The organism is Exiguobacterium sp. s50 (genome assembly GCF_018618175.1).
GTDB lineage: Bacteria > Bacillota > Bacilli > Exiguobacteriales > Exiguobacteriaceae > Exiguobacterium > Exiguobacterium chiriqhucha.
Genome location: NZ_JACSLP010000001.1, coordinates 1 through 55,881, shown reverse-complemented (window position 1 = coordinate 55,881; position 55,881 = coordinate 1). Strand labels below are relative to the sequence as shown.

General features: G+C 51.4%; 61 protein-coding genes, 1 tRNA gene, 1 other RNA gene and 2 riboswitches (1 of these 65 only partly in view). Of the genes, 36 read left to right on the top strand and 27 right to left on the bottom strand.

Translation table 11 applies throughout. The features are described 5' to 3' along the window. From KNP68_RS00315 to KNP68_RS00295, 5 genes are all read left to right on the top strand, one after another. Nucleotides 1–679 carry the 3' portion of an alpha/beta hydrolase gene (locus tag KNP68_RS00315; RefSeq protein ID WP_029595369.1) on the top strand. Its footprint begins 209 nt before the window's first position, so the window shows 679 of its 888 coding nt (coding positions 210–888); its start codon lies off the left edge, out of view; it ends in the stop codon at nt 677–679. A 91-nt stretch (nt 680–770) separates the two neighbouring features. Next, on the top strand, nt 771–1,181 hold the full coding sequence (locus KNP68_RS00310) for a WapI family immunity protein (protein WP_029595370.1): 411 nt from the start codon (nt 771–773) through the stop codon (nt 1,179–1,181). Nucleotides 1,182–1,265: 84 nt separating this feature from the next. Beyond that, a complete protein-coding gene (locus KNP68_RS00305; protein ID WP_214798381.1) occupies nt 1,266–2,021 on the top strand; it encodes a hypothetical protein in 756 nt (251 codons plus the stop codon). 19 nt (nt 2,022–2,040) lie between these two features. Next, a complete protein-coding gene (locus KNP68_RS00300) occupies nt 2,041–2,397 on the top strand; it encodes a hypothetical protein (protein WP_029595372.1) in 357 nt (118 codons plus the stop codon). Between the two features lie 87 nt (nt 2,398–2,484). Next, nucleotides 2,485–3,333: a sulfite exporter TauE/SafE family protein gene (locus KNP68_RS00295; protein ID WP_021067556.1), complete on the top strand. Its 849-nt coding sequence runs from the start codon at nt 2,485–2,487 to the stop codon at nt 3,331–3,333. A gap of 127 nt (nt 3,334–3,460) precedes the next feature. Here KNP68_RS00295 and KNP68_RS00290 read toward each other — a convergent pair whose 3' ends face one another. The 3 genes from KNP68_RS00290 to KNP68_RS00280 form a co-directional block, all read right to left on the bottom strand. Further along, on the bottom strand, nt 3,461–3,649 hold the full coding sequence (locus KNP68_RS00290; protein ID WP_021067555.1) for a hypothetical protein: 189 nt from the start codon (nt 3,647–3,649) through the stop codon (nt 3,461–3,463). Nucleotides 3,650–3,712: 63 nt separating this feature from the next. Next, nucleotides 3,713–4,243: a biotin transporter BioY gene (locus tag KNP68_RS00285; protein ID WP_029595374.1), complete on the bottom strand. Its 531-nt coding sequence runs from the start codon at nt 4,241–4,243 to the stop codon at nt 3,713–3,715. 220 nt (nt 4,244–4,463) lie between these two features. Further along, nucleotides 4,464–5,660 (bottom strand): helix-turn-helix domain-containing protein, encoded by a 1,197-nt coding sequence (locus KNP68_RS00280; RefSeq protein ID WP_214798378.1) that lies wholly within the window; start codon nt 5,658–5,660, stop codon nt 4,464–4,466. Between the two features lie 195 nt (nt 5,661–5,855). Here KNP68_RS00280 and KNP68_RS00275 point away from each other — a divergent pair, with 195 nt between their 5' ends. Then, a complete protein-coding gene (locus KNP68_RS00275) occupies nt 5,856–7,310 on the top strand; it encodes a glycoside hydrolase family 1 protein (RefSeq protein WP_214798375.1) in 1,455 nt (484 codons plus the stop codon). A 68-nt stretch (nt 7,311–7,378) separates the two neighbouring features. On the opposite strand, the gene argH is transcribed toward KNP68_RS00275, so the two are convergent. The 5 genes from argH to KNP68_RS00250 form a co-directional block, all read right to left on the bottom strand. Then, nucleotides 7,379–8,761: an argininosuccinate lyase gene (gene argH, locus KNP68_RS00270; RefSeq protein ID WP_029595377.1), complete on the bottom strand. Its 1,383-nt coding sequence runs from the start codon at nt 8,759–8,761 to the stop codon at nt 7,379–7,381. Further along, nucleotides 8,754–9,965: an argininosuccinate synthase gene (locus KNP68_RS00265; RefSeq protein WP_029595378.1), complete on the bottom strand. Its 1,212-nt coding sequence runs from the start codon at nt 9,963–9,965 to the stop codon at nt 8,754–8,756. Before KNP68_RS00265 ends, argH begins: the two co-directional genes overlap by 8 nt. A 127-nt stretch (nt 9,966–10,092) precedes the next feature. Next, on the bottom strand, nt 10,093–11,247 hold the full coding sequence (locus tag KNP68_RS00260) for a CapA family protein (protein WP_021067549.1): 1,155 nt from the start codon (nt 11,245–11,247) through the stop codon (nt 10,093–10,095). 126 nt (nt 11,248–11,373) lie between these two features. After that, nucleotides 11,374–12,861: a sodium/proline symporter PutP gene (putP, locus tag KNP68_RS00255; protein WP_029595380.1), complete on the bottom strand. Its 1,488-nt coding sequence runs from the start codon at nt 12,859–12,861 to the stop codon at nt 11,374–11,376. A 123-nt stretch (nt 12,862–12,984) separates the two neighbouring features. Then, nucleotides 12,985–13,542, bottom strand: a complete 558-nt coding sequence (locus KNP68_RS00250) for a DNA-3-methyladenine glycosylase I (RefSeq protein WP_198922696.1) — start codon at nt 13,540–13,542, stop codon at nt 12,985–12,987. A 101-nt stretch (nt 13,543–13,643) separates the two neighbouring features. Between KNP68_RS00250 and KNP68_RS00245 the strand changes: the two genes are divergently transcribed. After that, on the top strand, nt 13,644–14,273 hold the full coding sequence (locus tag KNP68_RS00245) for a DedA family protein (protein WP_029595382.1): 630 nt from the start codon (nt 13,644–13,646) through the stop codon (nt 14,271–14,273). A gap of 48 nt (nt 14,274–14,321) precedes the next feature. Here KNP68_RS00245 and KNP68_RS00240 read toward each other — a convergent pair whose 3' ends face one another. Further along, nucleotides 14,322–15,497, bottom strand: coding sequence for a cation:proton antiporter (locus KNP68_RS00240; RefSeq protein ID WP_029595383.1), 1,176 nt, complete (start codon nt 15,495–15,497; stop codon nt 14,322–14,324). 40 nt (nt 15,498–15,537) lie between these two features. Further along, the gene (locus KNP68_RS00235; RefSeq protein WP_029595384.1) at nt 15,538–15,957 is read right to left on the bottom strand and encodes a GNAT family N-acetyltransferase; all 420 of its coding nucleotides are present in this window, start codon (nt 15,955–15,957) and stop codon (nt 15,538–15,540) included. Nucleotides 15,958–16,083: 126 nt separating this feature from the next. Here KNP68_RS00235 and KNP68_RS00230 point away from each other — a divergent pair, with 126 nt between their 5' ends. The 5 genes from KNP68_RS00230 to KNP68_RS00210 all read left to right on the top strand — a co-directional run bounded on the left by KNP68_RS00230 (nt 16,084) and on the right by KNP68_RS00210 (nt 20,726). Beyond that, complete coding sequence (locus KNP68_RS00230) at nt 16,084–16,632, top strand: glycerol-3-phosphate responsive antiterminator (RefSeq protein WP_029595385.1); 549 nt, start codon at nt 16,084–16,086, stop codon at nt 16,630–16,632. Between the two features lie 49 nt (nt 16,633–16,681). Continuing rightward, nucleotides 16,682–17,386, top strand: coding sequence for an SDR family NAD(P)-dependent oxidoreductase (locus tag KNP68_RS00225; protein ID WP_198922697.1), 705 nt, complete (start codon nt 16,682–16,684; stop codon nt 17,384–17,386). Nucleotides 17,387–17,498: 112 nt separating this feature from the next. Then, a complete protein-coding gene (locus KNP68_RS00220; protein WP_353048270.1) occupies nt 17,499–18,353 on the top strand; it encodes an HD domain-containing protein in 855 nt (284 codons plus the stop codon). Between the two features lie 207 nt (nt 18,354–18,560). Beyond that, nucleotides 18,561–19,562, top strand: coding sequence for a sodium:calcium antiporter (locus KNP68_RS00215; protein WP_214756588.1), 1,002 nt, complete (start codon nt 18,561–18,563; stop codon nt 19,560–19,562). Nucleotides 19,563–19,664: 102 nt separating this feature from the next. Further along, nucleotides 19,665–20,726 carry a bifunctional glycosyltransferase family 2/GtrA family protein gene (locus KNP68_RS00210; RefSeq protein ID WP_029595389.1) on the top strand — a complete coding sequence of 354 codons (1,062 nt, stop codon included), beginning with the start codon at nt 19,665–19,667 and terminating at the stop codon, nt 20,724–20,726. 43 nt (nt 20,727–20,769) lie between these two features. Here the strand turns inward: KNP68_RS00210 and KNP68_RS00205 are convergent, their stop codons facing one another. The 3 genes from KNP68_RS00205 to KNP68_RS00195 form a co-directional block, all read right to left on the bottom strand. Next, on the bottom strand, nt 20,770–21,336 hold the full coding sequence (locus tag KNP68_RS00205; protein ID WP_029595390.1) for a 3'-5' exonuclease: 567 nt from the start codon (nt 21,334–21,336) through the stop codon (nt 20,770–20,772). A 65-nt stretch (nt 21,337–21,401) separates the two neighbouring features. Continuing rightward, complete coding sequence (locus KNP68_RS00200) at nt 21,402–21,734, bottom strand: four-helix bundle copper-binding protein (protein ID WP_021067537.1); 333 nt, start codon at nt 21,732–21,734, stop codon at nt 21,402–21,404. A gap of 113 nt (nt 21,735–21,847) precedes the next feature. Then, nucleotides 21,848–21,920 (bottom strand) — tRNA-Ala (locus tag KNP68_RS00195). A 134-nt stretch (nt 21,921–22,054) separates the two neighbouring features. Between KNP68_RS00195 and KNP68_RS00190 the strand changes: the two genes are divergently transcribed. Further along, on the top strand, nt 22,055–22,918 hold the full coding sequence (locus KNP68_RS00190; protein ID WP_214714842.1) for a GRP family sugar transporter: 864 nt from the start codon (nt 22,055–22,057) through the stop codon (nt 22,916–22,918). 765 nt (nt 22,919–23,683) lie between these two features. Here KNP68_RS00190 and KNP68_RS00185 read toward each other — a convergent pair. The 4 genes from KNP68_RS00185 to KNP68_RS00170 all read right to left on the bottom strand — a co-directional run bounded on the left by KNP68_RS00185 (nt 23,684) and on the right by KNP68_RS00170 (nt 27,156). Next, entirely contained in the window at nt 23,684–24,670 is a 987-nt protein-coding gene (locus KNP68_RS00185; RefSeq protein WP_214798372.1) for a DUF4435 domain-containing protein, read from the bottom strand. Next, nucleotides 24,660–26,054, bottom strand: a complete 1,395-nt coding sequence (locus KNP68_RS00180; protein WP_214798369.1) for an AAA family ATPase — start codon at nt 26,052–26,054, stop codon at nt 24,660–24,662. Before KNP68_RS00180 ends, KNP68_RS00185 begins: the two co-directional genes overlap by 11 nt. Before the next feature lie 205 nt (nt 26,055–26,259). Beyond that, the gene (gene msrA, locus KNP68_RS00175; protein ID WP_214798366.1) at nt 26,260–26,784 is read right to left on the bottom strand and encodes a peptide-methionine (S)-S-oxide reductase MsrA; all 525 of its coding nucleotides are present in this window, start codon (nt 26,782–26,784) and stop codon (nt 26,260–26,262) included. Nucleotides 26,785–26,848: 64 nt separating this feature from the next. Next, nucleotides 26,849–26,950: riboswitch (SAM riboswitch) on the bottom strand. 44 nt (nt 26,951–26,994) lie between these two features. Then, nucleotides 26,995–27,156, bottom strand: coding sequence for a hypothetical protein (locus tag KNP68_RS00170; RefSeq protein WP_029595393.1), 162 nt, complete (start codon nt 27,154–27,156; stop codon nt 26,995–26,997). A gap of 111 nt (nt 27,157–27,267) precedes the next feature. On the opposite strand from KNP68_RS00170, the gene KNP68_RS00165 reads away from it, so the two are divergent. The 9 genes from KNP68_RS00165 to KNP68_RS00125 all read left to right on the top strand — a co-directional run bounded on the left by KNP68_RS00165 (nt 27,268) and on the right by KNP68_RS00125 (nt 35,893). Then, complete coding sequence (locus tag KNP68_RS00165) at nt 27,268–28,671, top strand: amidase family protein (protein WP_214798362.1); 1,404 nt, start codon at nt 27,268–27,270, stop codon at nt 28,669–28,671. 69 nt (nt 28,672–28,740) lie between these two features. Further along, on the top strand, nt 28,741–29,802 hold the full coding sequence (rlmN, locus tag KNP68_RS00160; protein WP_021067532.1) for a dual-specificity RNA methyltransferase RlmN: 1,062 nt from the start codon (nt 28,741–28,743) through the stop codon (nt 29,800–29,802). A gap of 177 nt (nt 29,803–29,979) precedes the next feature. Further along, complete coding sequence (locus tag KNP68_RS00155) at nt 29,980–30,861, top strand: SMP-30/gluconolactonase/LRE family protein (protein ID WP_214798359.1); 882 nt, start codon at nt 29,980–29,982, stop codon at nt 30,859–30,861. 12 nt (nt 30,862–30,873) lie between these two features. Beyond that, the gene (locus KNP68_RS00150; protein WP_029595396.1) at nt 30,874–31,137 is read left to right on the top strand and encodes a hypothetical protein; all 264 of its coding nucleotides are present in this window, start codon (nt 30,874–30,876) and stop codon (nt 31,135–31,137) included. 102 nt (nt 31,138–31,239) lie between these two features. Continuing rightward, a complete protein-coding gene (locus tag KNP68_RS00145) occupies nt 31,240–32,433 on the top strand; it encodes a GTP-binding protein (RefSeq protein WP_029595397.1) in 1,194 nt (397 codons plus the stop codon). Between the two features lie 61 nt (nt 32,434–32,494). Next, nucleotides 32,495–32,595, top strand: a riboswitch (TPP riboswitch). Nucleotides 32,596–32,676: 81 nt separating this feature from the next. Beyond that, nucleotides 32,677–33,270: a YkoF family thiamine/hydroxymethylpyrimidine-binding protein gene (locus KNP68_RS00140; protein WP_131471193.1), complete on the top strand. Its 594-nt coding sequence runs from the start codon at nt 32,677–32,679 to the stop codon at nt 33,268–33,270. After that, a complete protein-coding gene (locus KNP68_RS00135; RefSeq protein ID WP_131471192.1) occupies nt 33,263–33,838 on the top strand; it encodes an ECF transporter S component in 576 nt (191 codons plus the stop codon). The genes KNP68_RS00140 and KNP68_RS00135 overlap by 8 nt, the downstream gene beginning before the upstream one ends. Then, entirely contained in the window at nt 33,831–35,159 is a 1,329-nt protein-coding gene (locus KNP68_RS00130) for an ABC transporter ATP-binding protein (protein WP_214798357.1), read from the top strand. The genes KNP68_RS00135 and KNP68_RS00130 overlap by 8 nt, the downstream gene beginning before the upstream one ends. Next, the gene (locus tag KNP68_RS00125; protein ID WP_214798354.1) at nt 35,159–35,893 is read left to right on the top strand and encodes an energy-coupling factor transporter transmembrane component T family protein; all 735 of its coding nucleotides are present in this window, start codon (nt 35,159–35,161) and stop codon (nt 35,891–35,893) included. Before KNP68_RS00130 ends, KNP68_RS00125 begins: the two co-directional genes overlap by 1 nt. Nucleotides 35,894–35,908: 15 nt before the next feature. Here KNP68_RS00125 and KNP68_RS00120 read toward each other — a convergent pair whose 3' ends face one another. Both KNP68_RS00120 and KNP68_RS00115 read right to left on the bottom strand, forming a co-directional pair. Further along, entirely contained in the window at nt 35,909–36,496 is a 588-nt protein-coding gene (locus tag KNP68_RS00120) for a DUF1643 domain-containing protein (RefSeq protein WP_029595402.1), read from the bottom strand. 34 nt (nt 36,497–36,530) lie between these two features. Beyond that, nucleotides 36,531–37,223, bottom strand: coding sequence for a lytic transglycosylase domain-containing protein (locus KNP68_RS00115; protein ID WP_029595403.1), 693 nt, complete (start codon nt 37,221–37,223; stop codon nt 36,531–36,533). Between the two features lie 78 nt (nt 37,224–37,301). Between KNP68_RS00115 and KNP68_RS00110 the strand changes: the two genes are divergently transcribed. Then, nucleotides 37,302–38,000 carry a CPBP family intramembrane glutamic endopeptidase gene (locus KNP68_RS00110; RefSeq protein ID WP_131471190.1) on the top strand — a complete coding sequence of 233 codons (699 nt, stop codon included), beginning with the start codon at nt 37,302–37,304 and terminating at the stop codon, nt 37,998–38,000. Here KNP68_RS00110 and KNP68_RS00105 read toward each other — a convergent pair. Next, a complete protein-coding gene (locus tag KNP68_RS00105; RefSeq protein ID WP_131471189.1) occupies nt 37,957–38,856 on the bottom strand; it encodes an alpha/beta hydrolase in 900 nt (299 codons plus the stop codon). The genes KNP68_RS00110 and KNP68_RS00105 overlap by 44 nt on opposite strands. A gap of 183 nt (nt 38,857–39,039) precedes the next feature. On the opposite strand from KNP68_RS00105, the gene KNP68_RS00100 reads away from it, so the two are divergent. Beyond that, nucleotides 39,040–39,468 (top strand): hypothetical protein, encoded by a 429-nt coding sequence (locus KNP68_RS00100; protein ID WP_029595405.1) that lies wholly within the window; start codon nt 39,040–39,042, stop codon nt 39,466–39,468. Between the two features lie 54 nt (nt 39,469–39,522). On the opposite strand, the gene KNP68_RS00095 is transcribed toward KNP68_RS00100, so the two are convergent. The 5 genes from KNP68_RS00095 to KNP68_RS00075 all read right to left on the bottom strand — a co-directional run bounded on the left by KNP68_RS00095 (nt 39,523) and on the right by KNP68_RS00075 (nt 44,204). Further along, entirely contained in the window at nt 39,523–40,170 is a 648-nt protein-coding gene (locus KNP68_RS00095) for an ABC transporter ATP-binding protein (RefSeq protein WP_035385665.1), read from the bottom strand. Further along, nucleotides 40,167–41,174, bottom strand: coding sequence for an ABC transporter permease (locus tag KNP68_RS00090; protein ID WP_131471188.1), 1,008 nt, complete (start codon nt 41,172–41,174; stop codon nt 40,167–40,169). Before KNP68_RS00090 ends, KNP68_RS00095 begins: the two co-directional genes overlap by 4 nt. A gap of 67 nt (nt 41,175–41,241) precedes the next feature. Continuing rightward, nucleotides 41,242–42,588, bottom strand: coding sequence for a sensor histidine kinase (locus KNP68_RS00085; RefSeq protein WP_131471187.1), 1,347 nt, complete (start codon nt 42,586–42,588; stop codon nt 41,242–41,244). Continuing rightward, nucleotides 42,585–43,250 carry a response regulator transcription factor gene (locus KNP68_RS00080; RefSeq protein WP_131471186.1) on the bottom strand — a complete coding sequence of 222 codons (666 nt, stop codon included), beginning with the start codon at nt 43,248–43,250 and terminating at the stop codon, nt 42,585–42,587. The genes KNP68_RS00085 and KNP68_RS00080 overlap by 4 nt, the downstream gene beginning before the upstream one ends. 63 nt (nt 43,251–43,313) lie before the next feature. Beyond that, entirely contained in the window at nt 43,314–44,204 is an 891-nt protein-coding gene (locus KNP68_RS00075; protein WP_131471185.1) for a hypothetical protein, read from the bottom strand. A 169-nt stretch (nt 44,205–44,373) separates the two neighbouring features. Here KNP68_RS00075 and KNP68_RS00070 point away from each other — a divergent pair, with 169 nt between their 5' ends. Next, nucleotides 44,374–44,781, top strand: a complete 408-nt coding sequence (locus KNP68_RS00070; protein WP_131471184.1) for a hypothetical protein — start codon at nt 44,374–44,376, stop codon at nt 44,779–44,781. Nucleotides 44,782–44,886: 105 nt separating this feature from the next. After that, nucleotides 44,887–46,341, top strand: coding sequence for a S8 family peptidase (locus tag KNP68_RS00065; protein ID WP_131471183.1), 1,455 nt, complete (start codon nt 44,887–44,889; stop codon nt 46,339–46,341). Between the two features lie 38 nt (nt 46,342–46,379). Here KNP68_RS00065 and KNP68_RS00060 read toward each other — a convergent pair whose 3' ends face one another. Then, a complete protein-coding gene (locus KNP68_RS00060) occupies nt 46,380–46,784 on the bottom strand; it encodes a hypothetical protein (protein ID WP_021067512.1) in 405 nt (134 codons plus the stop codon). A 121-nt stretch (nt 46,785–46,905) separates the two neighbouring features. Between KNP68_RS00060 and rnpB the strand changes: the two genes are divergently transcribed. The 4 genes from rnpB (at nt 46,906) to KNP68_RS00040 (ending at nt 49,990) form a co-directional block, all read left to right on the top strand. Next, an RNA gene (gene rnpB, locus KNP68_RS00055) (RNase P RNA component class B) lies at nt 46,906–47,273 on the top strand. A 106-nt stretch (nt 47,274–47,379) separates the two neighbouring features. Then, entirely contained in the window at nt 47,380–48,546 is a 1,167-nt protein-coding gene (locus tag KNP68_RS00050) for a THUMP domain-containing class I SAM-dependent RNA methyltransferase (protein ID WP_021067511.1), read from the top strand. A gap of 442 nt (nt 48,547–48,988) precedes the next feature. Continuing rightward, on the top strand, nt 48,989–49,471 hold the full coding sequence (locus KNP68_RS00045) for a VOC family protein (RefSeq protein ID WP_214798351.1): 483 nt from the start codon (nt 48,989–48,991) through the stop codon (nt 49,469–49,471). A 21-nt stretch (nt 49,472–49,492) separates the two neighbouring features. After that, entirely contained in the window at nt 49,493–49,990 is a 498-nt protein-coding gene (locus tag KNP68_RS00040; RefSeq protein ID WP_214798348.1) for an NUDIX hydrolase, read from the top strand. A 45-nt stretch (nt 49,991–50,035) separates the two neighbouring features. Here KNP68_RS00040 and KNP68_RS00035 read toward each other — a convergent pair whose 3' ends face one another. Next, nucleotides 50,036–50,902, bottom strand: coding sequence for a DNA/RNA non-specific endonuclease (locus KNP68_RS00035; RefSeq protein ID WP_214798345.1), 867 nt, complete (start codon nt 50,900–50,902; stop codon nt 50,036–50,038). Between the two features lie 256 nt (nt 50,903–51,158). Between KNP68_RS00035 and KNP68_RS00030 the strand changes: the two genes are divergently transcribed. The 6 genes from KNP68_RS00030 to KNP68_RS00005 all read left to right on the top strand — a co-directional run bounded on the left by KNP68_RS00030 (nt 51,159) and on the right by KNP68_RS00005 (nt 55,664). After that, on the top strand, nt 51,159–51,341 hold the full coding sequence (locus KNP68_RS00030; protein WP_021067507.1) for a hypothetical protein: 183 nt from the start codon (nt 51,159–51,161) through the stop codon (nt 51,339–51,341). A gap of 67 nt (nt 51,342–51,408) precedes the next feature. Further along, nucleotides 51,409–52,314: a Gfo/Idh/MocA family protein gene (locus KNP68_RS00025; protein ID WP_214798342.1), complete on the top strand. Its 906-nt coding sequence runs from the start codon at nt 51,409–51,411 to the stop codon at nt 52,312–52,314. A gap of 59 nt (nt 52,315–52,373) precedes the next feature. Continuing rightward, entirely contained in the window at nt 52,374–53,792 is a 1,419-nt protein-coding gene (locus KNP68_RS00020) for an alanine/glycine:cation symporter family protein (protein ID WP_214798339.1), read from the top strand. 108 nt (nt 53,793–53,900) lie between these two features. Next, nucleotides 53,901–54,722, top strand: coding sequence for a YihY/virulence factor BrkB family protein (locus KNP68_RS00015; protein ID WP_131471179.1), 822 nt, complete (start codon nt 53,901–53,903; stop codon nt 54,720–54,722). Nucleotides 54,723–54,801: 79 nt separating this feature from the next. Beyond that, nucleotides 54,802–55,356, top strand: a complete 555-nt coding sequence (locus KNP68_RS00010) for a hypothetical protein (protein WP_029595418.1) — start codon at nt 54,802–54,804, stop codon at nt 55,354–55,356. Nucleotides 55,357–55,439: 83 nt separating this feature from the next. Then, on the top strand, nt 55,440–55,664 hold the full coding sequence (locus KNP68_RS00005; RefSeq protein ID WP_021067502.1) for a hypothetical protein: 225 nt from the start codon (nt 55,440–55,442) through the stop codon (nt 55,662–55,664). Nucleotides 55,665–55,881 lie beyond the last annotated feature (217 nt).

The window sequence follows — 55,881 nt, the reverse complement described above, 5'->3', positions numbered from 1 at the left end:
GATCCCGCACCCGACGCCGCGTGCGACGATTGTCTTCGCGCATGGCTACGGGAAGAACCGTGAACAATCCGATTTGCCGCTCAAAGAATTGATTCCGGAATTCCATGAGCAAGGATATCAGTTTTTGACGTTCGACTTTCGCGGCTCCGGAATTTCAGAAGGGGATCGCGTGACGGTCGGGGCAAAGGAGCAATCTGACCTTGCTGCCGCCATCGCGTACGCGAAAGAGCGCTCGGACGGGCCCATCGTCTTATATGGGGTTTCGATGGGTGCCGCGACGGCACTCGCGACGGCTGACGAGACCGATGTCGCCGCCGTCATCGCCGATAGCCCGTTCAGTGACCTCCGCGGCTATCTCGAGACGAATCTGCCGGTATGGAGCGATTTACCGAACTTCCCGTTCACACCGGTCATCATGACGGTGACGCCTTGGTTCACGGGGCTCGACGCGGATGTGGTCAAACCGATTGACGATATGGCCCAAATCGAGGCACCGGTGTTATTGATCCATAGTCAAGGTGACGATGCCATTCCCGTAAGCGAGAGCGAGCAATTGGCCAAAGCCGGCGAGGATGTCGAACTGTGGGTGACCGAGAATGATGGGCACGTGCAGTCGCATCGCTCGTTCCAAACCGAATATCGCCAGACGGTATTTAAGTTTTTAGAGCGTGTATTGTAAACGAAGAGTCTAGGGAAACCTGGACTCTTTTTGCGAGAAGAGTCATCGGCTCGGCGTCGATAGGTAATGTGAAACCGATTGGAGTGGGCATATGGCGAAGATTCAACATAAGGACGTAACGATTGAATTGTTCCCAAGAAAATATTCAGAAAAAGGGGAAGACGTGTTTATCGCCTCCTTGTTCACGATTGAGGTAGAACAGCTATTCATCTTCAAGTTTTATGGCTCGTTGCTCCTCAAATCCGAGTTCCAAGATTTTTTGTTTCATATGAGAAGATTGCTAGAAGGTACCTCGGACAAGTATTTACTCAATCCAATTGAACCGTATTTCGTCTTGAGGATTGAACGTAAGGCGGACGCCTTATATAAATGGACGTTCTGGGCCAGGAGTGGACCGAAGCGGGTGGATGCATTCTTCTTCCCGAAAGAGGAGATGGAACAGTTCTATAAACAGTTGGAGCAAGAGATGACTGATATCTTGCCGCCGCCGTTTCTACCTTGACTCACGTTGAGATAAGTAAACAATTAGGAAGCAGTCACATATTCTATAAATTTGCTGGAACTAATGAATAATGGAGTGGTAGGTATGGAGAAGATTTCGTTAAGGTTCTGTTTTGAAGATGACATTGGGACAAGAAATTACGCAGAGAACTTTTTGCAGTTGTTGAACCAGTTTGAGGTACAACTATCAAGAATTGGATTTTTCGAGCCGGTCAAGCAATCATTCACTAAAGAAACATTTAAAGAAATGTGGATTGAAGGATTCGAGGATACCTATAGTTTTATCGGCAGATTAGAGAAACGGAAGAGTTACATGAATATTTACCCTCGAGGCGGATTGCCAGGCAGTGCAGGCTTTCACTTTGCAATCAGTAAACAGCAATTTCAGTTGGAACAAGCCAAATGGACAGACTTGTTTCGCTTTGTATGTGAGACGTGGAGACCTTATCGGGCATCGATTGAACTAGATTTGGATAGGGACGTATTTGTCGATACAGACCAACTTTTAAACGAGACGATGTTCTGGACGTATGAACGGGATGATTTCTGGTTCTTGAAAGTGCGTGAGGTGAGCTGGATGAACTATTGGAGTCACGCGTTACTAGAGCATGGAAACATCGAAATGATTGAAGCGTATGATTGGGTAGCGGTTGATACTGGAGCGGATGGAACGTATTTTCAACTGACCGAGGCTTTCGACGACCTACGCTTCGTGGCACGACGTGAAGCGGTCCGTACGCATATCGGACCCGGCGTATTATTGAGAAAAGTGATTGATGAAGACTTGATGAGAGAGGCGGAGCGGCTGCGGTCTTCTGACTTCTCGGTCAATGACGTTTGAGACAGAAGGAGCTAATGAGGTGGAAGTAAAAACAGAAGAATTTGTAAAAGATGTTTACGCGACCGTCGTACAAGATGCCCTTTCAGGCTATAAGGATATGTATGAAGAAGAAGTTTCACTATCAGATATCGACCTGTATAGTCAAGCGATTCATATGTATCAACAGATGGATCCGGAACAACAACGGTTGATGATGCATATCGTTGAAGTCGTGATGGTAGATACGGTCTCTCACGTCTTCGGGGTGATTGACGGTAGTTCGCCACTGAATGATTCAGACATTGAAGCGAAATTGCTACTCGATGATATTGACACGGAAGGGTACCTGCAAGATTTATTCATTGGCTACTTGCAGGAGGAAGACTTGTACCCGTGACAGATACAAAATTGATTTTACGGGGCGCAACATGCGCTCCTTTTTTGTTATGATTAGTTATGAAAAGGAAAGAAAGAAGGTTTGTTCATGGACGTCACAGCATTACTATCGTTTCTTTTGCTCGGAACGCTCATCGGAATTTTGAGCGGATTCTTCGGCATCGGGGGCGGGATTTTACTCACGCCGCTCTTGCTCGTCTTCGGATACGAGGCGAGCGCGGCCATCGCCCTCAGTCTCATGCTCACGCTCGGGTCAACGACGGCCGGTACGATCTCCCATATCAAATTAAAGAACGTCAATCCGAAACACGCCCTCTTGATTGGCGCGTTCGGGGTCGTCGGGACGTGGGTGGCGACGCCGCTCGTATTTTATCTAGAGACACTCGACGGCGCGAAGCCGGTCATCTCGCTCGCCTATATCGCGCTGTTGACGTATTTCGCCGTCTCGTTCTTCCGGTCGAAACAGCACGAAGAGGGTAGCGTCGGTTCGGAGTCGGTCCCACGCCTCGGGTTCATCGGGTTGTTCGGCGGATTCATCTCGTCACTTATGGGTGTCAGCGGTGGGTTCGTATTGACGCCACTTCAAGTCAAGTTACTCAACACCGAGATGAAACGGGCCGTCGGGACGAGTATCGCCGCGGCGTTCCTCATCGTCGTCTCGGGCGTGATCAACTATGCCGTTGCCGGAGCCGATGCGAACTATTGGCACGGCTTGGCGCTCATCGCCGGTGCGATGATTGGTTCACCGATCGGGGCGAAACAGTTGCAGCGGTTCAGTTCGCAACTCGTCAAAAAGGCGCTCGGTGGTTTCTATGTCGCCGTCGCCATCAGTGTCGCCCTCAATTTGCTCGGTTATAACGATCTCTCGCTCGGACTGCTCGTCGTGCTCGCACTCTCGTTCATCGTCGCGCTGTTCATCCGACCGCGTTTGAAGTGATTCCAAACCCTCGTCTACGGACGGGGGTTTGTTTGTGGGGATATACTAAGGCTATTCGATCGATGCGACGTACCGAGCATTCTTAACCAGTTCAGCACAGTAAAAAACCCCGTCCGAGGACGAGGTTTTAACGTCTGGCAATATGGTCAATGTTTTCTTGAATCTCCCCGACTTTACTTTTCGCTTCCCGCAGACGTCGTTCGAACGCCTCGATATCGCGCTTCTCGTGCCGCGTCTCGTCTTTCCCGCGTCGTTGTCCTTTCGGAAAGCGATGGGTCGCTTTAGCCAAACGTTTTTTAAACGTCGAATCGCTCATAAGGACACCCCCTTCCATACTATATACGTTCCACCTATACTTTCCGCTGAAACGTTTGAACCTTCAAGAGGCGAGGGTTTTGCGCATTTGAGGGTTAGTGGACACTTTATAAGCGATAGCTGCCGCCAACACTGCTTTGATTAAGTCGCCGATGATGAACGGAATGTTCACTTTGAGCGCATCGATGAACGTCATGCCAAACACGGCTTGCAAGCCAAGACTGCCGAGCAAATAGACAAGACCGAGTCCAAATAAGACGTTGTAGCCGATGAGGGCAGGGAACGAACGATGCCGTTCCGATGACCAGCCAATCAAAAAGGCCGCGATTGGGAAGGCGAGCAAGTATCCGACCGTCGGACCGACGAACGGGGCAAGTCCGCCCGAACCGCTGAGTACTGGAAGGCCGATTAAGCCCAGCAAGAGATAGACGATGACGGCGAGTCCGCCTTTTTTGGCACCGAGGACGGAAGCGACCGTCATGATACCGAGCATTTGCAGCGTAATTGGGACCGGACCGATTGGGATGGCAATCGAACCGATGCTCGCGAGCAGCGCGGCACCGATAGCAATTTGTGTCATATCATGAATTTTCACTATGTAAACCCCTTTTCTGTTAACGTTGACTAAAGTTAGGTTAACATCATCGTAAGAAGTTGGCAAGTACTAAACTAAGTACCTGGTCGTATACAGCTTGAGCCTACAAATTCAGCTTTAGGCAGACACTCCAAACCACGGCGTATTGAGGATGTTTTTACGCCTACGGACACTTTTAACGTTGAGCGTGAAACTAACTCCATATGTTGGAGATTCAAATTCACATCGTTGGCATGTGCTCGTGTTGCTTGAATTGTTTGGGAGTCGTGCCCGTGTAGGTTTTAAAGACTTTTGTGAAATGGCTCTGGTCGTGGAAATTAAGCCATGTGTAAATTTCAGAAAGAGAGGAATCGGTGTACTTTAACAGTTTTTTGGCTTCCGCTATTTTTTCTCGCAACACATACTCTGTGAACGAAAGCCCGACTTCTCTCTTAAACAGGGACGACAAATAGTTGGGATGAAGATTCACGAATCGAGCGACGTCTTGTAAGGAGATGGCGTCATACAGATGTTTAAAGACGTACGACTGGCATTTGATGATTGGGGCGCTATGACGAAGCTGTTTTGATTTGTTGACTTGATCCGTGAATTCACATAACGCCTCTTTGGTGTAACGTTGTACAGCTTCAATCGTTCGAAGTTCTTCGGCCCCTTGGATATAGTGATCGCTCATCGTATATGCCGTTTCCGGATGAAGTCCTCCTTCAATCGCATAACGTGTCGCTAACGTGATGGTAGAAATATGGAGGTTTTTTTCATTTCGCAAAGTGCTCTGTTTGGAGAGCACCCCGATTCGTCCATCTCGGTCGGGTGATGCCAGTCGCTGAAGTAACTCTTCCTTCTGACCTTCCTTGACACACCGTAACGTCATCCGTTCCGATTGATACGTCGCGTGGAATGCAATGTCTTGTCTGTTTTTGAACAGCTCTCGTTCATAGGTTTTCGTATCCTCGGTTGTCGTGCGACGCTTGGACGAATCCTCATCTAGGACGACATCGGACGTAGAAAGTCGTCTCGTGGTCAAAATCGAGGTCGCGAGCACGGCTACATGTAGTAGGTCTTGTCGCGAAAAAACAGGCAAGCCATTCGTAAAACTATTCGGTTCCACTTCTGCCGAATCCAGACACGGACCGAGAATGAAAAGGCCAATCGGCTGCTCGTTGTCGGTGATGACCAACGTCACGACCTGTTCGTTCGAATTGAGACGACGCCAAACCGGTATGTTAGAAGGCTCATTTAAGAGAGTTAACCGCTCCAGAAGTTGACGTAGAGAAGGGGGAATGAATGATGTTTCTGGATACGCCATCTGCAACGATAATCGGTCATTGTAAAATAACACGGACAGATGGGTAGTCTGATGCAACAACCGGCACCAATACGTGTAATCCTGATTCGTGTCTCTCTGATTCACATCCATCAAATCATCTCTCCTATCAATCGGGTGTATCTGCAAATTGTATTATAAATCTACTAAAAATGATAAATAAATACAAAAAAAGCCGAATGGGAATGAGTACACTACAAGCAAGCAGAAATGCAAACGGTTACAGAGTCGAACATGGACTGCTAGACCGTATCAAAAAAGTGTTCAATGAAGAGAGGAGTATTACATATGAGTACACATCGATTTCCAGAAGGCTTTTTATGGGGTGGCGCAACGGCGGCCAATCAATTAGAAGGAGCTTACAAAGAAGGAGGGAAAGGTCTATCCATTTTCGATATGGTGACATTCGTCCCTAAAGAAGCGCGTACAGCTGAAATCGAGATGGACGTGAAGAGTGAAGCCGAACTTGAGCGACTGTTAGCGGCTGATGATGGGGCGAATTTCCCAAAACGTCGCGGCATCGATTTTTATCATCGCTATGAAGAAGACATCGCTCTCTTCGCCGAGATGGGTTTTAAGACGTTCCGGATGTCGATTTCATGGCCTCGGATTTTCCCGAACGGGGATGAGCTCGAACCAAACGAAGAAGGGCTAGCGTTTTATGACCGCGTCTTTGATGAGCTGCTCAAGTACGGGATCGAGCCGCTTGTGACATTGTCGCATTATGAATTGCCGCTCACACTCGTCAAAAAATATAACGGCTGGGCGGACCGTCGGCTCGTTGACTTGTTTGTCCATTACGCAGAGACCGTCTTCACTCGTTACAAGGATAAAGTAAAGTATTGGCTGACGTTCAATGAGATTAACGTCTCGACGATGTCACCATACATCGGGAGTGGGATTTTAGTCGATCGCGTCGAGAATGTGGAGGCGACTGTGTACCAAGCGCTTCATCATCAATTCGTGGCGAGTGCTCGTGCCGTACGTGCATGTCATGAGATCATTCCAAATTCGCAAATCGGCTGTATGCTCGCCCGAATGGAAGTGTACCCGGAAACGAGTAATCCAGACGATGTGTTAGCTGCGCTCGAAGAAGATCAAAAGAACTTGTTCTTTACCGACGTGCAAGCGCGCGGATATTATCCGAGCTTCATGTTAAGCTATTTCGACAAACATGATATCTCGATTGAAGTGCTGCCAGGAGATGAAGAGATTTTGTCACAACACACCGTCGACTTCATCTCCTTCAGCTATTATATGTCGATGGTCGCCAGCGGTGCCCCTGAGAAGGCGAAACAAAAAGGAAACTTCTTCAGTGGCATCAAGAATCCTTATTTAGAGGCGTCCGATTGGGGATGGCAGATTGATCCGAAAGGGTTACGCATCACCTTGAAGAAGATGTATGACCGTTATCAGATGCCGTTGTTCATCGTCGAGAATGGATTGGGCGCATACGATGTCGTCGAAGCAGACGGTACAATCAACGATGACTACCGGATCGAATACTTGCGGGCCCATATCGAGCAAATGGGACAAGCGATTGAAGAAGGTGTCGACTTGATCGGGTATACGAGCTGGGGATGCATCGATCTCATCAGCGCAAGTACGTCGGAGATGTCAAAACGTTACGGCTTTATCTATGTCGATCAAGACGACTATGGCAACGGCACGCTCGAGCGAAAGAAGAAAAAGTCATTTGATTGGTATAAGCAAGTGATCACATCGAATGGTGAACAATTGTAATCAACGGAGTCATCAACATGAACAAGCGTCCATTCCTCGCGGAACGGACGCTTGTTTTGATTTATTCGTTACACGTTGGTCGGTAACTTGGCTTTTGCTTCGCTCAATTGCGTACGGACGGAGTCGAACCCTGTTCCGCCGTAGCTGTTGCGACGTTTGACGGCCGTCACCGGAGAGAGTGCCTCGTACACGTCCTGTTCAATCAATCCAGAGTGGGCATGATACGTCTCAATCGGCAGCTCCGCCAAATACAGACGATGATCGATACAGTAGCGGACGAGTGTCCCCGTCACTTCATGCGCCTCCCGGAACGGCATGCCTTTTGCCGTCAAATAGTCGGCGAGCTCGGTTGCGTTCGAAAAATCGCGCTCGGTCGCTTGTTTCATCGTGTCCGTGTGGAACGTCATGTCTTGAATCATGCCGGCCATGATGCTGAGGCTCCCTTGGAGCGTCTTGACGGTGTCAAACATGCCTTCCTTGTCTTCTTGCAGGTCTTTGTTATAGGCGAGCGGCAAGCCTTTCATGATGGTCAGAAGCCCCATCAGATTACCGACGACCCGTCCCGATTTCCCGCGGACGAGTTCGGCCATGTCCGGGTTCTTCTTCTGAGGCATCATGCTCGATCCCGTCGAGAACACGTCAGAGATCGTGATGAACCGATACTCTTCACTGCTCCAAAGAATCAACTCCTCGCAGAACCGTGACAAGTGCATCATGAGGAGCGACGCGTTCGATAAAAATTCCAAGATGAAATCACGGTCGCTGACGGCGTCCAGGCTGTTTGGATACACGTTGGCGAAGCCGAGCAACTCGGCCGAACGGTGGCGATCGATCGGGAACGTCGTCCCAGCGAGAGCCCCGGCACCGAGCGGGCTCATGTCGATCCGTTTCAAGCTGTCACCGAAACGCTCCTTGTCGCGCTCGAGCATCCAGAAGTAAGCGAGCAAGTGATGGGCGAGCGACACCGGCTGGGCCCGTTGCAAGTGCGTATAGCCCGGCATGATCGACTCAACGTTTTGAGCGGCGTGGTCATAGAGTGCCGTCTGCACGGCTTCAATCCCTTCGATTGTCTCGAGGACGCGGCGCTTCAAATAGAGGTGCATATCGGTCGCGACCTGGTCGTTCCGGCTACGGGCCGTGTGCATCTTTCCAGCGACGGGCCCGATCTCTTCATGCAACAACGCCTCGAGGTTCATATGAATATCTTCATGGAAGACGTTAAACGTCAATTCGCTCGCTTGTGCCTTCTTGGCTAGGGTCTTCAGACCAGCGACGATTTGCGCGACTTCATCTGCTGTCAAAATATGTTGCTCCCCGAGCATCGTCACGTGGGCGATGCTCCCTTCGATATCTTCTAACACGAGCTGGGCGTCGAAATGAATCGAGGCACCGAACTCGTCGACCCATTCACTGGCCGTCTGTTCGAACCGGCCGCCCCATAGTTTACTCATGCACCATCGTTCCTTTCTCTGCGAGCACTTCCGCTTGCACTTTCGTCGGCAGCCCCCAAAGTTTGATGAAGCCGACGGCCGCTTGCTGGTCGAACGTGTCGGCTGACGTGTATGTCGCGAGGTGCTCGTCATAGAGCGAGATCGGTGACTTCCGTCCGTCGACGATGGCCTGTCCTTTGAATAGTTTCATCCGGACCGTACCGGTCACCGTCTGTTGCGTCTCATCGATGAAGGCGAGGAGTGCTTTCGTCAATGGTGAGTACCAGAGACCGTTATAAATCGTCTCTGTCAACTTCTGTTCGACGATCGGTTTAAAATGGGCGACTTCCCGGACGAGTGTGAGCGCCTCGAGCGCCTGGTGTGCGGTGATGAGCGTCATCGCGCCCGGTGCCTCGTACACTTCCCGCGATTTGATGCCGACGACCCGGTTCTCGATATGGTCGATTTTCCCGATGCCGTGGGCCCCGGCGACGATGTTCAACTGCTCAAGAATGGCTGTGAACGTCGCCGCTTGTCCATTGATGGCGACCGGTACACCGGCGTTGAATTCGATTTCGACATAGGTCGGTTCGTTCGGTGTGTCTTCGAGTTGCGCCGTCAATTCATAGGCGCTCGCTGGTGGAGCGGCCCAAGGGTCTTCGAGGATGCCGCATTCGACAGCCCGGCCCCAAATGTTTTGGTCGATCGAGAACGGTTCTTCTTGGACGATTGGGATTGGGATACCGTGCTCGGCCGCATAGGCGATCTCTTCTTCCCGCGACCATTTCCACTCCCGGACCGGGGCGATGATTTCAAGCGACGGATCGAGCGCATGGATCGACACTTCGAACCGGACTTGGTCGTTCCCTTTCCCCGTGCATCCGTGAGCGACGGCGATGGCACCTTCGGCTTGTGCGACCTCGACTAGCTTCTTCGAGATGAGCGGGCGCGATAGGGCAGAGACGAGCGGATAGACGCCTTCATACATAGTATGTGCCTGCATCGAGTAACGGGCGAAATCGTTGACGAATTCATCGACCGCATCGATGACGACCGATTTGACGGCCCCGACTTTGAGTGCTTTCTGTTGAATGCGTTCCAAGTCTTTTCCTTCGCCGACGTTCAAACAGCAGGCGATGACGTCATACCCTTGTTCATCCAACCATTTGATTGCGACCGATGTATCAAGTCCACCTGAATAAGCTAATACGAGTTTTTGTTTCATTTCCTTACACCCCTTATACATAATTATTCATCTGTATTTATAAATATACGAATTACTCTAACGTATGCTTCGCCGTAAAGCAACCTTTTTGGCGAAAAAAAAAAGAATCACTTGTGAAAGTGATCCTTCATTGGACGATTTCGAGCTCTGGCATCCACTGCGACATATGTTGGCTCGTGGCCTCGAACAGCTCCGGCTTGGCCGACTGTAACGGGACGACCTCGAACGGACCGTCGGCACTTGTGCGGCGGGTGAACGTCGGATAGAACATCGGGTTGGCGAGTTCGAACGTCGTCTCATCCGCCTCGACCGTCTTGACGACATCGATGCCGACGATGCCACCTGTATTCCGGTCGTCCCCTTGTTGTCCGGACAGGAAGTTGCCGAGCGAGTAGGCGACGAACGTCCGATTGCCTTCGGCGCCATCCACCCAGGCGACCGGTTGGAGGACGTGGGGATGGTGGCCGATGATGAGATCGACCCCGAGGTCGGACAGTTGTTGGACGAGCGTCTGTTGCGCCTCGTTCGGGACCGTCTCGTATTCGTTACCGAAATGAAGCGAGACAACCGTGATATCGGCCGCTTGCTCGGCCGCTTCGATTTCAGGGGTCATCGCCTCGAGATCAATGTAATTGACGTGATACGGTTGTTTCGGAACGACTCCATTCGTCCCGTACGTATAGGCGAGAAAGGCAAATGAGATGTCATTCTCGGTCAGCGTCCGAAGCTCGGACTTGTCCGCCTCCGATAAGAATGAACCGGTGTACGGCATGCCGATCTCGTTCCAGTGCGCGATTGAATTCTCGATGGCCGTGACACCCCGGTCGAGCGTATGGTTGTTCGCCGTCGTTACCAAGTCGACGCCAGCGTCTTGGAGCGCATCGCCGACCTCATACGGACTGTTGAAGGCGGGATAACTCGATAAACCGATTTCACTGCCCCCAATCATGCTCTCTTGGTTGGCGATGGCGATGTCGGCCTCGGTCAAAATCGGAGCGATCGGTTCGAAGGCGGCGGTGAAATCATAGCCGTCTCCGCGCTTGGCGGCATTATACACGCTGTCGTGCAATAAGATATCGCCAATCGCATAGAGCGACGTCGTCGTCACGACGGGTTCTGGCTCTTCAGGAACAGGGGCCGGGGCTTCCGCCTCCGCCTCTGTCTCTGGTGCCGGAGTCTCCGTTTGCTCCGTAGACGTCTCGACGTCAGCGGTCGCACAGCCGAACAGAAAGAGGAGGGGCAAGGTCAACATGGCTTGTTTATACGGGATTACTCGTTTCAACGGACGAGTCACTTCCTTTCGTGTGATCCAAACTGGTCTACTCAAGTCATTCGCCATGGAAGAAGAATGTCCTTGTCAGGGCACAAGAAAAAAGTGCCAGGCTATAGTAGCATGGCACTCCGAGTGTTAAATCCGTTCTGTCTTCAAGATGTGTTCCATTTCCTCGAACTCGTTCGTGATCGTCGTGCTCGGTGGCGGTGTCAGCAAACTGACGACATAAATGGCGAGGCTCGACAAGAAGAAGGCAGGAATCATCTCATATAGCTCGCCGAAGGTCCCGAACCAATCGGCAGCAACGTTTTTCCAGACGATGACGATGAACGCACCGGTCAACATCCCGGCCAGCGCGCCTTGACGCGTCGTCCGTTTCCAGAACAGGCTGAACAGGATGAGTGGACCGAACGATGAGCCGAATCCGGCCCAGGCATATCCGACCAAGTTCAAAATCGTGTCATCCGCCCCGAACGCGAGCCAAATCGAAATGAGCGAGACGAGGATGACGGTAATCCGTCCGACCATGACGAGTTCGCGGTCGCCGGCGTCTTTGCGGAAGAACTTCTGATAGAAATCAGTCGTCGCCGCACTCGATGAGACGAGGAGCTGTGACGAGATCGTCGACATGATGGCTGCAAGCAAGGCTGCGAGCAACACACCGGTGATGAGATCGACGAACAACAAATCAGATAGATTGATGAATATATTTTCCGGATTGTCGATTTCTAGCCCGCGCTGAGTATAGTAGGCGAGTCCGAACAATCCGGTCGCCATGGCCCCGACGACGGTGAACAACATCCACGAGATGCCGATACGTCGTGCCTTCTTGATGTCTTGCAACTTCTCGATGGCCATAAAACGGACGATGATGTGTGGTTGCCCGAAATAACCGAGACCCCAAGCGAAGAGCGAGACGATGCCGATAAGCGACTGTCCTGTCAATGGATCAAGTAGCGCCTCATCGATATCACCGATTGTTTGGAACGCGGCGCTCACCCCGTCAGTCGCCGTGATGGCGATAGCCGGTACAAGGATGAGGGCGAACAACATGATGAGTCCTTGGACAAAGTCGGTCCAACTGACGGCTAAGAAGCCGCCAATGAACGTATACAAAATGATAATCGAAGCCAAAATCAAGACACCGGTCCCGAAATTGATATCAAAGACCGCTTCAAACAAGCGACCGCCGGCCACGAACCCGCTCGTGGCGTAGAGCGTGAAGAAGACGAGTGTGACGGCCGCAGAGAATGTCCGCAGCGTCCCACGCGAATCCTTAAAACGTTTCTCAAAGAAATCTGGTATCGTGATGGCATCCTCTGACAAATAAGAATAAGTCCGTAAACGAGGTGCGACGAGCAACCAGTTCAAGTAAGCACCGATCGTCAACCCGATGACGATCCATCCGCTCGAGAGTCCGGTCGCGAACATCGCCCCCGGCAAGCCCATCAATAGCCAACCACTCATATCGGAAGCACCGGCCGACAAAGCCGCTACGGCCGGACCAAGGCCGCGTCCTCCGAGCATATAGTCGCCGATGCTCTCAGTCCGCCGATAGGCGATGACACCGAGTAACACCATGAGCGCCATATACACTGTAATCGAAATCAATACACCGTTCATACAACATCCCCCTCGTTCATAATGAAAACGCTTTCAAAATCTATGGATTGCACCATGACAAAATTTTGTCACAAAAATGAATGAAGTGCACGATTTTGTTTAGGGATTGACCAAATAATCAAATTATTTGGCGAAGCAAGAGGTGAGATGGTCGTTGATGAGGCCCGTCGCTTGCAGGTGGGCATAGACGGTCGTCGGTCCCAAAAATTTGAAACCGCGGCGCTTCAGGTCTTTGCTCACTTGGTGGGACAGTTCGGTCGTGGCTGGGATGTCGTCGGTCGATGCCCACTCGTTGTGAATCACCGTGTTGTCGACGAATGACCAAATGTAGGCATCGAACGACCCGAACTCTTGTTGAATCTCGATGAATCGCTTGGCGTTGTTGATGGATGCCTCGATTTTACGACGGTTTCGGACGAGACCAGGATTGGTCATCAATCGTTCCACATCCGTCTCGTCGAACGAGGCGACGGTCACGACATCAAAATTGGCATAGGCGTCCCGATAATTTTCGCGTTTCCGTAAGATGGTGATCCAGCTGAGTCCAGCCTGGGCGCTCTCGAGCGTCAAACATTCGAAATGCTTTACATCATCATGGACGGGCTTGCCCCATTCTTCATCGTGATAACGAACGTACAACGGGTCGGTGCCGCACCATGGGCAACGCGTTATTTCAGTCATGTCATGTCCTCACTTTCCTTCTAATGCTTCATTTTAACATGTTGCGACGGTTTTTGACCGGACGTGACGGGTATAGTAGGAACTATTGGAGGGTGAAGCAAATGAGAGACTGGATGATCCAGGTCATTGAACAGTTCGGTTATTTTGGCATCGCGTTCATGATTTTCATTGAGAACGTGTTCCCGCCGATTCCTTCGGAGGTCGTGCTCTTATTCGGCGGTTTTTTCGCCGTGAAGACCGATTTGATCGTCCCGCTCGTCATCTTCGCAGCGACGGCAGGCGCCATCCTAGGAGCGGTCCTATTGTACGGCATCGGACTGTATCTAGACGTCGAGCAGATTGAGAAGTGGACGAAACGGTACGGAAAATGGATTCGACTCGACATCGCCGACGTGCACCGTGCCGACGCCTGGTTCGATAAATACGGGGGATGGATGGTGTTCTTCGGCCGCTTGATGCCCGTCGTCAGGAGTTTGATTTCCATCCCGGCCGGTATGTCGAATATGCCGTTCTTGAAATTTTTGTTGCTCAGTACAGCGGGGACGGTGATTTGGAATACGATCCTCATCTATATCGGCATCCGCGTCGGCGAGAATTGGGAGTCGATTTTGAGCTATTTAGATGTATATTCGTATGTCATTTACGGTATTTTGCTAATCGGAGTCATCGCCTTTTTCATCTGGCGCAAAAAGCGGAAGAAGAAACAAGCCAAACAAGCCTCTTCATTTTAAACGGCAAGGACCGATCTTCGTGTGAAGATCGGTCCTGTGTATCTTATATTATTTGTTTGAATCATCCTTCTTCTCATCAGGTAAAACTTTTTCCAGTTTTTCTTCCGTCTTAGCGGCTAAAATTTCAGAGAAGCGGAACAAGACGATTCCGATGATGGCCGAGACGAAAATATATAGTCCGACGAACAAGTTGATCGCCCCGTTTGATAAGGCGGTGAAGAGAATCGAGAACTCCCCGCGTGGAGCGAGCGAGAAACCGGCCTCGTTGGCCTGAACTCTTGTCAGGCCATACATGCGGCCGCCGACGCGGCCGACAATCCATTTCGATAAGACGCCCCAGACGATCAAGACGAAGAAGAGCGTGTTGACGATGACGCCTTGTTCCAGGTTGATCGAAATCCCGAACGAGATGAAGAAGATTGGCAAAAACAAGTCGCGTACGGGGACCGTCAACCGTTTCAACGGACGGACATCGTGAATGCCTGCGAGCATGATGCCGGCGATGAACGCCCCGAGAATCTCGGACAGTCCGAACACCATCCCGATTCCGGCGAAAAAGAGAATCAAGCCAATCAGGCCGATGCTCGCATCGTCTTGCCGCAGCAGATGTTTGGCGATTTTCGGTTGTTTCTTGACGAAACGCGATCCGATAAAGAGTAACACACCGAAGATGAGGAAGCCGGCGAACACTTTCCCGATATCAGACACCTCGATCGGCTCATCCTGAATGATGAACGGGGCGACGGTCAAGATGAGCGGGGCGAAGATATCTTCAAAGATGAGAAGCGCCAAGACGAACTCTTTCACATCTTCATGTTTATCTGCATGCCGCTCAAGCATACGCGCGGAAATCGACGAGCTCGTCGCAAACAAGACGGCACCGATTAAAAAAGACTGGGAAAAATCGAGTCCGAACAATAGGGCAATCCCAATCGTGACCCCAAAAGCGAGCACGATGTCCAGGACACCTGCCTTCCACACCAGCTTGAGACGCTTCATCAACTCTCCGAGCGGAAACTTCAAACCGAGTAAAAAGAATAACAGGATAATCCCGATTTCGCCGGCGATTTTAAAGACCTCGTTTCCGCCCCAGAAGAAGCCGACGGCGACGCCGATGGCGATAAAGGCAAGAATACTTGGAAAGAACAATCGTTCGATGATCAGACTGAGTACGGAGATGACGGCTAGCGCTAGACCGAGCAGGACGATCATATTCAGTTCCATACGTCACCTCCTATATAGGGAACGCGTACCCGTCGACGAATCATTCTCGATTCCATTGGTATTCCATCCCGACCGATTCCGGGCGCGAATAGTCAAAGCCGAATTGACGGTACAGTCCGTCGGCCGGGATATCCGCAATCAGGCTGATGATGGCCGTCTCGTCGGCTTCCTGTAAAATCCAGTCCATTAACTGCTCCACGATCAATTTTCCGAGCCCGAGCCCTTGACAATCCGGGTCGACGACGATATCGACAAGGTGGAACACCATTCCGCCGTCGCCGACGACGCGGCCCATCCCGACCATGTGATCATCTTTATATAGACAGACGCCATATAACGTATTGGCCAGTCCTTTCACCGTCCCCGAGTCGGAACGTTTCGGCATCCCGGCGATGACGCGAAGGCGCTGATGTTCCTCCGGTGTCGGTGTCTCGATTCGTACTTCCACTTCATTGACCATATCGCTACTTCCTCTCTGTGCATAAGTTAAAATTATTTTCCCGCTATATTGAATCGGTAAACCTTGATTTCCACTTCATGTTATTCAGATAATGAAGACATGATTGACAGAAAGGGACGTGTCCATATGATAGAAGGTCAAACCATTTTACCCGCCTTACGCGATATGCGGGACCTCGAGAAGTTTGTGACGGGACCGTTCCGTGTCGGTGTGTTGCTCGAAGTGCACGTCGCCCGGCTCGATGCCGTGTTTCGATTATTGGAGGCCCACGACAAACACGTCTTCGTTCATCTTGACTTGATTCAAGGCTTGAAGGCAGATGAATATGCGACCGAGTATATTTGTCAGACGTATCGTCCGTACGGTATCATCTCGACGAAAGGCAGCGTCATTTTAAAAGCGAAGCAAAAACAAGTCAAAACGGTCCAACGCCTGTTTTTAATCGATTCGAGCTCGCTTGAGCGGAGCTATCGCCTTATTAAACGGACGCAACCGGACTATATTGAAGTGTTGCCGGGCCTCGTCCCGAAATATATTAGGGCCGTGAAAGCGGAGACGGGAATCCCAGTCTTCGCCGGTGGATTGATTTCGTCGACTGAAGAAGTCGAGGCCGCCCTCGAAGCTGGTGCGACGGTCGTGACGACGTCTGACCAACGACTCTGGACGAACGGGTAGGACTCGTTTCTATCGAATCCGGGTATGTGAGTCTCCAGGAGGGATGTATATGAAACAGATTATGATTATCACTGGCGTCAGCCAAGGCATCGGCTATGAATTGGCACGTCATTTCCGCGACACGTATCACGTCATCGGACTCGATAAAGGGGACGACCCACAGTTGGATGGCGTGACATTCCATGAGATGGATTTGGGTGACCATGAGGCGATCGCTCGCGTGTTCGCCGACATTCAGCGCCAAGTCGGTGTTGCCCATGTACTCATCAACAATGGTGGCGTCTCATCACTCGTCAAACCGATGACCGAACTTGACGTCGAGACGTTCAAACAAGTGATTGATGTCAACCTGGTCGGAACGTTCGCTTGTGCCAAAGCGTTCTTGACGTTGAACGAGGGAGCCGGATACGGGCGCATCATCAATCTGGCCTCGACGCGCTCGCTTCAAAACGAAGCCGATTGGGAAGCGTATGGCGCGTCAAAAGGTGGCATCGTGTCATTGACCCAATCGATGGCGGTCTCGCTCGCGGAGCGTCCGATTACGGTGAATGCGATCAGTCCCGGCTGGATTCACACCTCGGACGAGTCGCTCCGTGACATCGATCATGCGCAACATCCGTCGGGCCGGGTCGGCAAACCGGACGATATCGTCCGCGCAGTCGCTTATTTGATTGATGAACAGAACGATTTCGTCAACGGGCAAAACCTCGTCGTCGACGGCGGGATGACGAAGAAGATGATTTATGAGCCGTAAACGAAAAAAACGGGACCATTACCCTATGTTTTAACACGCGAAATGAGTAGATGGGACTAGGCATGGGTAAAGGATGGGGACGCTCTATGAACCCATCGAAGGAGGAATCGCCGTGCACCAGTTGATTGAAGAGGCGCTCCGATTCGCGGCCGTCCGGCACGACGGACAGTTTCGAAAAGGAACGAATATTCCCTACTTAACCCATCCCGTCGCCGTGTCCATGTTGCTCGTCGAAGACCGGCAACCGGTCCCGGTCGTGGCCGCCGGCTTGCTCCATGATTTGCTTGAAGACACGTTGACGACCCCCGAAGAGATCGAAGAACGGTTCGGAAGTGAAGTGAGACGACTCGTTGAAGCGGTGTCCGAACCCGGGAAGCACCTTTCATGGGAAGAACGGAAACGGATGACGATTCAGCACGTGCAGACGATGCAGTACGATGAAGTGGCGCTCTTGGCGGCGGACAAGATACATAATCTTCGTTCGATTCGACTCGACGTTGAGTCTGCCGGTAAACAAGTATGGGATCGCTTCAGACGTCCGCTCCGCGACCAGTCGTGGTATTATCACGAATTGCTCCAAGCGTTCAAACCGTTCAGTCAGACGACGACGCTCATCGAATCGTTCGAGACAGAGCTGAACCTATTGTTTTATGGCGTCGCCGACGAGCGGTTCGACAAACTCGGAAAACTGTTTGACGTCATTCAGCGAGGATTCCATGAAGAGGACTGGCTCCAAGAGACGTCGACGCTCTGTCAGACCGCCTATGAGTTGAATGAGACGATGCGCGAAGGCTATCGACACGGCACGGACGTCAATCAACCGGAGCTTGACGGCCTGTCCGCTCAATTGAAAGAAGGAGGACTCTGGGAACCGTTACCGCTCCCGATGCTTCAAGCGATTGAAGAACTGTCTTACCGGACGGCGATGCCAGTCGATGACGTCATTTCACATTTAAAGGTCAAATGATTGTCAAATGAGATGTAACGTGATATATTCGTCGTGAACATAAGAGGGGGAGTAGCGACCACACCTGTGGTCGATGGGTCGTCATTACGGTGCAATGCACTCGGTCCATCGAGCTTCTTACCAAGTCCGCAAGACCTTTTTATGGATGCTTTTTCGGCGTCCATAAAAATGTCTTTTTGAATTCACGAAAAGGGGAGATTTATTCAAATGGTATTTATTTATTTCATCTTGGCCGCTGCCATCACCGTGTATGCCGCCATGAAACTCTCGACTTACGCTGACGTCATCAGTGAGAAGTCGACGATGAGCGGGATGCTCGTCGGGACAGTGCTGCTGGCGGGTGCGACATCGTTGCCGGAAGTGACGACGAGTGTCTCGGCTGTCTTGATTGACAACCCGGATATCGCCATCGGTAACATGCTCGGGTCGAACTTGTTCAACATCTTCATCTTGGCGATGTTCGACCTCTTCTATCGTCAGAAGCGCATGTTCAATGAGGCGAGTCGAGATCATCTCTATACAGCTGGTCTAGGTCTCATGTTGACGCTCGTCACGATGATTGCCCTGATCGTGCGCATCGATTTCACGATTCTCGGCATCGGAATTGACGCCTTGTTGATCGCGGTATTGTACGGGATCGGGATTTACTATATCGGCAAGCGCCCGCAACAACCTGCCGTCGAGCGGGAAGCTGCACATGAGGCCGTACAAGAAATCGGCGCGAGTGCGACGAGTTCGATCACGGTCAAACGTGCGGTCATCGGCTTCATCATCGCCGCACTCGTCATCATGGGGGCGGGGACAGCACTATCGGTATTGGGCGATCAGATCGCCGTCGTCACGGGTCTCGGTTCGAGCTTCGTCGGTAGCTTCTTGATTGCCGCGACGACCTCGCTCCCGGAGGCTGTATCGGTATTTGTCGCCTTGAAACTTCGTAACGTCAACTTGGCGTTCGGTTCGATTTTGGGAAGTAACATCTTCAACATGCTCATCATCGCCATGTCGGACGCGTTTTACCAAGACGGTTCGATTCTGGCCGACGTGGCTGCGTCTCACTTAGTGACGGCGATCGGCATCACGATTTTGTCGGTGTTGGTCATGTATACGCTCCTTCGTAAAGACGTGACGTCGAAGTTCCGCTATGTCTTGCCGTCAGTGCTCGTCGTACTCGTCTACTTCGCTTCGTCTTACTTCATCTTCATCGGTTAATCTGGCACGGTGTCCTCCGAGGCACCGTGTTTTTTATTTGCCGCGGACCGAGGAATCACTTTTCATCGTCTTGGGTATAGAAGGAGGGAAGGAGGGGTGGCGATGCAAATGCATTCCGTAGAACGTTTAGATGAGTATGTCGTTTTAATCCCAGCCTATAATCCGGATCAAGCGCTTCTCACACTTGTCCGCGAGCTGAAAGAGACGGGATTTGTCCATGTCATCGTCGTGAACGATGGGAGTGTCAAGACATCCCAAACTGTCTTCGATGAGGTCGGGAAGTGGGTGACGACTGTTCTCGTCCATGAACGGAATCAAGGCAAGGGTGCGGCGTTGAAGACGGGGATTCGTCACGTCGTCGAACGATTCCCCGGTACGCATGGTGTCATCACCGTCGATGCGGACGGACAACATCTGCCGGAGGATGTAAAAAGCTTGTATGAAGCAGGGGTTCAACGGCCGCACCATCTGGTCATGGGCTGTCGTGATTTCTCGGGCGCACACATTCCGTTCCGAAGCCGATTCGGGAACCAGATGACACGTGGTGTCATGCTCGTCGGCAGCGGGCTTCGACTGAAAGACACCCAGACCGGTCTGCGGGCCGTTCCGTTGCGCTATGCGGAACAGTTGCTCGACGTGCCCGGGAACCGCTATGAGTTCGAGATGAACATGTTGACGTTCACGAAACGTTGGCAAGTCCCGATTCAACAGATTCCGATTCAAACCGTGTATGTGGCCGAGAACGCTTCGTCCCATTTTCGCCCGGTCATCGACTCGATTCTGATTTATCGCATGTTTTTAGCCTATTCGTTATCCTCGGTCGCCTCATTTTTATTAGATATCGGCGCCTATGCCTTGTTCATTTTTTTATTGAATCCGTGGTTTGAGACGACCCATGTCTTGATTGCGACGGTATTGGCCCGCATCATCTCGTCCTTATTCAATTACGTGGTGAATCGAAAAGTCGTATTCGACTCGAAAGCGAGACGGGCGATGCCGAAATACTTCGGTCTCGTCGGCGTGCAGATGGCGTTGTCGGCCGGTCTCGTCTATGTATTGTTCCTGTTGTTTCGGGACGGGGAAGTGTGGATTAAAGTGCTCGTCGACAGCCTTTTGTTCGTGGTCAGTTATTACGTCCAAAAAAGATGGATCTTTAAACGGTGACAGGCCAAGACGATTGTCTTGGCCTGTCTGGCATGCTTATGGGTCAATAGGCGAGCTTCCCGAGCTTGACCGATGTATAGCGGTGCAGTTCACGCGGGTCATGAATCCCGGTCTTCTGCATCATATCGCGCATAAGCAACGCGCAGACGCGGGCATCTTCAGCCGCATCGTGATGGATGAACGGGACGTTCAAATATTCCGCCATCGTGTTCAGCTTGTGATTCGGCAGTCGAGGATACAGTTTTCGCGACAGCTTGACGGTACAGCCGTACTCGATCGTCGGAAACGTATATAAATCATATTTGGCGATCGCTTTCTTGAAAGCGCCCATATCGAATGAGGCGTTGTGCGCCATGACGAGGTCGACATCCCGCAGCGTCGGATAGAGCTGTTCAAGCACCTCGGGTAAGGCTGGGGCGTCCCAGACGTCGCTCGGCCGGATGCCGTGGACGCGGATATTGCCTGCGTCAAAGTCTTCTTCTGGATTGACGAGTAGTTGGTTCGTCTCGATGATTTCACCGTCGACGAGTAGGCTCCAGCCGACAGAGCAGATGCTGCGACTATCGCGGTTGGCCGTCTCGACGTCGATGGCAAGAATTGAATGTGACATAATCGGTCCCTTTCTCATAAAACAAGTATAAAAAAAGTCTAACATATCGTTAGACTAAAAAGCGATTATGCGGCCACGAGGTTGCGACACGCCTCGGCACAGCGGAGACACGCTTCGGAACAACGTTGGCAATGGTCATGCAAATGGCGGCCACATTCGACGGCGCACGTGTCGCACACCTGGGCGCAGAGTGCAGCAATCGGTTTGGTGAAAGCCGAATCGGTCTCGAGCGCGTTCAAGGCGAGCGCACACACTTCCGAACATTCTTTCGTCAGCCGGATACACTCGGCGACCATCAATAAATCCTCTTCTTGTAAACATTTTGAGAAACAGTGATTGCTTGCCCGCATACAGTCGATGACGGCTAAAATGGTCTCTTCGACAGAGGCACGATCCATAGTAAGTCCCCCTTAGAATAATGATGTCTTACAATCATTACCCGCTACCAGGTGACTTAAACCGGGCGGAGACGCAAAAAAGTCACCCCTCAAATGAGTGGTGACTTCCATAATGGAGCATAGCGGGCTCGAACCGCTGACCTCCACGCTGCCAGCGTGGCGCTCTCCCAGCTGAGCTAATGCCCCGTTCGAAAATTATTATATCATCCTAGTAAAACATTTGGCAATGGGTATTTTTAAATTTTTTTGAACAAAGTTTAATCGGGCGTAAACGTGGGAAAATTATGGGTAATGTTATTCTACGAAAGCAGGTGTTATCTATGGAAATGATTTTACTCGCACTCTTACCTGCCTTGATGTGGGGGAGTATCCCACTCATCGTCTCGAAAGTCGGCGGCAAGCCGATTCAACAGTTAATCGGGACGACGATTGGGGCGATGGTGATGGCGGTCATCATCGCACTCGTCTTCAATCCGGAGTTCACGACGCTCGCAATCGTGACCGGCTTCATATCTGGTGTGTTCTGGGCACTCGGGCAATATTTACAGTTCCAGTCGTTCCAAATTTTAAGTGTATCGAAAGCGATGCCGATCAGCACCGGGATGCAACTCGTCGGGACGTCGTTGTTCGGGGTCATCGTGCTCGGCGATTGGAAGACGACGACCGAGTTGTGGCTCGGCTTTTCTGCGCTCGTGTTGATTATCATCGGGGCGGCACTGACGTCATACCAACAACAAAAAGATGGCGATAGCAGCAGCGCCTTGAAGAAAGGTTTGCTCGTCCTGCTCGTGTCGAGTATCGGTTATGTGACGTATGCCGTCTTGACGAACTATTTCGAGGTCGACGGCATCACGGCCATCTTGCCGCAGTCGGTCGGGATGTTCGTCGCGGCGCTCTTGTTCAGCCTGCGTGAGAAAGATGTGAAGAAGTTCGATCCGAAGACGTTCAAAAACATTTTGGCCGGTCTCGCTTGGGGGATCGGGAACTTCGGGCTGTTCGTGTCAAGCGGTGAAGTCGGCATCGCGACGTCATTCGCCTTGTCCCAATTGAACGTCGTCGTGGCGACGCTCGGCGGGATTTATCTATTGAAAGAAGAGAAGACGACGAAAGAACGTGTCTTCGTCTTTATGGGAATCGGGCTCATCGTCGTGGCCGGATTCATGCTTGGGATTGCGAAAAGCTGAGTGAATTTGTTAAAGATGGACCAGGTCGCTTGATGCGACTTGGTTTTTTAGTTGAACAGGAACACGGACTTTTATCAATAATGATTTGAAAAATGAAGAATAGGAGGTAATCTGCTCTAAACATGGAGAAAGGTGCTTGAAGCAACTTATTTCTTAGTAAGAGAAAACATTACAGAAATCTTTTTAAAAGAATTTTATTCAAATGTCGATATTAATCGTTTACTTGAAAATAATAATTTTAACTCTTTAATGTATAGAGATTCTAATTTCCTAAATGATTTTCTTGAAAACTTAAAAGAACATCGCGGAACGAGTGGTCAATTTTTTTAGGTCAAACCTTAAAACAGACGAGACGTTTATCTAATATCTAGTAACATCGGACGAGTATTTAGGTTAGGGTTGGCTAAACGTATGAATGATAATCGTTAAAAAATAATTGATTCATCAATATTCTCACAACTGAAGTACCTTGTTCGCTAAATGTGTAAAGATGCGAGTGGAGTTTTGCGGGTACTATGCCCCAGATTGAATCGATTTGAGATGATATTTCATTTAAATCAACGCTAGCGCATAAACATTCAAATTATCACTAAATTGTTTGTAGCCTCAGACTAGAATGTGTTACGTAGCAGATAACGTTTCGATAACGCGCATTTTATCGAGAAAATATGAGAAATGGTTATTAGTTATTACAAATTCAAATTCAGTCGAGAGAACCCAAATAAGATGACTCAGGAACAATATCTGGCCATCTTTGATTGAGTTTTAACTCGCTTCTTTCATTTCTTCAAATGCATTTAAAATAGAAACAACTAATTGACGGAAGTTTAGAGAATAGTGTGGAATCCATTCAAGAAAAAGAGTTCTAAGAGACGCCTGGTTAGAGGAACTTATGAATCTACATTTGGAGTTTTTTTGAGACAATTTGGAAAGAATATATCCCATGTTACGTGGACCGTCTTTACCTTTGACAAAGTATTTAAAAGCATACAACGCTTCTTGGGAATCAAAATAATCTAAATAAATATTATGTTCACATAATTTCAAATCTAATTTTTCATAATCCCAGTCAATTTCATTTAACTTATCTGTAATGAATGCATTAATCTTATCAAATGGATGAAGATTTTTTAAATTCCCATAATTACGATTCATTATTGCATCATGATTAAGTTTTCCTAAACTCTTGAATAATTCCCATTCAACATCTGTGAGCGAATTAGTTTTAGTGTGATGTTCTTTAATTAACTTAGCTTTATAAAGAGAGATAGCAGCCTTTTCATATTCAAGAACTTCTCTAAATACCTCTCCGATCTCAAAATCTTCGTAGACTTCAAAGACATGGGTGAGGTATTTCTTAAAAACTGAATCTTCAAATAGATAATTCTCTAATTCAAAAAAATCATAATAGTATACGTGTTGGTCCTCTTCCCGGTTGTCAATTAAGAAATCCCAATCTCTATCGAGTAAACATATTGCTTTACGATTCTCTTCTTTTAACTGGCTATATTTAGTCAAGGCATTCCTTTTGCCAGCCACATCATTTTCGTCATCTACTTCGGAATTTGCGCTTATTACTCTGATATATAGATTACTATTATGAAGTGAGAAATAATTCTCAAGAACTGTAATGTCATCTTTTCCTTCAACTACTAAAAAATTATCTTCCCTTCTTTTTGCATCAAAAAGCGTTTCATTTAAGATAGCGTCAACGTCTTCAATTATTCCATGTTCGACTTTTTTAAATATCATCTGTTTCACCTATAGCCCAAATATTATTCTTAAACTTATGATTTGCAATGTATGGAGAATGTGTAGCAATAAGTAGTTTGGGTTTATTTGGTAATTCTAACAGCGTAGGTATGAGCTCTAATTGCCATTTTAAATGTAGTGACAACTCAGGCTCATCAATTATTATAAGTGGACGGTAAACTATAGATTTTAATAAAGAAGAATAACTTAAAATTGTTACTAATTGTTTTTCTCCGGTTGATAAATCTTTAAAGGATTTTGATTGTGTAATAATAAATGACTTTTCATCTATATGTAAATTCAGTCGATTTTTAAAGAATTTAGTAAAATTATCTTGAAGAAAGTCGAAAGGCTTTAAAAGTGTCTCCATTTTTAACAAATGTGAACTATATAAACTTATTAGTTCTCTAATGATTTTATCGTGGTCATCTAGTCTTTCCTCAAATGCAATTTTATCCTCTATCTCGTTTTTGAGGTTAGATTCTTTTAAACTAAAATAATCTTTGATTGAGTTGTAGTCAACATTTCTAAGTTTTAGTTGATTTGCCAAATCAATTAATTTTTCTGCTGAGTCGGTGTCACTATGAACTTTTTTGTTTCTTATACGAATTGATGTGGAATCCTTACTTTGAAACGTATTCTCTATTAAAGTGCTTATCAATTTTTTTAGAACAGTATTTAGTCCCAAAGAACTTCTTTTTTGTAACTCAAAAGTGTACTTTTGGAATAATTGATCTATATCGTTATCATTAATTCCAACGAGTTTGTTATTTTCTGGTAAAGATTCGAACAACTTTGCTACCTTCTCGAAATCCATATCTACTTTACTAGTATTGTTTTGCTCTAACAAACTTAATAAGTCACTATCTATTCTTCTGTAAGTAGGAAAATAAAGAATACTATTTTTTAAGTATCTAATCTGTTTAGTTAAAACTTGTAGCTCTTCATAATAACTTATTAACTCTAGAAGAGATTCTCCATATGGGTAGTAATGCGGTAGATTTGCTATTAAGTCCTCACCTTTCACTTCATAATTAATCTCTACAAAAGGATAGATAGTTTTCTTACCTTCAAACAAATAATTAATTCCATTTACAGTTGTATACTCTATATTTAATACATTATTAGTTTTAGTTACTCTTATTTTTTTTATCCATACTAACCCTCTAACTTTTGGAGTATAGTCTTCTTTATCAAATTCAATCACGATTTCTTCGAACTTTTTATCAAATAAGGGATTAAAATCACAACTTAATATGTTATGTATTACGTTTAGTAACGTTGTTTTACCTGATCCGTTATTACCAATATAAATGGTTAAATTTTCGTCTAAGGGAAATTCGGGATGACTATTACCATAAAATTCTTTTAATTGTAGTCTCATAAAGTCCTCCAATATAATGTATTTTTATGACTTAATTATAACATTATATCTATTCTGATCTTAATTTTTATAATTAATATAAGAATTTCACAAGATAGCTAAATCTACTTAAATTCTCACCAGTACTAAAATGGTGAATTATGTAACTGATAAAAAGCGCGACCGTATCATGATGGCCGCGTCTTTTCATCTTCAATTACATGACTTAAACTTTTTCCGCCCACGCTACATCAATAAACTCATCACGTCCTGAAATAGCCCGATCTTCCTTATAATGTTTCGGATTCTTCTTATGGAAGTCTTGATGGTATTCCTCGGCCGGATAGAACGTGTCGGCAGGCAAGATTTTCGTGACGATCGGCTGTTTGAAGCGTCCGCTCGCCGCGAGCGCGTCGCGACTCTGCTCTGCTTTCACGCGTTGTTCTTCCGTATGATAGAAGATGGCCGGCGCATATTGGCTGCCGCGGTCTTGGAACTGGCCGCCGTCATCGGTCGGGTCGGTCTGAATCCAATACAGTTCGAGCAGTCGTTCATAAGCGAACAGCGTCGGGTCGAATGTGATCTCGACGACCTCATAATGCCCGGTCGTCCCTGTCTTCACTTGTTCATACGTCGGGTCATTGACGTGACCTCCCGTATAACCGGATACGATTGACTCGATGCCAGGTTGTTCCTCGAACGGCGTCACCATGCACCAAAAACAGCCGCCTGCGAATGTTGCTTTTTCCATTAATAAGTCCCCCTCATGTTCATTTCCAAAAAAAAGCGCCCATGTCATCGACATGAGCGCTCTGTCATATCGGCCAAGGCAAACTGCCTTGCTGGAAGTAGCACCTTGCCGAAGCAGGTTGCTGTGAAGTCATAGAGCCAGGTCTCTCGTTCACTCGAGATATCGATATGTAGTTGGTGAGAGCATCATACCATCAGATTTGAAGCGGCGTCAACGGTTTGGCTTGCGTCGAAGTTGGACCAAGGTGGCGCCGAGAATCAAGATGACGAGGACGATGGAGAGCGGTAGCGTATACGGGGCGTCCCCGGCATATAACTGTAAGAAGAACAAGGCAAAGACGGACAATAAGACGAGTACGTACGAACGGTTCATAGTAACCTCCCTTTTCTTTCAGTGTACCAAGTTACATATTCGTTGGCGAACGAAAACAGGAAATCATGTGGCGATAGCGAATACCATCGAGTGACCAAAGGAGGAATCTATATGACTGAACCAAACACATTTTTCGAACTCGATATCGAGACCGCCCATCGCGGATATAAAGAAGGAACGTTCACGGCGCGTGACGTGACGGCCTACTATTTGACCCGAATCGCCCAGTTGAACGATAAACTGAGAGCGGTCATTCAAGTGAACCCGGACGCCTTGTTCGAGGCCGAGGCGGCGGATCGCGCCTATCAACGAGGTGAGCGATTACCGTTGCTCGGCATCCCGGTGCTGATCAAAGACAATGTCGAGACGGCCGGATTGATGAAGACGACGGCCGGGGCCGTCGCCCTCGCGCATCACTTCGCCGGCCGGGACGCCCATCTCGTCCAAAGCTTGCGCGCGAGCGGGGCCATCATCCTCGGGAAAGCGAACTTGTCCGAATGGGCCAACTTTTTGACCGAGGGCATGCCAAACGGCTGGAGTGGGGTCGGTGGCCAGACGCTCAATCCGTATGGGGACAAGCTCGATGTCGGAGGGTCGAGTTCAGGTTCGGCGTCAGCGGTCGCGGCCAACTTGACGTTGCTCGCCGTCGGCAGCGAGACGAGCGGCTCGATTATCCACCCGAGCGTCCATAACGGAATCGTTGGTATCAAACCGACCGTCGGGTTGATTAGCCGCAGCGGCATCATCCCGATCTCCCGGTCGCAAGACACGGCCGGCCCGATGGCACGGACACTCCGGGATGCGGTGCTCGCCCTTGAGGCGATGGTCGGGGAAGATCCCGCTGACCCAGCGACGGCGCATCTTCCGGCCGGTCCGCCTTACCGGACTTGTCTCGATGAGCGGCAAGCAGTCGGGATGCGTGTCGGCGTCGTCAAGACCGATTTGTCGGAAGAAGAGCAGGTGCTCTACGACGAAGCAATCGCATTGCTGAAACAGAGCGGCATCGAGGTCGTCACCGTCGAACTGCCGTCGAAAGCAGGGCTCGACCAAGGGGATATCCTGTATCATGAGTTCAAGCTCGGAATCGAGGCGTATCTCGCCTCGACGAAGCTCCCGTATGAGACGTTGTCGGATTTGATTAACTGGAACAACAGTCATCCGGAGACGATTCCGCACGGACAGAAGACGTTCGAGAAAGCGAACGAACAATCGGGTCGCTTGATTGAGGACGCCTATTTGATGCGCCGCCTCGACGACGTCTATCACGCCAAGACGGACGGCATCGACCGATTGTTGGCCGAGCAGGAACTTCATGCGCTCGTCTTGCCGCATGACCACAATTATGACATGGCGGCGAAAGCCGGCCATCCGACTCTCACGATCCCGTATCGCTTGAAGGCGAGCGGGGCCCCGTTCGGTCTATCATTCACCGGGACGAGCTATGCCGAACGCGACTTGATTCGTCTCGCCTATGCGTTCGAGCGTCACGTGACACGTCCCGTCCCACCGTTATAAGAACGTTGCACCGGTCGTCCACGTCCGCTACAATGGTACGTATGCGGATTGAAGAAAGGACAGATAGCAATGAAACCATCTATATACGGGCTGACATTCGATCAGCTGACGGAAGCGTGCGTCTCTTGGGGATACAGCGCCTTCCACGCTAGACAAATCTGGGACTCGCTCTATATCGACCGAGTCAAGCACATCGAGGACATCTCGGTACGGGCCGAGGTACGTGAGGCGCTCGCCGCCGAATACGTCATCTCGACGCAAGACCTGTTCGTCAAACAAGAAGCGGGCGACGGGACGGTCAAATTTTTACTTAAACTGCATGACGGACACTATATCGAGACGGTGCTCATGCGTCACAAATACGGACGTTCGGTCTGTGTGACGACGCAAGTCGGCTGCAACATCGGCTGTAGCTTCTGTGCGAGCGGTCTCTTGAAGAAGACGCGCGATTTGACGGCCGGCGAAGTCGTCGAACAGATCATGACCGTGCAACATTATTTGGACGAGGTCGGGGAAGGTGCCCGCGTCAGTCATATCGTCGTCATGGGAATCGGGGAACCGTTCGATAACTTCGATAACTTGGTCGATTTCCTCCGTGTCGTCAAAGACGAACGCGGACTCGCCATCGCACCGCGTAAAATCAACGTGTCGACGAGCGGTCTCGCCGACAAGATTTACAAATTCGCGGACCTCGATCTTCGCATCAATTTGGCGCTGTCACTCCACGCCCCGAACGATGCGTTGCGGACGCAAATCATGAAAATCAACCGGGCGTTCCCGCTCGACAAGCTCATGCCGGCCATCCGTTATTACGTCGAGAAGACGAACAAACGCATCACGTTCGAATATATTCTCTTATCGAAAGTGAACGATTTGCCGGAGCACGCCGAGGAACTCGCCGACTTGATTGACGATATTAAAGACAAGTCATACGTCAACTTGATTCCGTACAATCCGGTCAACGAGCATATTCAGTATGAGCGGAGCACGTCTGAGGACATCATGGCGTTTTATGACGTCTTGAAGAAGCGGGGCATCAATACCGGTGTCCGTCTCGAGCACGGGACTGATATCGATGCGGCCTGTGGCCAGTTGCGCAGCAAGCATATGAATGTCGAAGGCGCAAAATGACAGGGACTCCTTGAATCTCATGATTCAAGGAGTTTTTTTTGTCTTCTTCCCTAGAAGGATGCCGGCCCGGTTCAATATTTTTCTTCCGAGCGGTTGCTATTTTGGGAAATGTTGAATAGAGATGGCCACCTCAGGGAATAGTCACTTGAAATCAATGTAGAGAGTGGAGGCAATTCAATGGAGACAGTAAACGCTGCGTTATGGATTCGAGTTCGAAATACGCTTGGGGAAGGCCCGTGTTGGGATGCGGAACTGAAACGCTTCTATTGGGTCGATATCGAGGGACATACACTTTGGTGGTACGATGAGAAGGAAGATGAGCTGTCGTCGTTCGATATGGGACAACAGATCGGGTTCGCGGTCCCGAAAGTGACGGACGGCGTCGTCGTTGGCTTGAAAGATGGGATTTATGAGTGGGACGAGACGTCAAAAGAGCTCGATAAAATCGTCGAACTTGACGATCCTGAAGGAAAGCTTCGATTCAATGACGGGAAAGCCGATCCTTACGGTCGCATCTTCGCCGGCACGCTGCATCTTGAAGACGAGGCGGAACAAGCGACGCTATACCGCCTGAATCGCGACGGCACGACCGAGGTCATGTTGAGCGAGTTGACATTGTCGAACGGACTGACATGGTCACCCGACCATTCGACGTTCTATCATATTGATACACCGACCGAGACGGTGCGTAAGTACGCGTTCGACTTGAAGACGGGGACGCTCGGCGAAGGGAAAGCCATCATCGATTTCACAGTCGAGGAAGGATTCCCGGACGGCATGACATCCGATGAGGAAGGGTTCTTATGGATTGCGCACTTTGCCGGCGGCCGCGTCTCGCGCTGGGACCCAAAGACAGGGGAAAAAGTGCTCGAGGTGCTCGTACCGGCCCCGAACGTCACGTCGTGCTGTTTTGTCGGCGATAACTTGAACCAACTCGCCATCACGACGGCTCGTGAGGGGATGGATGAGGAGGCGCTCAAAGCTCATCCGGACGCAGGGTCGGTCTTTAAAATCGATACAGACGTGAAAGGGATGCCGCTCTATCGGTTTGGACGATAAGGAGGTAAGGAGATGGTGAAGCGATTGCTCGTTCGTGCAGGCATCGGTTTGGCACTCGCGGCAGTGGCCCGGGTCGGGATTCAAAAACTATTGGATTCGAACCAGGAAGACGACCACACGTATTTGAATCCGCGCTGGGATGAGGCCCCGAGTGTCGATGCCGATAAGGATGAGGATGAGGTCGGTCTGACGCAGCTCGATTCGATTTATCGGGCCGAGTGGCAAGCGAACACGTATCCCCGCTCCGAGGCGGAACGCAAGGCGTTGGAAGAATAGGGAAAGGAACACGTCCGGGAACGGGCGTGTTTTTTCTTGACAAGACAAAGGTGACCCGTCATTATCTAAAGAGTAATGATTACGATTTATGAGTGAAGATACATGAAACGAATTCCAATCACGGTGCTGTCCGGTTATTTAGGGAGCGGCAAGACGACATTGATGAATCATCTGTTGAACAATCGGTCCGGCAAGAAATATGCGGTCATCGTCAACGACATGAGCGAGTTGAACATCGACGAACGATTGATCGAGCAGAACGGTTTCTCGCGGACGGACGAAAAATTGGTCGAGCTATCGAACGGCTGCATCTGTTGCACGCTCCGTGAGGACCTGCTCGAAGCGGTACAGGAGATCACGAACGACCGTGAGCTCGACGGGATTATCATCGAGTCATCTGGCATCTCAGAACCGATTCCGGTCGCTCAAACGTTTACATACGCCGATGACGCCCTTGGCATCGACTTGACGAGCCGTGTCTATATCGATGCGATGGTGACGGTCGTCGATGCGTATCGGTTCTTGAAAGATTTCAACTCGGGCGAGTCGCTTCATGAACGGAAGCAGGCCATCGATGAGACGGACGTCCGCGAAGTCGTCGACCTGCTTGTCGACCAAATCGAGTTCGCGGACATCATCGTCTTGAACAAGGCGGACCGCGTGACCGAGACAGAACTCGGTGAGATGGCCGGGCTGTTGAAGGCGCTCAATCCAACCGCCAAACTGTTGACGTCAGTTTACGCGAACGTGGAGTTGACGGAGCTGTTGGACGTCAATCTTTTCGATTTCGAGCAGGCGATGCACGCCGCCGGCTGGATTCAAGAACTAGAGGCCGAGACACACACACCAGAGACGGAGGAATACGGCATCAGTTCGTTCGTCTATCGCCGCCGCCGTCCGTTTCATCCGGAGCGGCTCCACGCCTGGATCGAGGCGTTCCCGGATCAAGTCGTCCGCGCCAAAGGTTTCTTATGGATCGCCTCCCGGAACGACATCGCCTGCCTGTTCTCGCAAGCGGGGTACGCATCGACGCTCGAACACGCGGGACGTTGGCTCGCGACGCTGCCGGAGGAAGAGCGGAGTCTCATGTTCACGGCAGAACCTGAGCTCGCCGCCGACTACGTCGAGCCGTACGGGGACCGTCAGACGGAGCTCGTCTTGATCGGGCAGCGGATGGAGCGTGCGGTCATCGAGGCCGGACTCGACGCGTGTCTGTTGACGGATGAGGAGATGGCGCTCGATTGGACGACGTTGCAGGACACGCTTCCGGGGAACGGTATCGTGACTTTCACATAAACCGTTTACAAATTCGGAGCGGTCGTCTATACTTCTCGTTGCATAGATAACCGCATACATTGGACTACACTAGGGGTGCTTCGGCTGAGATGTGAGCATGGCTCCAATCCCTTATGACTCGATCCGGGTAATACCGGCGTGAGGAAGTGTGGCACTTTTTCTAATGGATTATTACATTGGACGAGTGGCCGCATTCTCATGGATGCGGCTTTTTTGTGTACATACAATAAGGGGGAATAGAACATGAACAACCAATGTGGTACGAGTCCGATCGTCGGATTCCGCTTTACGCTGAGCCCAATGACATCTGATTTTGTGAGTGTCATCAAAGGGGCATTGAAAGAGACGAACTTGCAAAACGTTTGGCGGCATACCGATGACGTCTCGACGGTCATCCGGGGACGCAGTGAGCATGTGTTCGACGTGGCCAAAGCCGTCTTGTCACATGCGTCGAAGAACGGGGAACATATGTCGATGAGCGGGACGTTCTCGGTCGGCTGCCCAGGCGACACGGCAGGAGACAACCTGCTCGACGTGACAACTGATCCTGTGAACGGTCCGGTATCGACCCAGTACGTCTCTTCCCAGTTCGCCCTCTATCCGCTCGGGGACGCGAAGTATATGGACATCATCTACGAAGAAATTGCCTTTGCGAAAGAGCGTGGCGTCTTCAATGACTCGATGCATTACGCCTCGGGCATTCACGGCGACATCGAACCGGTGTTTTCATTTTACGAGGCGACGTTCGACCGGGTCCGTGCGAAGACGAGCCACGTCGTCATGACGGTGACGTTCAGCGTGAACAGCCCGTCACACGAGGGACAACAGCATGCTTAAGTCGTGGAAGTTAAAAGAAATCGTCTTGTTGGCCATTTTATCGGTCGTGTTCGCTGTCGTCTATTTGGCGTTCGTCCATGTCGGGAATCTATGGGCTGGCTTGATTGGACCGATCGCGTACGAATGGATTTTTGGGATTTGGTTCATCGTCTCGATTATTGCGGCTTATATCATCCGCCGACCTGGCGCCGCATTCTTGTCCGAAGTGCTTGCGGCGACGATTGAGATGATGATTGGTAACGCGATTGGACCTCGTATTATTTTAGTCGGGATCATTCAAGGACTTGGTGCTGAAGCAGCGTTTGCGGTCACGAGCTACAAGCGATATGACCTTTGGGTGCTCATGCTGGCCGGATTTGGTGCAGCTGCGACTAGTTTCGCGTATACGTACGTCATGGGTGGACTCGCTGCCCTCAGTCCGACATACGTGGCGACGATGTTCGCGTTACGAGCGACGAGCGGGATGCTCATTGCCGGTCTGGGAGGTAAGATTTTAAGCGACTTGTTGCTTCGGACGGGTGCGCTCGAAGGGTATGCCATCGCGCGTCAGGGACGTGTGCATGGTTGAGGCAGAACAGCTGTCATTCCGCTATCCGGAAAAACAGAGCGAAGTATTGACGGACATCACGCTTCAATTAACTGCTGGGAGGACACTCATCACGGGGGCGAGCGGGTCGGGAAAATCGACGTTGTTCTCTTTGTTGAATCGTCTGTATCCAGAGAACTGCGATGGCATCGTGACGGGAAAACTATATTTGTTTGACCGCTCTTACGACACGTATGCAGCTGGTGAGGTGAATCGTCGTGTTGGAACGGTGTTTCAAGATCCTGACAGTCAGTTCGTCATGCAAACGGTCGAGGAGGAATTGATTTTCACACTCGAAAATTTTGCCGTGGCGAGGGACGAGATGATGGCGCGTGTGGCCAAGATTTTAGCGGAATTGCAGTTGACCGATTATCGTGACCGAGTCATTCATGACCTGTCAGGTGGTGAAAAGCAACAAATCGCTGTCGCCTGTGCTTTGATCGGGAAGCCGGAATGGCTACTACTCGATGAGCCGCTCGCGCACCTTGATCCCGAAACCTCAACCCGTTTCGTTCAGTGGCTCGACAACGTCGCACAGACGGTAAACGTTGTCGTCATCGAGCATCGACCCTTCCTATGGGGCGGATTCTTCGACAGAGAAGTGGAACTCGTGAACGGACGCATCAACTATGACGGACCGTTCGTTGCCCGCCCGGATTATACGTTCTCTCCGGTTGAAGTGATACAAGGAAATACTATTTTATTTCACGTACCGCAATTGAAACGAAAAACATTCAACCTAGCAACGAGCGAGCTGACCGTCGCCGAGGGTGATCTCATTGCCGTACTTGGTCGAAACGGCAGTGGCAAATCGACTTGGCTCAAGAGCCTTGCCCGCGAACATCAAGAAGTCGGACTCGTCCCACAATCTCCGGCTCATCTATTTATCACGAGTGATGTGACACGTGAACTCGCATATGGCCATGATCGTCCGATTGGGGACATCATGAACCGGCTCGGGCTTGGACCGTTTCGTAACGACCATCCACTCTCGCTTAGTCACGGTCAAAAACGAAGGCTCGCCATCGGCGTGATGATGCTCTCGAATAAACGGCTCATCGCGTTCGATGAACCAACTGCTGGACAAGATGAGGTATCGCTTCGTGCGCTTTATGAATTGATGGTTGAACGAATCCGCGCCGGCCAGACGGTTCTGTTTGTGACACACGACCTTAGTTTCGCCCGAATCGCGAACACCTATTACTTGATGCATGAAGGTTACTTGAGTGGGCCATATGATGCATCGCTCTGGAATGAGACAGAGCTACTACAAGCTCACGGTTTATTGCTGGAGGAATCGTGATGACGTTTCATGAGATGAACCCGACGATTAAATTTATGACCGTCACGTTGCTCATGTTCGGTCTCGCCTTTGTGTACAATCCATGGACGCCGCTTGCGGTATTCATCGGAACGCTTATACTTCAAATTCTTTTTTCTAACGTGAACTGGAAGCGGTGGGGGCTATTCATGGTTCCGTTTTTATTCACCGCGCTCGGGACATTGTGGACGACGCTCGTCTTTGGAAAAGAGACGAGCGGGGAGGTCATGTTCACGCTGTTCGGCAACGACGTCACCGTCGAGAATGTGATACTAGCAGCGACGCTCTCCTTACGGGTATTAGCATTCACGGCGTTGTCGCTCCTGTTCACACTGACGACGGATCCCAAACGGTTCGTCTACAGCTTGATGCAACAAGGGAAGTTGTCACCTAAAATCGCTTACAGTGTCTTCGTCGGCTTTCGTTTCTTTCCGATTTTGAAGCATGAACTGATGCAGCTGTATGAAACGCATGCTTTGCGAGGCGTTCGTTTAGAGACGCGACTCGATCACATTCGGCACGTTCCGAATTTAATCATCCCGCTTCTGGCCGGATCGATCCGACAAGCGGAACGCATCGCGTTCTCGATGGAGGCACGCGGGTTCACGGGCGAACCACGAGCGACGTATGAAGTCGTCGCCATCACTCGGTACGACTTTCTGTTGGCGTCGCTCTTGATTGTATTGTTCGGAGTGAGCGTGTGGATTGGCATATAAACGAAACAAGACGACTCACTCGGAGTCGTCTTGTTTCGTTTCTTTCACGATTCTAAACTTCGGTTTGACCGATTCGTTATTGAACGCCTCGAGCACAGTGTTCTCGTTGGCCATACGAATCTGTTGCGGCTCGCCTTTGGACGTCGTACCGATACAGAACATATGAGCCTCGTGGTCGGCGAACAGCGTCTTATACGGAGTCGCATGGTGCATCAAGCGGCCTGGAGAGCCCCAGCCGACGATCACCATCCCGCCGGTCGCCTCGACCTCGTCGAGCGTTTCCTCCACGTAATGAAAGTTGACCTCGTCAAGCTGTGACTCGACGTAAGGCAGATTGTCATTGATGGCGAGTGTCGGGACGAGACTGATGACGCGCATCTCACGGATCGGTTGATCGAGATGGTTACGCATGAGCATATACGCCCGCTGTGTGGTCGTGCCAGACAAGAAGGCATCGCTCATCCGGGGTGAGTAGATGATGACGGCACAGATGACGCCGTCGACGACATCTGTGAATTCGTACGTTCGCATATATCGTTTCGTCTTGTCCTCATTGAAGACCGACTTGACGCGAATCGTCACTTCCTCGATATGGGTGTTCATAATGTTTCCTCACTTTTGCTCAAATAGTGCCAGGTCAGACCCAGCCGGCGAACCATTCCAAATAGCGAATCGTATAGCGGGCGACTTGTTGCGTCGCCGACGCCTTGTCATCTGGTAAATAAGACACGTCAGTTTGATATGACTCATAAAACGACATCACATCGTTGACATACTGCTCACTTCGGTTGTACTCGAAGATGGCGTTCCGAATCGAATCCGTCGAGTCTGCCGTCGTCCCACCGTGCTCACTCAAATAATATGCGGCCGTATGGGCCGAATCTACGAGACTGTGCGGGTCGGCCTGACCGTCGTTGTTGCCGTCCCGTCCGAGACCGCCATACTGTTCGATGAGGGCGAGGTCTGTCAAATCGACTTCATCCTCGGGGACATCTCCTTTTTGGTCGTCGGTGTCGTACTGCCAACCGAGCCACGTCCGCGGCATGAATTGGAACGGACCGATCGCCCCGACCGATGAACGCATCGATGAGCTATGGGAGAAAATCGTCTCGACGCGATGTACCGCGGCGAGGAGTCGCCAATCGACGTCATAGGTCGCCGCCGCATCCTCATAAACGTCACGATGGACGGCGGGGATGCCATGATCCCCGTAATAGGCCCGGTAAAGGGCGTTGTTCACTTTATCATGTTGACCAAACCAGCCGATTGCGCCGAGGCACAGCACGATCACAAGCAAGAGACCGGTCAGTCGCAAAATCAATCGTTTCAAGATTCCGCCTCCTAGCTTTCTAGACAATACCCGAATAGTGTAGCATATAGCTAACAGGAAGGACAGGAGTGGATATCCATGCTCGAACAGGCCGTCTTTACCATCATTCTCGTGTATTTATTGATTGTCCAATTGTTCAACGCCCGGTTGATGAAACCGATGATTGAAACGCTCGGACGAAGCCGCGTGTACGATCAGACCATCAAATCGGCGTGGGGGCTCTGTTTGCTGTTGCTCGCCCTCGTCTTTTTGTTCCAGGTCCCGCCTGAAGCGGTCGGGCTCGGCTTCGCCCCGGCCGAGGGGGATTTGCGCGCCTGGCAGTTCTTCTTTTTGACGAGCGTCCTCATCTCCGCATTGATCGCGTTCTATCTGCTCGTGAAAACGTCTCCGGGTTTGCGGCGCCGGTTACGGCCATATTATGAGCTCGAGATTGAACGGCTACTGTTGCCTCAGACGATTCAGGAGGCGAGAGCGTGGGGCGCCGTGTCTTGGACGGCTGGAGTGACCGAAGAGTTCATCTTCCGTGGCGTTCTGCTCTACACGGTCACATTGTGGATGGACGTCTCGCCCCCGATGCTCGCCTTGATCGGCGGAGCGTTATTCGGGTTGGCCCACGCTTATCAAGGTGTCCGAGGCATCCTCGCGACCAGTCTCGTCGGGTGGGGGCTCGGTTATTTATATGTGGCGATGGGTATCCTCTGGCCGGTGATGGTCGTTCATGCCTTGCTCGATCTTATTGCTGGACCGATTCACGTCGTCGATTCAGAAACTGACTGACGGCCGCCTCATACGCGGGCTGGTCTTTCAAAATACAGTTCGTATGTTCCGCGCCGTGGATGAGGGCGATCTCATTTTTGCGGTTGAGCGCATTCATCTCGACGGACATCCAGGTCGGGACGTAATCGTCCTCTGTCCCATGGATGAACAAGACCGGCACATCGATTGCCGCGAGCGCTCGTTTCGGTCGGACTTGGTGCATCCGGAATCCGGCTCGCGTCCAAAGGAAGTAATTGATTCCCGGCAACAACAAATCACCAGGCAGTCGGTGTAAGACGTTCAACTGATGGCGCATGAGTTGTCTCATGTCATCGAACGGGCACTCGGCAATCAAAAAATCGACATCTGTCAATGGACCGGCCTGTAAAATCGAGGCGGCGCCCATCGACACGCCATGTAGCCCGACCTCGGAGACGGACTCATTAACCCGCAACCAGTCGACCCAATCCACGATGTCATGTTTCTCATGATAGCCGTACGAGGCGTACACGCCCTCGGATTCGCCGTGGGACCGCAAATCGACGGCGAGCAGATTGTAGCCGAGGCGATGGAACATCGCCAAATGCGGGGCCATGAAGCTGTGGGACGCCGTATAGCCGTGCACGAAGACGATCCACTTCGATGAGCCTTCGTTTCGGTAGACACGCCCATAGAGGCGATATCCGTCTTGCGAGCGGAGCGAGACGTGCTCAAACGGCACGTCGTGATAAAAGGATTGATCTTCCTTCGTGTAGGGGGCCAACAGCATCTCGGGCGTCTTGCGTTTCCCTCGTGTCATGCGTTTGAACGCATAGTAGCTGATGGCATAATAGCCAGTGAATAATGTTGCGAGTCCAACCTTCCATCTCTTCTGCATATGAACCGCTCCTTTCCCCATTATTGTACCCGAAAACGCGTTCCCAATTCACGCGCCATATGGGTCATGGTGTGTTTTCAATGACGGAACGCCAAGGCTTATGTTAGATAAGACACATTGTGCCGAATAGAGTTGCCACATATGATGGTAGCGAATAGTCACCAAGTGGGAGGATATGAACCGATGGAGCGACAGGCGATGTATCAATTTTTACAGGCATGTTTGATGGGACAGACGGATTATACGACGACTGAGGGAGTGACGTTTTATCGCGCTCCGACGAGCGGGGAACGGCAACATGGAATCGTCTTGGACGTGTTAATTGACCGCTACTTATGTCGGCCAGGGCAGGCAATCGAATTATCGGTCCCGGACATCGCCGTTTCCATTGACGTGTCGGCCGATGAAATCGTCCGGTCCGTACTCGCACTCGCCCGCATCACTCTCGTCTCGCAACATATCGAGGAGAGATTGATTCGTGTCGTCTCGGCGGGCATCGATGAAGCGGGTCGATTGACGCTCGTCATCGGTTTCAACGCTTGGCTGACGCATCATTTGGGCCATCTATCGGGCGAGTGGGTCGAGCTGCCGGCTCGCGTGCACGCCATGTGACAAACCTTGAACAACAAAAAGGGAAGGCCGCGATGGACGCGGTCTTCCCTTTTTTTAATGTCGGGGCGAGGGTTGAAGCTGACCGTCCTGAAGCAATAGGACCCGGTCGCAGACGTCTAGCATGCGTTCATCGTGAGTGATGACAAGGACTCGACGTCCGTGATTACGCGCCTCAGCGACGAGCAACTCCATGACCCGGCGCCCGTTCTCGAAATCGAGGCTCGCCGTCGGTTCATCGGCCAACAAGAGTCGAGGCCGATTGATGAGGGCTCGGGCAACGGCGACGCGCTGCCGTTCGCCGCCCGACAAGTGCTTCGGCAGTTGATTGAGGCGATGACTCAGACCGAGGACGTCGAGCAGGTGGAGCGGGTCTTGTTTAGATTCGCTTTCGGCCTGGACGAGCTCGAGTTGTTCTCGAACCGTCAAATATGGAACGAGGTGGGCTTGCTGAAATACGAAGCCGATTTCATTCAAGCGAAGCAAGCGTCGTTCTTCTTCACTCGCAGCGAGCAACTCCCGTCCCTCGAGCTCGATGAGCCCAACGTCAGGTCGTTTCAATAAACCAAGAATTTGGAGCAGCGTGCTCTTCCCGCTACCGCTCGGTCCGATGATGCCGATACATTCCCCGGGCTCGACCTGTAAATCGATGCCACGCAAAATGGGTTGTCCGTCATACGTATGGCAAATATTCGTCAATTTCATTGTCCAATTCCTCCTAGCGCGTCGGCGGCGTCAAGCCGGCGCAATTTCCAAAGCGGCAACAATGTCCCGATGAGTGAGAGGGCGGCCATGACCGCACCATATGCGAGCACGTTGCCCAAGTCGAACCGGAACGGGATGGCGTCTGGGACGAACGTGCCGGTGAACCCTGTCAGCACCGTGGCTAGCAGGCTCGCCGTGAGCACCGTGGCCATGACCTGGATGACGAGAGCCGTGCCGATCACACGGGGACGAATCCCGATTGCTTTCAAAATCCCGAGCTCCGGGAGCTTTTGGAGTGTCAACATATAAAAGAAAGCGGTCAAGATGAATGCGCCGATGAACAGCAAGAAGCCGCGCATCATCGTGAATGTGCCTTGTTCTGCCGTATACCCAGGGACGGCCTTAACGACGTCTTGTTTCGTCATCGTAGCGAGTGAGGTGTCAGCCTTCCCGAGCCAGGCCGAGACGTAGGCGGGCTGACCGCTAGCCGTCTGGAACGCTTCCCACGTATCCTGTGTTGCCCAGATGACCGGGGCGTGGCTATAGCGACCGTCCGTCGTCCCGACGATGGTGAATGCATACCCGGACGCAAAATCGCGAACCGTGTCTCCGATTTCGACGTCACCGAGAAAACTTGGGTCGACGAGCACGTCCCCGACAGCGAGGTCAAGCTCGGGCCCGATTGTGGAATCTTTCGGCAGTGTGAATAATGTGGCATCCTGTTTTTTCGTCCCATGGACGAGCGTCATCGATTTGACGCCGAGCGGGGTGAGCGCATCGGGTGTCGGCAGTTCGATGAATGAGCGGGTCAATTGCCCGTCGGCATCATCGGCCAGTTGAAACGACTCGACATCGAGTTCACGCAAGGTGGCCCCGTTATCATAAGCCAGACCGTCCGCGAGTCCGGTGATCAATGTCGACAACAAGACGATAAGTAGCGTGATTACGAAAATGAGCGAAAATTTTCGTTTTTGCCGCCACATCTCTTTTAATCCTAAGTTCATAAAAAAAGCCTCCTTCATAGCGATGAAGGAAGCATAACCGACCAAGATGAACGGAATATGAACATGACTACAACGTGACGTAAAAGACGGTACCCGCCCCGAGCTGAGATTCGACCGTCAACGTGCCGCCGTGAAGGTGGACGATATCTCGGGCGATGGCGAGGCCGAGCCCGGTGCCTCGTCCGGATCGTGAGGCGTCGCCTTTATAGAAACGCTCGAACAGCCGTGCCTTCGTCGCTTCATCCATGCCGACACCAACGTCTTGAATCAAGACGGTCGGGCGTTCGCCTTGATACGCCTTGATGGTGATGAGGCCACCGTCTGCAGAAGCGTGAATCGCGTTCGTCAGCAAGTTGGACCACACTTGTGCCAGCAATAGCGGGTCACCGGTCACGAAGAGCGTCGAATCGAGTTCTGTGGCAACGGCGATCCCTTTCTCGTCGAGTTGGAACGTGTGCCGCCGGATAACATCCTCGATGGACGCACGCACATCGACCGGTGTCGTTAACGACACGTTGGCCTCGTCGAGCCGGGCGAGGAGCAGTAACTGTCTCGTCAGATCGGACAGGCGCGAAGCCTCGTCTCGAATGATGGCGGCATGCGCTTTCGCGTCACCGTCGGTCGTCGCGACGAGTTCCGAGGCGTAGCCTTTGATGGAAGTGAGCGGGGTCTGGAACTCATGGGAGACGCTCGAGACAAACCGTCTGCGCTCGCCTTCCGATTTTTCAAGCGAGTCGACCATATCGTTGAAGCGACGGGAGAGCGTGCCAATCTCATCGTTGCGCTCGAGCGGGAGGTCGCTCGGCCGACCCCCGGATGCGACCGAATCGGTCGCAGCGGTCAACGTCCGCAACGGGCGGACGAGTTGACTCGTCGACAAGGCAATCAAGATGAAGGCGAGCCCGGTCAACAAGGCGAAGAACAACCCGACGAATAAATGCAGCTCGCGGATTTGGGCACTCAGATCGGGACGGATGAAGACGGCATCCTCACCATCGATGCTAAACCCATACGTATTGACGACCTCGTTGTCGAACAGTCCGAGCAAAAACAAGTGGAACGGATAGGTGTGCATCCCGTCGTAGGTTTCACCGGACCGGACGGAGGCGATGACGTCGGTGTCGAGCCGCTCATCCCGGAACGCTCCGCCATAGCGTTCAATCGTATCGTCCGGTCGTACGACGAACAACTGATAGCCGGTCTGAGCGAGCAGTGTATAAAATGTGGACGTCTCACCATCGGTATGGGCCTCGAAGTACACTTTCGCGGCCTCAGCCGTCTGTTCGGTCTTGTCGCTATAGGACGGTTGCCACCACACGTAGTAGGCGACGTTGCTGACGAGCAGGGCGATAGCACCCGACAACAATAAAATCATAAACACGGTCAAGACGATTCGCGTGTATAACGTCTTCATGGCGTCACCTCGAGCGTATACCCGACGCCTCGCACCGTCCGAATCATGTTGCCTTCGTCACGGAGGCGACCGCGTAATCGCTTGATGTGGACGTCGATCGTCCGGTCGTCGCCTTCGAACTCGAGGCCCCATACTTGCTCAATCAATTCATCACGGGTGAACACACGACTTGGAAACGCAGCCAACTGATAGAGCAGCTCGAACTCTTTTTTCGGCAAGTGGATCGTCTCCTCATGAAGTTCGAGCCGATAATCACGCAAGTCGAGTTTGAGCGGTCCGGCAGTGACGACCGTGGCCGCATTCTTGGCGTAACGTTTCGCGACGGCTTGGAGCCGGAAGAGCAGTTCTTCTGGAATGAACGGTTTCGTCATGTAATCGTCGGCCCCGTGCTCGAAACCGCTCCGTTTCTCCTCCCATTCCCCGAGGGCGGTCAATAGGATGACCGGAATATCCGTCAATCGTTTCAGCCGGGAACAGAGCGTTCGCCCGTCTTGGCCCGGCAACAGGATGTCAATCACGGCAGCATCTGCAGGTCGCTCTAAAAACAGTCGCTCGGCGACGTTTCCGTCCATGGCCGTGGTGACGGTGTGACCGGCCCGCTGTAACGTCGTTTCAATCAGATGCAGGATGGCCAGGTCGTCTTCAACAATCAGTACGTGCATGACTCTCTTCCTTTCTCATGAAGGACATCGAAAACAGGTGACCCATGTCAGGTCACCTGGCCGTTATGTCGCTTTGGTCAGTTCTTTGTGTAGCGCCCGGAGCGCCCGCAGGAAGGCATCTTTGAAGTACTTGTCTTCTTGGGCCTCGAGCGTCTCGAGCGCGGTCGTATCGCCCGCGCTCGCTTTGACGAGCAGGTTGACGACCGTTCCCCAGCGCTTGACATGCTCGGGCTTCGGATGGTTCATCGCAACGGTCAACGTGAACCAATACGGTTGGTCCCGACGCTGCAACGTGGCAATCATCTGCTTGGCCGTCTGTGCCTCCGCCTCGGACGGTAACGTGGCCGTCGCGAACCAGCCGAGCAGTCCGGCACTCATTGCCTCGAGTCGCGCCTTGGCTTCTGACTCGATCGGCTCACGTCCGAATTCGGAGATATTGACGAAGACGAGACGGTCCTTGCGGTCGAGGTGGGTGATCCATCCTTTGACCGTCTTGAGCTTGTCTTTGTCTTTCGACTGGGCTTTGACCGTGTAACCGTTCAGTTTGCCGATGTAAATTCGGAACTGGCCACGGTCGAGTTGCTTATCGACTTTGAACTCGATGTCCTGACCGACCGTGAACGGTTGGTTCTGTTTGTTGAGCGTCTCGCCTTTTTTCAGTTCCGGACGTCGGACGATGTAGCGGAGCGCTTCTTGTTCGGTCTTGTCGTCGAGCGTCCACAGATTGTTCGGTGTGACATTTTTAAAGCGATGCCGGCGGACGAAGATGTATTGATCGAGCGCCTCGACGGCGTCGGTGACGGAATTTTTTCCACTCAAATAATCATCGGCGATATCTCTTAGCGTGATTGATTCGAGCCGGTCGATATGCCCGACGTATGGGACGTGTCCGACGACGAACAGGGCGGTGGCAATCAATTCACTCTCGCGAGGGGTCAGAGGACGTTTGGCCATGTTGCACTTCCTTTCTTGCATTCATATCATTTAGTATACCAAAAACAAATTTCGACATGTTGTATGAATCAACCAGATGGAAAATTTTACAGGCATACAGGATTTCGTGGATTGATTGCGAATACTTGAATATGATAGAGCTATGCGGATGTTGAGATGAGGTGATGAGATGAAGCTATCGATAGAACCGGGGGATTATGTCGTGTTGATTGAAATCAACAAGGAAGTATTGAAATGTACGTCCCTCGATCAGGCCGACTATGTCGACCGAGACCGCTATGAACTGGTCGGCCGGATGAGTGAACGGCTCCCGGCCGAGGTGATCGTCCCTTCTATCATCGACTATATTCGGTTCGGTAGTGGATATATCGGCGACAATATCGTCTGGGACACAGAGACGGAATCGTTTTTCTGTCAACAGTTCGAGACGATTGATGGATCTCCGCTCGGTGAGGACCTCGACGGATTTACACCCGATCCGTATCGGACGGAACTGGCGCGTTATTATACGTATTTGACCATCGGAAAGATTGTCGACTATGAGATGGATGAGCCTGACGAACCGAACTATTGGTGAGCGTCGAAAAAATGTCACAATCTATTTTTCGAAAAAAAGGGAAATTGATTCCGTAACTTGAGATAATGGGGGCATCTTAGGAAGTTTGGAATGGAGCGGTAGGCGATGAAAAAAATGATGCTTGTGGCGGCGCTCGCGCTGCTCATGCCTGCATCGGTGGACGCGGCGAAACCGGTTGTATTGGAGAAACACGGTTACATCGTGGCCGAGCCGAGGGTCGGGAACCAATACTATATCAAGCAAACAGGCACCGATTTGGCGTGGAACACGACGCGCGGCGCTTCAGACATCGTGATCGCTTTAATCGATTCGTCGGCCGATCGTCGGCATAAAGAACTATACAAGGTCCCTCGTGTCGTCAATTCGATGAAAGGGCCTTACAGCGTCGATTATCATGGGACGCATACGGCCGGCATCATGTCTGGCCGTCACAACAAGTTCGGGATGGCCGGACTTGCTCCGAACGTACGCTATCATTTTTATAACGTCTTCTACGGTAAAAACTCGGAGTACACGGATTCTTGGACCGTCGCCAAAGCGGTCGATACGGCGGTGGCGAAAGGGGCGAACATCATCAACCTGTCGCTCGGCGGGCAAGATTACGATCAAGTCCTCGCCGATTCGATTCGCCGGGCCCGGGCCAAAGGGGTCATCATCGTCGCCTCGGCAGGAAACGACGGGGAGAAGACCGTCTCGTTCCCGGCCAATATGAAAGAAGTCATCGCGGTCGGGGCGATTGACGCGAACCGTCGCGTCGCCGGTTTCAGCAATATGGCCGCTCAAGTCAAAATCGTCGCCCCCGGGGTGAACATTTTGTCGCTCGGCCTGAATAACGGCTTCGTCTATATGGACGGGACGTCGATGGCCGCGCCGATGGTGTCGTCGGGTCTCGCGCTCGTCAAATCGGTCAATCCGTTTTTGACACCGGCCGATGTGGACGCCTTGATTCAAAAGATGCCACGGGCGAGCGGCAAGATTTATACGGAGCTGAACACGAAGCGGCTCCTCGATGCGACACCGCGTCCCGTGACGCTCTCGGTGCCGTCGACGCTCAAGAGCCGTTACGTCAAAGAAGCGAAACTGACGGTCATGAAAAAACCGAATTTGAAAACGACGTATACGTTATATCAAGGTACCCGTAAAGTGAAGACGCTGTCGGCAGGGAATTCGATGTTCACGATGTATGCCGGCGGCGATTGGCTACCGAGTGGCTCGTACAAACTCCAAGCCGTCGTCACGGATGGGAAACATAAACGTACGGCCAGTCGGTCCTTCAAATACGTGAATCCCGTCAAGCCGGCGGTTGCGGTCAAAGCGTCCGACGGAGGCACGTTCGAATTGGCGACGACGCGAAAAGGGGTCGTCACCGTACTCGATGCGAACAAAAAAATCGTCTATGAGGCGCTTCACGTACCGGGCAAGTTCCCGGTCCGGAGCGACACGGGAGCTGCGTACACGGTCGTCTTGAAACCGACCGACGTCTCTGAGAAAGTGGTGACGGTCAAGTATGCGCCGCAACCGGTCCAAGCCGAGACGGACAAATCGGCGGAATCGACATGAAAAACACCCGGAGCCAGCGCTTGGCTCCGGGTGTTGATTTATGCTTTCGTGATGGCTTCACCGCTCCAACGAATGTTCGCTTCTAAGACGTTGCCGTTGTCGTCGATATGTTCAAAACTCAGTTTCCCGTCGACAATAATCTCACAGAGACCGACACGGACATCCTCGCTCCATGCGCGACGTGTCTGAGTCGACGCGTCGAACGTCGGAATCGATTCAGGAAAACGTTCCTGTAAGTGGGCCAAGTTATGATGGTCGAAGTGATACGGACGTTTGGACAGTTCATTCGGTGCTTTAATGTCAAACGGCTCGAATCCTCGGACGAGTCGATTATTCCGGTAGAAGGCGAACACGCCGTTGTTTGGGTGGAGCGCTTTAATGTCATCGATTTCAATCACATAGGTCAGTCGTTGAATCCAACCGTTTTTTGCATCTTGACGCATCAAAATCCCTCCTTGTTCAATGGAACACGCCTTATTTTAGCGCTGACGCCGGTGAAAATCAAGTTCAGGTTCTCGGTTGTCATTTCACGGGTTATCCGCTACAATGGGTAAAGTGACTATGAGGTCTGGGCAATCGCGGGACGCAAGTCTTGAGGAAAGTCCATGCTCGCACAGCCTGTGATGGCTGTAGTGATCGTGCTACACGAAAAGATAAGTGTAGGCAACGCAAGTTGACGGCAGAAGAAGCACCTAAGTCCTCGGATATGGTGCAAGCTTCTTGAAAGTGCCACAGTGACGGAGTCTGATCGGAAACGTTCAGAGTGGAACGAGGTAAACCCCACGAGCGAGAAACCCAAACTATGGTAGGGGAACTTCCTGACTGGAACCGAACGGGACGGAAGGCGCCAATCGGCGCAGATAGATGATTGTCACTCCATCGTGCCAGGGAGACCGTTATGAGCACCGGAGTACAGAACATGGCTTACAGGGCAGCATAGTCTCTCATTTAACATTGACCAGGAGTTCAAGCAATCCTACTTGAGCTCCTTTTTACATGACCATTTTAGGAGTAACACTTATAGAAAGTAGGGATAGTATGGCAAAACGAAAACTGATTGCCACCGCAGCGATGGGCATCGAAGCACTCGTCGCCAAAGAAGTGCGCGACCTCGGCTACACGTGTGAGGTCGAGAACGGACGCGTCTATATCGACGCAGAAATGGAAGACATTCCGCGATTGAACCTATGGCTCCGGACGGCAGACCGCGTCAAGCTCGTCGTCGCCGAGTTCAAAGCGACGACGTTCACGGAACTGTTTGACGGTGTCGTCGAACTGCCTTGGACGGATCTCATGCCGTGGGACGCTCGATTCATCGTCGACGGCCGCTCGGTCAAGTCGAAGTTGTTCTCGATCCGCGACTGTCAGAAAATCACGGAGAAGGCGATCGTCGACGCGATGCAACGCGGATACGATAAGCCGGGCGAGTGGCTGCCGAAGACGGGCGCCTACTATCCGATTGAAGTCGCCTTGTTGAAAGATGTGGCGACGATCACAATCGACACGTCAGGTGACGCGCTTCACCGTCGTGGTTACCGTGAGCTCCACTCACAGGCACCGCTCAAAGAGACGATGGCTGCGGCGATGATTCAGCTGACGAACTGGAAGCCAGACATGCCGTTCTACGACGTCTTCACCGGTTCAGGGACGCTCGCCATCGAGGCGGCGCTCATCGGTCGTAACATCGCGCCTGGTCTCAACCGTGAGTTCTGTTCACAAGACTGGCCGTGCGTACCGAAGAAAGCCTGGTATGATGCAATCAATGAAGCGAACGAGAAAGCGGAATGGGACAAACCGCTCAAAATCTACGGCATCGACCTCGACCCACGCATGGTCAAGCTCGCCAAGGATAACGCCGAGCTTGCCGACGTCCGTGACGCCATCACGTTCGTCCATAGTGACGCGGCTGCCTTGAAGCCGAAAGAAGAGTACGGTGTCATCATCGGCAACCCGCCATACGGCGAACGGTTGCAGACCGAAGAAGAGATTATCGACCTGTACGAGCGGATCGGCCAGCAGTTCGCCAAGTATCCGGGCTATAGCGTCTATATGTTGACGAGCTATGAGGATTTCGAGAAAGCGTACGGCCGTCCGGCGACGAAACGCCGTAAGCTATACAACGGGAACATCGAGACGCAATACTACCAGTTCTTCGGTAAACGTCCGCCGAGACGTTCAGCTGAGCCGACTTCTGATACGAAATAAGTCTTCATTGCACACACATTGCACACTTTTTGTTTGTGATACTGAAGACAAGCGAAAACTGCTCCTAGGAGCAGTTTTTTTGCTTGCCGTGGTTTTTTCGCCCTTGTAGGTGACGGAATGAATGTATGTGCAAGATAGTCGGACCAGTCCTCATAAATGGGCATGGCCCGTCCTAAGTCCGTCTGTTCAAGAATCGATTGCGCGTTCTTCTTGTCCTTCTAATATGTGACGACGAGACGTTCGAATAGCCTTCCTGGAGTCGGATGGCAGTGAAGGGGCCATACAAGTTTTTAAACATTGCGTAATCGCATCCCGTAACACATTACATCACTCACTTTCCTATACATCGCTCTACCGTTCAACATTCAAGCTATTATAACTTACATTTCCATATATAAGGATTATACTCATAATATGGCTAATATAGGGAGATGAAGAATGGATGATAAGAGGTATATATGAGGCACACTTGCCGGTAAGTGATTTGACGGTGTCGATTCCGTTTTATGAAAAACTCGGAATGAAGCTGGCCTTCCAAAACGAGTCCTTGGCGTTTCTATGGATCATCGAAGGAGAGAGTTGGCTCGGTTTGTGGGAGAGCAATCGCGTCGAGGTGCCGTACCATCCATCGATTCGTCATGTGGCGTTTCGAATCAATCCCGAAAGCCTTGAAACGGTGAAGAAGTGGCTCGATGAACGGGATATCGAAGTACGGACCGCATTCAAGATGACGCCAGCAGAACAGCCGTTAGTCCTGCCGAACTTCCCGCACGCACATGCCGCTATCTATTTCGACGATCCGGACGGGAATTCGCTCGAACTGATCACGTTTCTTGAGACGGACCCGACCGCTGCGTTTCAAATGATGTCTTTCGCTAACTGGTCAGAAGAGAAGCGGATGCAAGGGTCACAACATACTGAATGAGACAAGGCAGGGGGTAGGGCGATGTATCGGTATACGTTATGTCTATTGAAATCAGAAAATGAAGTCTTACTGTTGAATCGTGAGAAGTCGCCAGCGATGGGACTATGGAACGGCGTAGGTGGGAAAATCGAGTCGGGCGAGACGGTTGAAGCGTCGGTCTGTCGAGAAGTATTCGAAGAGACCGGATATAAGATTGAGCATCCTCTGTATAAAGGGGAGGTCATCCTGCATGGAGAACAGCAGGTCGGGATGCATCTGTTCGTCGTGGAAGTCACGAAACATGAAGCCGCTGACAAGGTACAGAGGACACGTGAAGGGATTTTGGAATGGAAGCGAATCGACTGGGTGCTTCATCCTGACAATATGGGAATCATCAGCAACTTGAAGCAGTATTTACAGCCGATGCTAGACCATCCTATGCCTCGGCGCCATACGTTCCGTTATAACGGGCATGAGTTGTTGACGTACACGCACGACCAACTGGATGAAGCTTCAAGCATTGTACATAAAACGAGATGATTGGCCCCATCGGCCAACCATCTCGTTTTTGATTCAGATATTGGATCACTCGCCAACCATCCCGTCGCCATCGTTATCACGCATATGCGGATAGAGCCAATGGACGCTCGTGATCGGCATGGTGAAGCCGGCGTCCTTTGCCTCTTGAATCGTCACTTGGCCGTTGCCGTTCGTATCGACGCGCGTGACGTCACCGCTTGCTTCGGTGGCCGATGGTGCGCTCTCCGTCAATCCAAGTTCTTCATTCACCTCATCCGGGTTGACGTTGTCGAACGAGTCGGTAACGACATTTCCTTTGACAGTGTATGTGTACTCATAGTGTGAAGGGATATGAGTATTCGTATCCGGATATGTGATGAGCGCCTCGAAGTCGGTCGCGCCGCCTGCGCTCCGGATCACGCTCTCCATATACGCCTGGTCGCCGTGGCGATTGAGCGTGCTGTTTTGGGGCGTGATGTTGAAGGCGTTCGAGACGCCGCCGAGCGAATCGGCGATGACGTGCCCTTCGTCGAGGTCGCGGTGTTCGACCCCAGACACTTTCGCCTCGTCAGCGTAGTATCGCCCATCCGACGTCACGTCTTCTCGGTCGTCATCCTGCAGCACAATCTCGTCCGCAATCACTTTCACGAGTTGACCGTGCTCGTTCGTGAACGCCCAATATTCGCGGTCGCCGTATCCGATATCGACGACGACATTACTCTCGCGTTCACCTGACAAATCTCCACCCTCGACTTCGATCATGTCATAACCGGTGAAGCGGTCCTCTGTCTGCGGTTCGGGTGGCGCCGTCGTCTCGACGGCGGACTGTTCTGGGGTGTCCGTCACCGTGGTGGTCCCGGCTTCTTCGCTCGTACAACCTGCCAATAGCAGAATCGAGAGCGGGAATGCTAAATAAGTAATGTTTAATTTCATTTCAAGTCTCCTATGTGTGAGGCATACTTGTTCATTCTAGGAATCTTCGACACGATTGACAAGCAATCGGATTGGGACGTGTTTCGGTCGTGCTTGTCATAAACGAGCCAGAAATTGTCACGATTCGATGACGCGCCTCCGTTGGGACTAGTGGTACAATGGATGGGAACGGTCCGGCGGTCGAGCGGGTTATGGCGTTTCAATCGTTTCGTTTCAGGCTATACATACGTATACATCGCTTGAGAGGAGACGTATCATGCAGACATATACCATCGAATATGCGTTCCAGGACAAAGAGCAGACGACGCGGACGTGTGAGGTCGTTCTCGACCGGACGCCCGATTTACATGATAACGAGCAGTTGGCCGACTTGTATCAGATCGTGTCAGATGCGATTCGTAAACCGATTACCAGTTTTGAAATTGTAGCGGTCCATTAAACGTACCTTTGACCCCGGGCACACGCCTTGGGGTTTTGTTCAGTCTTAGGAAGAGGAGAGAGTACACATGAAGATTGTCGTTGTTGGATTAGGGGACGTCGCGAAGAAGGCGTATTTGCCGGTCTATGCCGGTTTAGAAGGGATTGACGTCTATCTCGTCTCGAGAGACGCGGCGAAAGCGGGTCAACTCGTCGAGAAGTATCGTTTTGCCGGTCAGTATGCATCACTCGAAGACGTCCCGTTCGAGACGATGGACGGCGCGTTGATTCACTCGACGACATCCGTTCATGCCGACCAGGTCGGTGACGTACTCGCGCAAGGTGTGCCCGTCTTCATCGATAAGCCGGTCACGTTCATGCTCGAGGACACGGAGCGGCTCGTACGCCTCGCTGCCGAGCAGGGCGTCGATCTCATCACCGGGTTCAACCGCCGTTTCGCGACGGCGACGGCTGCCTTAAAAGAAGTGTCCGACCCGAATCTGATTTTGATTCAAAAGAATCGGACGTATCAACCGGCGACGCTGCGTGAGTTCATCATCGAAGACTTCGTCCACGTCGTCGATACGCTCCGCTATTTGACAGGGCTCGCCCCTGTCGAGAATTTGGCCGTCCGGACGCGCCATGAGTCCGGGACGTTGAAACAGCTCCAGATTCAATTCACGGCCGGAGGGGTCGAAGCGGTCGGGATCATGAACCGGGACAACGGCTGTACGGAAGAAGTGATGGAAGTGATGTCGCCTCGTCTGAAGCGGGTGTCGCGCGACGTTGAGCGTGTGTATGATTTCACCCGTGACGGCATGCTCGAGCGGGCACTGAATCCGTGGGAGTCGAATTTGACGCGTCGCGGCTTCACGACCATGCTCGACGAGTTCCTGAAGCTCCTCGCAGGTGAACCGAATGACTCGGTGCGGGCAGAGGACAGTTTGACGACGCACGCGCTCTGTGAGCGCATACTAGAGGAGGCTTCGCGTTGACCGTGTCGTTTCTGTGGCCCATCGGGCGGGTATTAACTCCGTAAAAGGAGGGGATGCGCATGGATATTCGTGAGCTCGTCATGCAGGTGAACGACCTTTTATGGACGTACGTACTCATTTTCGTTTTGATTGCCGGAGGGTTGTATTTCACCATCCGGATGGGATTCGTCCAGTTCCGCATGTTGCCGGAGATGTTCAAGTTGCTGTTCGTCAAAGGAATCAAACACGAGAAAGGGCAAGTTTCATCGTTCCAGGCGTTCGCCATCGGAACGGCCGCACGGGTTGGGACAGGGAATATCGCCGGCGTCTCGACGGCCATCGCACTCGGTGGACCGGGCGCCGTTTTCTGGATGTGGCTCATCGCCTTGATCGGTTCGGCTTCTGCCTTCGTCGAGAGCACGCTCGCCCAAGTGTATAAAGTGCACGACGGGAAGGCGTGGCGCGGTGGACCCGCCTACTATATCGAGCGGGCACTCGGTCAACGGTGGCTCGGCATCGTGTTTGCGATTTTAATCACGTTCGCGTTTGGCTTCGCGTTCAACTCGGTACAGGCCAATACGATTGCTTTATCAATCAATAACGTCTTCGAAGTCGATACGCTCTGGGTCGGCATCGTCTTGGCTCTCGTGACGGCCGTCGTCATCTTCGGCGGGATTCGCTCGATTTCAACGTTGTCGGGGATTATCGTCCCGATTATGGCCGGCGGCTATATCCTGCTCGCCCTCTGGGTCGTGTTCACAAACCTAGAGGCCATCCCGGCCGTAATTTCGGCCATCTTCTCAGAAGGGATTCTCGGCTTCCGACAACTGCTCGGCGGTGCAGTCGGTGCGGCCGTCCTGCAAGGGATTCGCCGCGGCTTGTTCTCGAACGAGGCGGGGATGGGGTCGGCACCGAATGCGGCCGCGACCGCGGAGGTCAGCCACCCGGTCAAACAAGGCTTGATTCAATCGCTCAGCGTCTTCGTCGATACGCTCTTTATCTGTACGGCGACGGCGATGATTGTCCTCATCTCGGGAGTTCCGGGTTCAGAGGACTTCCAAGGCATCGAGTTGGCGCAAGAGGCGCTCTTGACAGAGATTGGGCCGCTCGCGACGACACTCATGACGATTGCCATCCTATTGTTCGCGTTCAGTTCGATTTTGGCGAATTACTATTATGGGGAAACGAACATCGAGTTCATCTCCGAACGAAAAGTGTATCTGGTCATCTACCGGATTGCGGTCGTCGGGATGGTCTTGTTCGGCTCGGTTCGATCGGCGGGGTTGGTCTGGTCGATCGCCGATATCTTTATGGGCTTGATGGCGCTCGTCAATATGTATGCCATCTTCCGACTCAGTAAGGTCGCCAAAGCTTTGCTCGACGATTATGTGGCGCAGAAGCGAGCCGGACATGATCCGGTGTTCAATCGTGATGATGTGGATTTACCTGGTAAAGAACATGTCGAGGCGTGGGAAGAGAAACGAGAGAACATCAGTTAAGATCGGGGCAAGAATCGGACGCGTCGCGCCATTCTTGCCTTTCCTTTATCGTATTTCTTATTTCAAATACCGCATTTATTTAATAAATTATAGAAAAGAGTGCACGAAATGATACAACCATTCCTTCATACATTCAAACGATTTTTTGCCGAACGATTTTTCGACCAAGCCGCCATGTTGGCCTATTATTTCATCTTATCGACGTTCCCGTTCTTACTGTTCGTCCTCGGGATCGTCGGGTGGCTGCCGTTCTCGAGCGGGGACGTGATTTCCGCGCTCGCCCTGGTCATGCCTGAAGCCAGTTATCGGTTGCTGGAAGGGAACATCGAGGCGATTTTTGATGATTCACGGTTGCGGATTGCCTCACTCAGCATCTTGCCGGCGCTCTGGATCTCATCGATGGCGGTCCAATCGCTCGTCCGGTCGCTCAATGACGCCTATCGCCTGATTCGGAACAAGGCGTTCTGGCGGGGCGTGTTGCAAGACATCGCCGTGACGCTCGCGCTTATGTTCGTCTTGCCGTTCTCGCTACTGATCCCGGTCATCGAGACCGCGCTTCGGGAGTTGGCGACGCATATCATCTTTATCGACGACATCGTCGAGCGCTATGCGCAAATCTGGTTCTATTTCCGCTGGATCGTGGGTACGCTCGTCCTGTTCAGCGTTTTCTTGCTCGTCTATAAGTGGTTGCCGAGCCATCGCGGCACGTTCCGCGACAGTTGGGCCGGGGCGGCGTTTGCTACCATCGGCATCTTGACAGTTTCGAACGTGTTCAGCTACTATTCACAGTATGCAAACTATGAACAGTTTTACGGTCAACTCGGTGCTTTCATCATCTTGCTGATCTGGTTCTATTTGGCGGCCTCGGTCATCCTTCTCGGGGGGCTGTTGAACGCCACGCTTATCGAACGAAAAGAAATATCCGGTTGACGTGTAAATGCTTGTTATCATTCTTTGATTCAGGGAATGATACGGTTAAGGTCACATCTTTTAATCGGAGGTGGGAAACATGGATATGCAACGGCTCGTACACAATCGTCGTTTCATCGATCAAACATTGTTTTACCTCGCCTTACAATTATGGAAGTGGGTTATGTTACTACCGGTCTTGTTCTATCTAGACGTTTCGATGAGCAGTGCCCCGTTTTCCCAGTATGTGGCGGTCAGTCTGTTGCTGTATGTGGCGTTTCGTGTCATGCAGTACGTGATTGCCAGCCGGGCTTCGTTGATGGAGTTACTCGAATTCGGCTATGCGGTGCTATCGCTCGTCCTCGTTTTCTCCTTACTGCTTGAACTCTCAGCATCGCCAGGAGCCATTGCCTTTGTGCTCGGTGTGTTCTTGGTCCATCCATCGCTCGCCTTGCACCATTACCGTGACTTCACAGAACGGAAGTGGTTGAACAAGCAGTTCCAATTGTTCAGTCCGATGCTTCGAAAAGGTGAGATTCCGGTTCACGTGCTCGTGTTGACAGAGGATGAGATTATCATCACGGCAGAGAGTGGAAAAGAGTACACGTATCGGCATATCTACTGGGGCGGATTCTATATCGAAAATGTCTCATGAAGGTGGTCTAATCATTGAATAGTGTGATTGTAATGGTATTTTGGATAGTAACATTTATTGTGTTCTTCAAAGGGGCGTTCGATATGTGGCGAGAATGGCGTGCCACGAGACAGCGCTCGGTTCTATATTTCTTTATCGTCTTGTTGCTCACTTGGTTCTGGTTCAACCCTTACCAGCTGACGGCGCTCCATCCGTTCGTCTTGATGGCGTATTATTGGAACCGGAACCGTCGGATGCGCAACGCGATGCTCGTGCTCGTCCTCGTGCCATTCTTCATTCAACTTTGGTTCATGGCGAGAGCGATGTAATTTATTCAGACCACAGACAAGATGTCTGTGGTTTTTTCTTTAATCCTTTGTCACGGCCATTTATAAAACAAGCCGCGTTAGAGTAAGGATACGCGACCGTGCGCAACAAAAAAACGCGAGCCGTTCGGGAGGGCACTGAAAAACTTCAAATGATTTTGAACAGAGGAGCGTCGTCCCGGGAGGGATGACGCTCCTCTGTTTTCATCGCCCTTCAGCC

Excerpts from the sequence above, each read along its gene's own strand:
- KNP68_RS00070 (WP_131471184.1), top strand. The coding sequence starts at position 44,374 with ATGAAGCTATCGATAGAACCGGGGGATTATGTCGTGTTGATTGAAATC.
- msrA (WP_214798366.1), bottom strand. The coding sequence starts at position 26,784 with ATGGAAAAAGCAACATTCGCAGGCGGCTGTTTTTGGTGCATGGTGACG.
- KNP68_RS00310 (WP_029595370.1), top strand. The coding sequence starts at position 771 with ATGGCGAAGATTCAACATAAGGACGTAACGATTGAATTGTTCCCAAGA.
- KNP68_RS00155 (WP_214798359.1), top strand. The coding sequence starts at position 29,980 with ATGGAGACAGTAAACGCTGCGTTATGGATTCGAGTTCGAAATACGCTT.
- KNP68_RS00295 (WP_021067556.1), top strand. The coding sequence starts at position 2,485 with ATGGACGTCACAGCATTACTATCGTTTCTTTTGCTCGGAACGCTCATC.
- KNP68_RS00075 (WP_131471185.1), bottom strand. The coding sequence starts at position 44,204 with ATGGCCAAACGTCCTCTGACCCCTCGCGAGAGTGAATTGATTGCCACC.
- KNP68_RS00105 (WP_131471189.1), bottom strand. The coding sequence starts at position 38,856 with ATGCAGAAGAGATGGAAGGTTGGACTCGCAACATTATTCACTGGCTAT.
- KNP68_RS00080 (WP_131471186.1), bottom strand. The coding sequence starts at position 43,250 with ATGCACGTACTGATTGTTGAAGACGACCTGGCCATCCTGCATCTGATT.
- KNP68_RS00185 (WP_214798372.1), bottom strand. The coding sequence starts at position 24,670 with ATGATATTTAAAAAAGTCGAACATGGAATAATTGAAGACGTTGACGCT.
- KNP68_RS00140 (WP_131471193.1), top strand. The coding sequence starts at position 32,677 with ATGAACAACCAATGTGGTACGAGTCCGATCGTCGGATTCCGCTTTACG.
- KNP68_RS00265 (WP_029595378.1), bottom strand. The coding sequence starts at position 9,965 with ATGAAACAAAAACTCGTATTAGCTTATTCAGGTGGACTTGATACATCG.
- KNP68_RS00030 (WP_021067507.1), top strand. The coding sequence starts at position 51,159 with ATGCAGACATATACCATCGAATATGCGTTCCAGGACAAAGAGCAGACG.
- KNP68_RS00025 (WP_214798342.1), top strand. The coding sequence starts at position 51,409 with ATGAAGATTGTCGTTGTTGGATTAGGGGACGTCGCGAAGAAGGCGTAT.
- KNP68_RS00035 (WP_214798345.1), bottom strand. The coding sequence starts at position 50,902 with ATGAAATTAAACATTACTTATTTAGCATTCCCGCTCTCGATTCTGCTA.
- KNP68_RS00145 (WP_029595397.1), top strand. The coding sequence starts at position 31,240 with ATGAAACGAATTCCAATCACGGTGCTGTCCGGTTATTTAGGGAGCGGC.
- KNP68_RS00245 (WP_029595382.1), top strand. The coding sequence starts at position 13,644 with ATGAGAGACTGGATGATCCAGGTCATTGAACAGTTCGGTTATTTTGGC.
- KNP68_RS00150 (WP_029595396.1), top strand. The coding sequence starts at position 30,874 with ATGGTGAAGCGATTGCTCGTTCGTGCAGGCATCGGTTTGGCACTCGCG.
- KNP68_RS00090 (WP_131471188.1), bottom strand. The coding sequence starts at position 41,174 with ATGAACTTAGGATTAAAAGAGATGTGGCGGCAAAAACGAAAATTTTCG.
- KNP68_RS00100 (WP_029595405.1), top strand. The coding sequence starts at position 39,040 with ATGGAGCGACAGGCGATGTATCAATTTTTACAGGCATGTTTGATGGGA.
- KNP68_RS00010 (WP_029595418.1), top strand. The coding sequence starts at position 54,802 with ATGGATATGCAACGGCTCGTACACAATCGTCGTTTCATCGATCAAACA.
- KNP68_RS00235 (WP_029595384.1), bottom strand. The coding sequence starts at position 15,957 with ATGGTCAATGAAGTGGAAGTACGAATCGAGACACCGACACCGGAGGAA.
- KNP68_RS00065 (WP_131471183.1), top strand. The coding sequence starts at position 44,887 with ATGAAAAAAATGATGCTTGTGGCGGCGCTCGCGCTGCTCATGCCTGCA.
- KNP68_RS00130 (WP_214798357.1), top strand. The coding sequence starts at position 33,831 with ATGGTTGAGGCAGAACAGCTGTCATTCCGCTATCCGGAAAAACAGAGC.
- KNP68_RS00170 (WP_029595393.1), bottom strand. The coding sequence starts at position 27,156 with ATGAACCGTTCGTACGTACTCGTCTTATTGTCCGTCTTTGCCTTGTTC.
- KNP68_RS00020 (WP_214798339.1), top strand. The coding sequence starts at position 52,374 with ATGGATATTCGTGAGCTCGTCATGCAGGTGAACGACCTTTTATGGACG.
- KNP68_RS00085 (WP_131471187.1), bottom strand. The coding sequence starts at position 42,588 with ATGAAGACGTTATACACGCGAATCGTCTTGACCGTGTTTATGATTTTA.
- KNP68_RS00095 (WP_035385665.1), bottom strand. The coding sequence starts at position 40,170 with ATGAAATTGACGAATATTTGCCATACGTATGACGGACAACCCATTTTG.
- KNP68_RS00205 (WP_029595390.1), bottom strand. The coding sequence starts at position 21,336 with ATGTCACATTCAATTCTTGCCATCGACGTCGAGACGGCCAACCGCGAT.
- KNP68_RS00050 (WP_021067511.1), top strand. The coding sequence starts at position 47,380 with ATGGCAAAACGAAAACTGATTGCCACCGCAGCGATGGGCATCGAAGCA.
- KNP68_RS00240 (WP_029595383.1), bottom strand. The coding sequence starts at position 15,497 with ATGGAACTGAATATGATCGTCCTGCTCGGTCTAGCGCTAGCCGTCATC.
- KNP68_RS00215 (WP_214756588.1), top strand. The coding sequence starts at position 18,561 with ATGGTATTTATTTATTTCATCTTGGCCGCTGCCATCACCGTGTATGCC.
- KNP68_RS00110 (WP_131471190.1), top strand. The coding sequence starts at position 37,302 with ATGCTCGAACAGGCCGTCTTTACCATCATTCTCGTGTATTTATTGATT.
- KNP68_RS00290 (WP_021067555.1), bottom strand. The coding sequence starts at position 3,649 with ATGAGCGATTCGACGTTTAAAAAACGTTTGGCTAAAGCGACCCATCGC.
- KNP68_RS00305 (WP_214798381.1), top strand. The coding sequence starts at position 1,266 with ATGGAGAAGATTTCGTTAAGGTTCTGTTTTGAAGATGACATTGGGACA.
- argH (WP_029595377.1), bottom strand. The coding sequence starts at position 8,761 with ATGAGTAAACTATGGGGCGGCCGGTTCGAACAGACGGCCAGTGAATGG.
- KNP68_RS00060 (WP_021067512.1), bottom strand. The coding sequence starts at position 46,784 with ATGCGTCAAGATGCAAAAAACGGTTGGATTCAACGACTGACCTATGTG.
- KNP68_RS00190 (WP_214714842.1), top strand. The coding sequence starts at position 22,055 with ATGGAAATGATTTTACTCGCACTCTTACCTGCCTTGATGTGGGGGAGT.
- KNP68_RS00165 (WP_214798362.1), top strand. The coding sequence starts at position 27,268 with ATGACTGAACCAAACACATTTTTCGAACTCGATATCGAGACCGCCCAT.
- KNP68_RS00005 (WP_021067502.1), top strand. The coding sequence starts at position 55,440 with ATGTGGCGAGAATGGCGTGCCACGAGACAGCGCTCGGTTCTATATTTC.
- KNP68_RS00045 (WP_214798351.1), top strand. The coding sequence starts at position 48,989 with ATGATAAGAGGTATATATGAGGCACACTTGCCGGTAAGTGATTTGACG.
- KNP68_RS00200 (WP_021067537.1), bottom strand. The coding sequence starts at position 21,734 with ATGGATCGTGCCTCTGTCGAAGAGACCATTTTAGCCGTCATCGACTGT.
- KNP68_RS00040 (WP_214798348.1), top strand. The coding sequence starts at position 49,493 with ATGTATCGGTATACGTTATGTCTATTGAAATCAGAAAATGAAGTCTTA.
- KNP68_RS00125 (WP_214798354.1), top strand. The coding sequence starts at position 35,159 with ATGACGTTTCATGAGATGAACCCGACGATTAAATTTATGACCGTCACG.
- KNP68_RS00180 (WP_214798369.1), bottom strand. The coding sequence starts at position 26,054 with ATGAGACTACAATTAAAAGAATTTTATGGTAATAGTCATCCCGAATTT.
- KNP68_RS00210 (WP_029595389.1), top strand. The coding sequence starts at position 19,665 with ATGCAAATGCATTCCGTAGAACGTTTAGATGAGTATGTCGTTTTAATC.
- KNP68_RS00120 (WP_029595402.1), bottom strand. The coding sequence starts at position 36,496 with ATGAACACCCATATCGAGGAAGTGACGATTCGCGTCAAGTCGGTCTTC.
- KNP68_RS00135 (WP_131471192.1), top strand. The coding sequence starts at position 33,263 with ATGCTTAAGTCGTGGAAGTTAAAAGAAATCGTCTTGTTGGCCATTTTA.
- KNP68_RS00250 (WP_198922696.1), bottom strand. The coding sequence starts at position 13,542 with ATGACTGAAATAACGCGTTGCCCATGGTGCGGCACCGACCCGTTGTAC.
- KNP68_RS00225 (WP_198922697.1), top strand. The coding sequence starts at position 16,682 with ATGAAACAGATTATGATTATCACTGGCGTCAGCCAAGGCATCGGCTAT.
- KNP68_RS00230 (WP_029595385.1), top strand. The coding sequence starts at position 16,084 with ATGATAGAAGGTCAAACCATTTTACCCGCCTTACGCGATATGCGGGAC.
- putP (WP_029595380.1), bottom strand. The coding sequence starts at position 12,861 with ATGAACGGTGTATTGATTTCGATTACAGTGTATATGGCGCTCATGGTG.
- rlmN (WP_021067532.1), top strand. The coding sequence starts at position 28,741 with ATGAAACCATCTATATACGGGCTGACATTCGATCAGCTGACGGAAGCG.
- KNP68_RS00015 (WP_131471179.1), top strand. The coding sequence starts at position 53,901 with ATGATACAACCATTCCTTCATACATTCAAACGATTTTTTGCCGAACGA.
- KNP68_RS00280 (WP_214798378.1), bottom strand. The coding sequence starts at position 5,660 with ATGGATGTGAATCAGAGAGACACGAATCAGGATTACACGTATTGGTGC.
- KNP68_RS00275 (WP_214798375.1), top strand. The coding sequence starts at position 5,856 with ATGAGTACACATCGATTTCCAGAAGGCTTTTTATGGGGTGGCGCAACG.